The following is a 57,671-nucleotide window of genomic DNA, read 5'->3' as shown; positions in this document are numbered from 1 at the left end:
CCTCACACTGACCGAATTCACCGGACGCGCGCCGGCGGACGCTGTCATCTCACTCTGCCGCGTGGGCTCTGACCCGATCCTCACGGGTACGCCCGTCGAACACGTCCGTGTGTGGCTGGTGGACAAGCCGGGGGCGAACGCCAACCTTCACTTTGTCCTCGACCAGGCGGCGCGCGAGCTGCTGCGCCTCCGGTTGGACGGGAGGCGGGTACTGCTCCACTGCGTTGCCGGACGCAGCCGAACGCCGGCCGTCGCGGCCCTGTACAGCTACCTGTTCACCGGCACCGCTCCCAAGGCGGCGCTCCGCGACGTCCACAACGCTCTCGATGGCAACTGGACGCTGCATGCACATCTGGAGATGCACGACGCGGTGTACGAGCTGACCACGGGCGATGCACCGTCGCCCCCGGAGCGTCCCTCGCGGATCGCCTCGTGGCTGCCCTGGCGGTAGCCGCCAAACGACAGCGAGGTGCGGGCCTGGCCCAGGGAACTCCCTGGGCCAGGCCCGCACCCCGTTGGCTTGAGGTCGCGACTACTCGCGGCCGGCCTGCTCTGTCCGGGGCAGGCCCTGACGCCGCTTCCGCAGGTCGTCCTCAATCGTCTTTCGGAACCACATGTCCTCGAACACCGGCGGCTTCTTCCGGTCGCCACGCTTTCGATCGGGAGGCGGAATCTCCCCCCGGCTCTTGTAGGACTGCAGGGTGCCGCGCTCCACGGGCCTCCCCCTGGTGGCGTTTCCCATGATCTCCGCGTAGCCGCCGATATCGATCAGATCGAGCGGGTGACCCTCCGGCGGGGAGATCACCATCGCCGAGCCCTCACCGCTGAACTGCACCCACGCGTGCCGGCGGTTCTCCTTCACCCAGGCGTCGACCTGCCCCGTATCCCACCGACCGGGTGCCACAGGAGCCGGGAACCCTGAGGCTTTGGTCCACGCAGCCACCGCCCCTGCGGAGAGCCCGTAGCGTCGAGCGAGGTCTACCTGGCGAAGGCCTTGATCCGCTGCCCGGGACTCCACGGTCTCCGTAGCTGGCCGTGCTGCAGCACCGACCCGTCGCTGCACCGCGGCAGGTCCCGCGCCCTCATCCAGGCCGGCCTGCGGTGTTGACGGGCCGCGCGCACCGCCCTTCCCCTGGGACCGCCTTCCCACTCCCTTCTCGGAGGCGCCAACCTCCACCTGCTGGCCACCCGGACTGCCGGGGACCAGCTCCACCTTGGCCGGCCACGACTGAGGCCGGTTCGCCCGGACCCACGAGTCCACCTGAGCCGTGTCCCTCAGGCCTTCCTCGTCCGCGACAGGGAAGTTGAGCAGGCGAGCCCATGCCGCGACGGTCCTGGGGTCCACGTCGTAGGAAGTGCTGATATCTGCCGCAGCAAGTCGGGCCGGCGCCTGGCGCTTGCTCATCGTCGTTCCTCCATGGTCTGCGTGCGGTGCGGGGCTGCAGCCTGCGAGGCCGGCGTCATGACCGCGGCCGGCCGGTCCGAGGCCGCCTGACGAAGGTGTACGCGGTGCTGCGGAACCAGCTCGGTTCCTCAACCGCTGGCTGTTTGCCGTCGCCAGGGAGCCGGTCAGGCTTCGCCATCCTGCCGTCCGCCATATAGACCTTCAGCGTGGAGGCCTTGGGAGCCGGCCGACCGCGGACGGCGCTGTCGATCTCGCGAATCTCCTCGAGCGTCAGCAGGTCGGTGTCCTCGCCCGCAGGGAGGTCGAGGTCGTTGAGCAGATCCTTCGGGGCCGGCGGGCGCTGCGCCTCCTGGGCGGGGGCGGTCTCCGACCGTGTCCGGCGTGTCCTGCGTGGCCGGTTCAGGTAGGCGTACGCCGTGGAGCGGAACCACATCGGCTCGGTGACGTCTGGCTTCTGCCCGTCTGCCGGCTTCCGATCTGGCTGGGGCAGGGTGCCCTTCGAGATATAGGTGCGCAGCGTTCCGATCGGTGTCGCCTCGCGGCCCAGCGCCTTCCCCTCGAGCTCGCCGATCCTCCGCAGGGGGAGGAGATCACGATCGCCACCGGGAGGAAGGCCCAGTGGATTCTTGCCCCGCTGGCCTTTGGCCCACGTTCCGGGGTAGCGCTGCCTGAGCCACTGGTCGACGGCGTCCGCGTCGAAGATCTCGAGTTTGCCAGCCCGGTGGAGGAGAGGAGGGAAGTCCGGCTCCTGGCCCCATTGGAACGCCGTGGTGCGATGCACGCCGTAGCGCTCGGCCATCAGGTCATAGGTGGTCTGCTCGGTGGTGGAACCTGCGGGAATCATCGTCTCTCCAAGGGCCGGCGTGGCCTAATCGGGTGCCGGCCACCACCTCCAATGGCGAGGACTCGGCTGTGCTGTTCGGATGCGGGCGCCAGCCACTGACCGGCCTGGCTGCTGGCGCAAGGTGCAGGTAGCCACCTGTGGTACAAGCTACAGAGCCTTATAGGGTTGCGCAATTCGACTTGTGGCGCGCCCTTGGCGGGGAGCACCGAATGGGCCCCACCAGCGACTGGTGGGGCCCTCGGGCGGACGTGGCCTCCGGATGATCCGGCCGGCACGGGACGGGCAGGGTCAGCCTGTGAGTACGAGCAGCCAGCGCCGTTTGCCGGTGCTGCTCTTGGTTGACTCGGTCATGACGCTCGCTCCGTTGTACCGACGGGATAGGAAGTGGTGTGACGTGGCTGGCGGCCCGGGCAGCCCTCGTGAGGAGCGAGGCAGGCGTGAACGCCGAGCGCGGTGACTCCGCCCTCGGCCCGGGCCAGGACTGCGAGGGCCTTGGCCAGGGCGGTGCGCGACGACCGCTGGTGCTTGCCGCCGAACTGGAGGTCGTCGCCGTGGCTGGCGATCTGCTCCAACGCGTGGGTGCGAACGTGGTCGATCTCCTGGTCGGACGCGGTGCTCAGCTCGGCGATGCACAGCGGCACGAGGAAGATCAGGAAGTCGGCCAGGCGCTCGCGGAACGATGTGTCATCGTCTCGGGTGGAGCGGCGCGGGCGGTTGGCCGTGTCGCTGCTCGGGGTGAGGACGACACAACCGAACGGGCTCGGGCGGTCAGTCGGCATCGCGGTTCACCCCGTCGGTGACGACGTCGATGCTGCTCACGTGCAGCAGTGCGACATCGGTGACGCGGTCCACGGTTTCGTCCGTGCATGCGGCGGACAGCGCGCCGGGGTTGAGGTCCTCGATGTGGCGGCGGACCAGGTTCGGGTCGCTCGCGAGGGCGGCGGACAGCTCGAGGGTCAGGGCGACGTCGTGCACGACCGTGCGGGTCGCTTTCACGTAGGCGGTGACCGTAACGGTGCCGGCTTCCATGGGAAGTCCTCCGTTTATGCAGGGCGCCCCCGGCTCGATGAGCCGGGGGCGCGAGGGAGTGGGGTTCGGACGGGGTGAGAGGTCAGCGGCGAGCGAGCGTGCAGTCGTGCCAGTGCAGCGGAGAGGTACGGAAGTGCGGGGCTTCGACCATGTCGCGGGCGTTGAGCTCCCAGTCGCCGAGGTCCTCAAGGCGGTTGACGGCCACGGTGGGAACCGGTGCCGAGCAGTGCGGGCACGGGGCGAACAGGCTGAAAGTGACGTTCCGGGAGGAGTCGTAGGACGCGAGGAAGGCCCGTGGGCGGCCGAGCGCCACATCGATCCGCACGGCCCGCAGATGGGCACCGTCGTGGAACAGGGGGTGATGCGTGTCCTGGTGCACGTAGAGCGGCACGCTCCGGTCCAGCTGAAACCGGTGGCGCATGAGGTCGGCGACGCTGCTGGGGTCCGAGGGAGCCAGGACGACGGCGGGGTCCCGCCCGAGGACCGGCTCCAGGCCGGTGCGGGCGCGGAGGATCGAGGCCCTCAGGGCCGACTCGGTTATGTCGAGCTGCGGACGGGTGGCGACAGGGTGCATCACTTGCTCCTGGTGATCGACGTGGCTCGGGGCTGTCTCGCCCTCTGGGCAGGCATGGCGGGGCGCTGGCGCGCCGCGACTGAGGTCTGTGTCGTCCGGGCGCGTCTCCAGCGGTTGCGAATCGCGATCGGCCGAATGGTGAGGCCCGGACCGGCCAGGGGATGAGCCGGTCCGGGCCTCGGCGGCTCCGTGCCGCCCAGGGGGAGTGGCGGCACGGAGCGAGTCGCCGAAGCGACTCCTTCGGGATGGTCGCTACCGGAGGACTGTCCCGCCCTCACGGCAATGACTATACAGATTGAAATAGAGTTGTGCAATGCCTAGTGAGATTGGTCAGGGTTCCAAAGAGGCGCACTGGATTGCACTGCGGTCGTCCTTGCCGAGCGGCTGGTGCGCTCGGCAAGGACGACCACGGGTCAGCTGGCGTCCAGGCCGACCTTGTCGAGGAGGTTCTGCGCGCCCGCGAAGGCCTGTCTCTTGTGGCCGTAGCTGGGCCAGCGCAGATGCATGCTCTCGTGAGCGAGCACCTTGTCGGCAGCCTCCCGGGTCGGGACCAGAGCCAGGTTCACCGCCATCAGCGGCACGTCGAGGCGGTTGCCCGCATCGCCTCGGTACACCTGGGCAACGTAGTGCTCGTGGAACGCCAGCCCGCTGGCTTCGGAGTAGCGGGCGAGGTCGAAGGTCAGCGCGAAAGGCCGGCTGGCCGCGCGCATGAACAAGCCCGCCCGATTCCTCAGCCACTTGGTCGTGACAGGTTCGAGCAGCTCCTCCGCAGGGAGCGGGCTGCGCAGGGCCTCGTGACGCGCAACGGTTCGCGGGTCTCCACGATGGACGGTCATGACCGGCCCTCCCTTCCGAAAGCAGCCGGCGATCGAAGCACCGGCCGGCGGCCGTCGGCAGCCTGGAGCTCCGGGCGGAAGCCAGCGCTGGCCGTCGGCCGCGCTGTCGCCACGCGGCCCCGCTCCGCGAGAGTGCGATCAGCTCGCGCGAGCGCCCCCAAGGCCTGTGCAAGCACCGTCCCCTCCCGGGCCCTGCCCGGCAGCGGCTGGCGGCGAGTGCCGGCCGCCGCCTCCCGCGGCGGCGAGCTGGGCGTCCGCAGCCCCTCCGCGCTACCGCCACCTGCCACGCCCGCGATCGGCCGCGCAACGGGTTCCGAAGCTCGGACTCCTCGCTTGAACGGCCTCGCCCCTACACGGGTGACGCCGGCATCGGTGACCGGCGCCAGGCATGTCGGTACCTGCAGACCCAGGCCCTGCTTCGGGCGCCGGCCAGCCGGAGCACTGACGTCCCGTCGGGTACTGCGCATGGCGCCACCTCCTCCAGAGCCGTGGGACCGCCCCGATCGGGGGACGGTTGCCGGCGCGGTGCCGGCCCGGGCGCCATCATGCCAAGACGCCGGCGCGGACGTGCTGCGGACAGTCGTCATGAGAACCGCCCGTGCCACGAGTCCGCCTCCAGACGCCCGAGCTCGGCGTCCTCCTCCGCGCTGAACCGGTCGGTGAAGGCGTCCCAACGCTGCAGTTCCGCCAGCTCCTGATCCTCAGCCGGCTGGACCCTGGCGACCTCACCGGACACCAGGTGGAGCACGACGTCGCCGCTCTCCTCCAACCGTCCGTCAGTCCAGTTCAGCGCGCGCCGCCGGGCCAGGTTGAGGTTGAACACGTAGCCGTCTTCGGCATCGAAACCGCCGAGCAGCGGCCGAATCCATATCAGGTGGGCGTCGTCCGGGTCGGCCCGGTGATGCCGGGCCAGTGCCTGCCGGAACATCTCCGTGCCGTCGGCGGAGGTGACGACGAGCTGCGCGCCGGCGTCGACCTGGTCGCCGGTAGTGGTGTGGTTGCCGGCGAGCAGATCGGCGAAGCGCTGATGCCAGGTGTTCATGTGAACGGTCTCCTTGCTGGTTGTCACTCGTCGGAAGGCGGTCAGTAGGCGTGCTGGACAACATCTTCGACGGCCTTGCCGCCGAGGTGGGTGATGCCTCGCGTCTTGAAGGACTCCAGCAGCGCGGCGCGCTCGTGGGCGTAGTTGCACACGATCCGGCTGGGAGCCTCGGCGCCCAGCAGGTCGATGCCGTCGCGGAACATGACCTCGTTGCTGCTCGCGCTGAAGTTCGCGATCTTCATCGGGTTCCGGGTCAGCCCCGACATGCCACTCTTTGCAGGGTTGATGGCGCCGTAGTGGTCACCGTCGTAGGCGTAGTAGTCGGAGCGGCGCATCAGGACAGACGGGTCGTCCCAGACCAGCATGCCGCCGCCGTGGTGGGCCTGGGTTCCGGAGACTCGCAGGAAGACGCTGTTCGCCCCTCCGGTGTACTTGTCCTGTTGTTCTGACATGCCGAGGCCACCTCCGATGCCCATCACGGCACGCTTCTCCGTGGAGGCGAGAACCCCGGTACCGAACAGCTTGACCATGTCCCCCTTGCCGATGCCGTGGGTCAGCGACTTCCCCTTGTACGCCTCCTTGATCTCGGCGGACTTCCCGGTTACGTCGAATCGGGACCAGGTGAGCCACCCGCCGGACGCGGCCGGGGTGGGGTCGTACCCGGCGCTGGAAGCCAGAGCATTGCCGCTGTCGAAGCCGGTCGCCTTCGCCACGGCTTCGCGCAGTACCGAGACCTTCTTCGGCAGGACCGTCTGGGCGGCCTCGAGCTGGATGCGCTTCACCTGCTGGTGCAGCTCGTCCTCGCCGAGGCCGATCAGGGACTCGGCGCGCTGGTGGATGATCTCCTGCACCTGCAGGTCCTCCAGGCCCTTGGCCTCGGCGAACGCCGCCTTCATGCCGGCGGCGCTACCGAGCCCCTGTGCGGTGATGTTGTTGGAGAGGTAGGTCCACTCGCCCTCTGCCGCCGTCATCGGCTTGTTGACCAGGTGCAGCTGCTCGAGGCGCTCCACCAGCTCCTTGCCGTTGCCGGCGCCCACCGGCGCGTGGACCTCCAGCTGGCCGCGCATCGAGAACTCGGTGCTCGAGGGGTCGTTGCCGGCGTACGGGCGGTACACCGCGCTCCACCCCTCGCCGAGGTCGATCGCGTACTCCTTGCCGTTTGCCTTGCTGCGCGACGTTCCGTTCCATGACGTCTCGCCGGTGTCAGGGTTCATCGAGGCCTTGATGCGGCTGGCGTCCCGCAGCTGGGCGGCCAGGGTGCCGGGCTCCGGGTCCTCTGAAGGGGCGGGTATCTGCTTGGTGACCAGCTTCGTGACGGTCTGTTGGTACGGCTCCATCCACGGCAGCGGTGTGCCGCCGTTCTCGATCTTGTCGCCGACCTGCTGGAGCTGGCCCATGTAGTGCTGGGCCATCGCCTTCTCGTCGTCGGTCAGGTCCGGGGAGTTCAGGACTGCGGTGACCGCTTCGGTCGCCTTCTGGTGCTTCTGGATGGAGGCTTCGGAGATCGGAAGGCTGTTCTTCAGCTTGTGCTGGACCGAGGTGGTCGCCGAGGTCACCAGCTCGGCGAGCTGTGCCTTCTTGTCCAGCTCGAGGCGCTCATGCACCGCCTCCTCGACCTCGATGTCGATCATCTTGGTCCCGGACACGCTCAGAGCGTCGAGCAGTTTGGCTTCGGCCTCCTCGCTGACGTGGGCGAGCAGGACCTCGCGAGGGCCGGCCGGGGAGTTGTAGGAGACGAGGGTTGCCTGGGAGTCGAGGAAGTCCTCACCGCCGACGAGGACCGGTGTGCCGGTTGCGACGCCGGCTGGAGGGGCGTCGGGTATCGGAGTCAGAGGCGGATCGGTCTCCTCGGGTACCTCGGGTTCTTCAGGCTCCTCCACATCCGCGACACCGCCCCCGAGGTCTCCCGCTGCGGCCGAAGCGACGCCGTCGTCCTCGTTGGGCTCAGCGCCCGAGGCCGTCTCTGACAGGACATCATCTGCCGCAGCTCCGCCAGGCGGCCCGTCCTCCTCGCTGCCGGATACGGGCATGGCGGCAGCCTCGGACTCCGGCAGCGGCGCCGACAGGTCCCCGCCCGCACCGCCGCCCTCGGACGCTTCGGCCTGGTGCTCACCTTCCAGGAGCGGGAGCCCGCCCTCCTCCTGCGCGGCTTCCGTCTCCTGCAGGTCCGCCGCCGGCTCCGGCACCGCGGTCTTGAGCAGGTCCAGCTCCCAGTCCGCGAGGATCTCACCAGGGACCGCCGACGGCCCGAGGTCGATCGGGGCCGGCGGAACCTCTGCGGTCACCGTCGGGGAGACGGCGTACGACTCGTGGCTCGACTTCGAGTTGGTTCCCATCAGTTAGCTCCGTGCTTCAGGGACGCCGCCGTGGGCATCTTCAGGTCACTGACGAAGAAGTCCGCGAACGCCTTCCGCAGACCTTGCTTACGTGCGACCGCGTGGTCCAGGAATGCTTCGGCGATCTGCTCGTGGCTCACCTGGGACGCGGGCACCTTGTGCGTCTTGGCCGCCTGCTTGCGCATGGCAGGCACCCAGTGCACGCCAGCCTTGGCGCCCTCGTGCGCGGTGGAGTGCAGCAGCGAGCGCCACTGTGAGTCGGGGATCGCCTCGAAGTTCTTGATGATCGGGTGGACCACACTGGGGTTGATCTTGACTCCCGCACCCAGACCGTCCGACAGCGCAGCCGAGTACAGCTTCTGGTGGACCGGTGTGAAGGAGCCGCCGCCCGACGGCGCGTAGCCGAGACTCAGCTTGTCCTCGCCGTAGTGCTTGAAAGCCTGACCCCGGTCGATGTGGACCAGGCCCCCCGAGGCGGTCCGCAGCACGTTCTGCTGGTGTCCGTCGTGGTCACCGACGAGCCAGGAGCCGACATGGCTGCGCACGATGGCGTCGACCTCGGTCTGGGACCAGGAGTGAGGGTCGGACGAGAAGTGCGTGGCACCCTTCAACATCGGTTGGACGCTGCCAGAGTTGCCGTTGACCTTCTTCACGTACACCGGGACGGCGGGGACGCCGCCGAGCGACAGCGCGTGCGACGCCGCGGCTTCCGCGTGGGCGATCGCGCCGTGGCCGTGGTGGTCCGCCTTGAAGAGCCAGCTGGAACCGTCGGGCGCGCTGTGGAGCGTCTTGCTGTAGGTCCCGCCGAGGTTCGCCGCCGTGCCTGGCCCGAGGTCCCACGAGCCGACCACGTCGGAGTCGATACGGACCGGTACATCCTGTGCAGTCGCCTTGACCTGCTGCAGGTTGGCGACGAGCGCCTGCACCTTGGCGTTGAACGATCCTGGCTTGGCCGGCTTCACGGGCGCCTTCGGCACCGGCTTCGACGCAGCCGGAGCCGCCTGGGCGAGCTTCTGAGCCTGAGCGGGACTGGCGCCCATCTGGATGGCCGCCGCGACCTTGCTCTCGGCTGTCAGCGACGTCCCGGACGACGGCGTCGGAGCAGCGGATGACGCTGCCGACTGCGCCGACGGAGCGGCGTTTGCGAGCTTGCTCTTCAGGGCCTGCACCGCCTCGTCCGAGGCGAGGCCTGTGGCCGGGCTGGTGGCGGGAACGGCAGCGGCCGTCTTCTTGGCCGCGGCGGCGGCCACCTTGGCGTTGATCGCCTCCTTGTCGAGGTCGGGGTTGAAGCTCGCAGCGATGTAGTTCTGCACGTGCGCCCGGCTGGCCTTCCCGGGGTCCGGCATGCCGAGCTGTCCCGCGATGTCCCGCAGGTCGCTCAGCTTCTGCTGCTTCGCCCACGCGTTGACCTCGGTGGTGAGGGCCTTCGGGTCGACCTCGTGAGCGACGAGCAGCCCCGCATTGTCCGTCGAGATGTCGCTCGCCGGCGGGAGGACGCTGTAGATCCAGTCCTTGGCCTCTTGCTGGTACTTGTACACCTCGCCGGTGCTTTTGGCCCACGCCACCACTGCGGACGCCGAGTTGGGGCCGTCCGCGAGGTTGGGAAGGGAGAGCGCAGCGTCGGCGTTCGGCTTGGCGATCACGTGCTCGTCCAGCGCGGCGTCGAGCGCCGTGAGACTGTCCTGGCGCGCCAGTGCCGTCTCTTTGAGAGCCTGCTTCTCGTCCTCCGGGGTGGTGGAGCGCATCAGGGCGACGAGCTCGCGCGGCTTGAGCCTGCCGGCCTCGGTCTCGGTGAGGTCGCCGTTGGCGACGGCCGCCTGGACGACCGGCAGAACGGTGCCGTTGCCGATGTACGCCTTGTTCAGGGCCGCGTCGACCTTCAGCTTGGCCTGCGCCTGCAGCTGCGCGAGTTCGTCTCCCTGATCGGGGCTGTGAGCCGTCGCCAGGGTGTGCTCAGCCTGCAGGACCTCCTGCAGCTGCTCGCTCGTCAGCTGCATCAGCTTGGGGTGCGGCAGCCCTGAGATCGACGCGTCGACGTTTGCGGCCGCGCTGGCGATCTGCGCCGGCGTTGCCGTCCACGTGCCGTCCGCGTTGGTGGAGACCGGCGGGGCACCCTCGATTGTGTGCAGGTCCGCCAGCGTCATCCCGCCGACCGTCTCGCCGGCGACAAGCTGGTCGTACCGCTTCAGCGCAGCGGCCTGGATGGCGTTCTTGGACTTGATGCCGTCGGCGTAATACGGGTCGAGCCAGTGGACCAGTGGATGCTGGCCTTTCCCGGACAGGCCGACCAGTGCCGGGTGTTCGAAGCCCTTCGCCGCAGCGATCTGCTGAAGGTCCGCCGGGTCGAGTGCGTTGAGGTACGCCAGGGACTGTGCCCGCAGGGCGTCGAGCTCGGCCTGGACCTCCTCGTCGGAGGCACCGGCGGCCTTCATCTGCTCGATGGCCTCGCGCGCGTCGTGGATCTGGTTGACGAAGATGTCGTACTGCTCGACCGGGTCCTGGGGCAGGTCGTCGTACCCGCCGAGCGGGTACCCGCCCTGGGCAAGCTCGCCGCCGGCTGCGATGACCTCAAGGTTGTCCATCGCCACCATGAGCTTGGTTTTCGCCATGACCATCTCGTCGCTGAGCTGCTCCTCGGCGGGTGCCGCGGGCGCGGCCTCGGCAACGGCCTCGGGGACGCCGCTCGGCGCAATGGCGTAGGAGGCATGGCTGCTCTTGGAGTTGGTGCCCATCAGACACCGGCCCGCGGCGGTAGCGCCGGTATGACCTCGGCGAGAAGCTCGTCGAGGACGAGCTCTGCGGCATGCCGCAGGTCAACGGCACCTTCGGGGATCTCGGCCTGGGCAATCTGGCAGACCCCGGACTCGGCCTGCCACCGGGTGAGGTTCTCCTCGGTGATGCCGTCGGCCAGGCGCTCACGCCAGGGGTTGCCCTCGTCGTACACGAGCGGGACCCAGACCAGACTCTCCTGAGGGTCGGCGTCGGGTGCGGAGTCCAGGGCCAGCACGGCGACGGGGTCGACCGCGAGCCCGAGAGCGGGGTGCCAGACCGTCAGGATCCACACGCTCCAGCTGGATGCAGCCGGCGCCGGGAGCGCTTCGGGCGCTCCGGGCTCCGGCCGCGGTGAGGTGGGTGTCGACATCAGAGGCTCCTCCCGTGGGGTTCGCCTCATAGAGGTGTCAAAAAGCGCCTCCGTGTGACATGGAAGCGGGGGTCAGTTTCTGGAGGTCGTCATCGGCGCGGGAGAAGGGAGGACATGAACTGCACCGTCGACGCGAACGCGTCCCCCGGGCGGGCATGGACGTCCTCCCGCCCGTTTGCCGTCATGATCGCTCCGTGGAGGGCGTACTGGTGCGGGTTCTGGCTGATCAGCGTCAGGCGGCTGCCGAACAGGGCGACAACCTGGGCGATCCGGTCGATGCGGGAGAGCCCCGTCAGGATGACGGGCAGGTCGGCGGGCAGGTTCTCGGCCAGCCAGTAGAGGCCGGGCAGGGCCCAGCTGTCCCAGTTGTTGTTCTCCCGGACGGTCTGGACGTTCACGGCGATCGCCGGCGGAGGTGCGTCCTCGATCCAGGCTGTGTAGCGCTGGAGATCCTCGAGCCTGTACCAGTACACGTTCGGGACGGCGCACACTCCGGCGTCGGCGAACTCCTGGGCGATCATCAGCGCGCGGCGCATGTTCAGCAGGTGCTCGGTGCGGGGCCAGTTGCCGTAGATGCTGTAGTTCGGCGACAGCACGAGGTCCCATCCCTGGGAGGCGATCTCCTCGACCAGGCCGTCGCGCTTGCGGTACGTCCAAAACGCTTCGACGAGCGGGTCCTCGCCGTAGCCGACGAGCACGGCCTTCTGTTCGTCCCGCAGGGCGAGGGCTTCGCGTGCCTGCTTGCCGGCGAACCGGGGGTAGATGGTGTGGGTGTCGGGCGAGAACACGCGGCGCAGACCCACTCCATAGGCGGCCCACCGCAGGCTCGCATCCAGCTGCGTCACCGCCGACCCGTCAGTCATGGGGACGAAGGACGGCAAGTTAGGGAGCTCGCCATCGATGGTGATGTCGTCGAAGGTGAGCGTGCCGCCGACATCGGCCATCCACTGGGCGATGTCGGCACGGCTTCCGCAGCGGATCGGGCACCCGCCGCACGCCCCCGACGGTGAGCCGGCTTCGGTGGCCGCGCACCCGCAGTACGAGCAGTCGGAGTTCGTTCCCGAGCACAGCGGTTCGACCGTGGCGGGTCCGCCGTGGCCGTCCGGGCCGGCCCAGAATGCGCAGGCGGCGCAGTTGCAGCCGCGGCCGGGCAGCGGGACACCGACACGGGGCAGGGGAAGGGAGACAGTGGTCATGCGGCGTTCTCGCTCTCATCAGTGGCGACGGCGGGTTCGTGGGTGAGGGCCTGGTCGAGCTCTCGGACGGCCAGCAGCACGGAGCCCCGGTCGTAGCGTCCGAGTTGGCGGCCGGCGCGCAGCTCCGCAAGGAGTGATCGCAGCCCGTCCAGTGCGGTGCGGACCGCACGGGCGTCCGCTGGAGGCGCATCCGGGACTTCGACGGGCTGCGCCTGTTCGGCTATGGCTCCAGTGACCTGGTGCCGGTGGTCGTCGAGTACGACAGGGGTGTAGCCCGGCGGAGAGTCGTCCTCGCACGTGATGGCCTCAGCCTCCGGTTCCTCCTGTTCGCTGCCTGGGGCGGGATCCGGAACCCGGCTCAGCTTCGCCCGCCTGCCGGCGTTCGCCTGCTCCTGCCGCTCCTCCGCCGATTCAATGACCTGCTCCGCGTCGAGGCCCGGGTCGCCGAGTCCGATGTCGACCGCGCTGGGGAGCAGGTGCAGGCGGCCGCTGCCCTTCAAGGCCGCCCAGATCTCCGAGGCGGCATCGGCGCGGCCACGGCGCAGCTGGGCGAACCGGATCCGGGTGTTGAGCCGGATCTCCTGCTCGTCCATCTCCTCGGTCAGCTCCCGCGGCAGCTCGCGGAAGGCGCGGACGAGCTCGGTGGCCTTTCGCTCCGAGAGCTGGAGGCCGAGCCGGCTGAGCACCTCTGACCACGGGGCTGCGCAGCTCTGGTCGTTGGCCCGGATCCGCTCGAGGGCCTTGAACCGTTCGATGGAGTCGGCGATCGAGTACACCTCTGCGGGAACCGGCCGGCCGGCGCGCAGCAGCTTTCCCACCAGCACCGCGCACCGCTGGTACATGAGCGCGGCTGCCTGCTCGCCGGGCCGCAGGGGCTCACGGGCGAAGTTCTCGATGAATCTCCACATGTGCCTCTCCTCGTCCGAGAGAGGCCCTGGGCACACCACAGCTGCCAGCGCTCCAAAATGCGGGTTGTCCGGCAGGTTCACCGCGCCCCAGCGCATGGCTCGCAGCCGCCGCTCCCCGGTGACCAGCCGGATGGTCGGGGCGCGGCTGGCGACTGTGATCTCCTCGGCCAGGACGGGTTCCAGCAGGCCGACCACCGACATGGACGAGATCAGGTCGGACAGCTCCTCAGGCGCGGTCAGGTCACCTGGCTTCCGCCCTTGGGGCTCGGTGAACGCGGAGCCGGGCCCGCGCAGCGGCAGCATCTCGAAGCGGCGCTGCCGCAACCTGGTGCTGCGCTGGAGGATCTCGGCAAGGTGGATCATGTTGCCGCCGGTCGGCGGCGCGTCGTCGAGGGTGGCGGTGCTCATGGCCGAGGATTCCTTTTCGTCGCCGCCTGGGCGGTGGGGGTGCGGGGTACGGGGTACGGGGTGGGCCGAGGATGGTCACTGGGTCTTGAGGTACAGGTTGGTCAGCGGCGGCCTCTTCTCCGGGGTTCCGCGCAGCAGGGGTGTGAAGATCGGCGCGAACGGTCCGTGCTGCTGGAGCTGCTGAAGGGTGGTCACCCCGACGGACAGGCTGGCGGCCAGGCGGGCCAGCCGCGGGTCCGCGCGGGTGAGGGCGTAGAGGTCCTCGGTCCGTGAGGCCAGGCGGGACGCGAGCGTCGGCGTCCGCTTCCCGTCCAGGATGACGAGCAGCCGTGGGAAGACCGGGTAGGTGTACTGCCAGTCCGGACGGCTCGACGCTGCCGATCGCCTGGCGCGGTCCGGATGCTGGGGGACGTACTCGTGCAGGCGGCCGTACGCCGCGATCTTGGCCGCCAGCAGGGCTGTCGGCATGGTTGCCCGGTCGACCTCGATGAACGTGGTCGACATGAGGCGCTGGCCCCGGGTGGTGTCGACGTAGTTGAGGACGGCGTCCGTGATGACGTGGTCGTCCTCGAAGCGGCGCTGGCCGTCCCGGATGCGGTGGGCGACTTCCGGCATCCAGTCCAGGGGGCCGCATTCGTGGCCGAGCCGGGCAGCGTGCCGGACGAACGCCAGCCCGGTGTCGTTCACGGCGCGGGTGTGGAGCTGGCGGGATCCGGCGGCCGACTCAGGGGTGACACGGTAGGGCCGCGGCATAGCCTCACCTCCCTGCTCGACGGTCTCGGCACCAGCCTCGGTGAGGAACCAGAGGTATGGAGTGTTGAGCGGTGCCTGCTTCCGCTGCCGGTCGGACATCGCCTGCGCGGGAATGTCCGGGGTCTCGGCGGCCTCGACGTACTGTGCCCACAGGCGGTCGACGAGCCCGGCGTCCAGGAGCCTCTTCAGTTCACGCCTGAGGTAGACGGGGCGCTTCGCGGCCGGGGTCAGCAGTTGGTGCAGCTGGTCCGTGGTCATGGCCCGGTGCTGGTAGAGGACACCCAGCGCCTGGGTTGCCAGCGCGGTGAAGCTCGCGCGCAGGGCGGCCATGGGGGCTTCGGTCACGGTGGTCACGCGAACCTCGATCCTTGGGTCGGCTGTCCGCCGGCAGCCGCGGTGTCGTCGCCGGCGTCGTCGGCCAGCCCGCTCACGACGGTCCCGGGGTCCTTGTGGATGCGCACCGGGCCAGTGCCCGGCGCCTGGCCGCCGGGGCCGCCGCCAGGGCCGGCGCCCGACGGCACGCCTGCGCTCTGGCCGTCATCGTCCTCATCGTCGGGCGGGATCGGCAGCTTCACGAGCTCCACGCGGATCCGGCTGTCCAGCCGGCGCAGGTCGGCGAGGATATCCCGCACCGGACGGCGCTTCAGGTTCTGGTTGACCGACTGTGTGAGCTTCGGCAGGTCATCGGGCCGGTAGTAGTCGGCGTACAGGTCCTCCACGCTCGCGCCGCGCACCTTGAACGGGTCCGTGCGGCCGTCGTTCAGGGTCACCGACATGACGTAGTGGTACGGCTTCAGCTGGGTGATGGTGTCGGGGTCCACCTTCTTTCCCCATCGCCGCGTCACCAGCAGCGCCTCGTCCACGTCACTGGCGGTCGACGAGAGGACCGACAGGTTCTGCAGCAGGCCCTGACGGGTCGTGGGTGTCAAACGCTGCGCCATCTGCGTCATCGCGAGCATCTTGACCTTGAACTTCCTGAGCTGCTCTGCGATTGCGGCGAGGGTGCCCTTGGACGCGCCGTCCACCGCGGTGAGCTCGTCGATATACGTATAGAAGTCCTTACGGTCCGCGACGGGCATGTCCCGGCGGGACAGGCCAGCGCGGAAGAGGTCGTAGATCAGGAGGCAGGACACGATGCGGTCGGTGTCACCGGTTCCGGATGGGCAGACGAAGACGATCTTCCCCTCGTCCATGGCGGTGCGGATGTCGTAGGTCGACAGGGACGAGCCGAGGAATGCCTTGAGAGCGTTGCTGGAGTCGAGTCGCTCGATGATGTTGGTGACGACGGGCGTGGCCTCGTTGCTGTACTTCGGGTAGGTCTTGGTCCAGAAGTCGCGCAGGTTCTTGGACAGGTACGGCACGACGGTGTCGCGCCAGACCTCGTCGGCCAGGATCGTCCGGATCTGGAAGATCGTCGGAGCAATGTCGGCCCGGCCGGCCAGGTTCAGCAGCCGGGAGAGCTCGACCAGCGACTCGACGGACCGCGTCAGGATGGTCTTGGCACGGCCGGCCGAGTCGGACCAGTTCAGCGCGCTGGAGAAGCCGGTGACGATGTACTGCACGATGTCCGGGATGTCGTCGACGCGCCGGTTCTGCATCGAGAGCGGGTTCCACGATGCCGCCATCGCATCGAGGTCCGGAGACGTCAGGTCGATCTCCCACATCCGCGGTGCCAGCTTCCGGTGCGCCAGGTAGGGACGGGCGCGCTGCCATCCATCACCGTGGGGGTCCAAGAACAGGATGCCGTGCCCGTTGTGTGCCAATGCGATTGCCTGGACCAGCGACATCTCGGTCTTGCCATAGCCGGCCTTGCCCAAAAACAGCGCGAACAGCAGGTACTTGAGAGGAATGCCCGCCAGGCGCTCGCCGCCACCGGGCTTGGCGACCCAGCCGAGCGGCAGCAGACCCGGCTGGCCGTTCCAGACAGGAAGGTTCGGCGGTGGCGGGGGGACGACGCCGCCCGAACGGGCGACGTTCGCCGCCGTGTTGTGCTTGGTCGGCGGCTTGAGGAGCCCGGCTATCTCCTGACCCGTAACCCAGCCGTGCTGGCGCGGTGCGAATGCCCCGCTCTCGAAGCGAAGGTCGAAGTGCCGCCGGTACAGCGCCGAGTCCGCCCGCACCCGGGTGATGCCGAGGTTGAGGCCGACCGGCTGGAGATGGTTGTCACCCGACCATCCCTCGAGCGCGGCCAGGACCTGGTCCAGCAGCATGCGAGGCCGTGTCGGGTCGGTGGAGCAGGCACGCAGGAGCATCTGGAGGTCAAGGACCGGGTCGACGCCGGGCACGAACTTGCCCATCGCCACCTTCATGTCCTGGACGCTCCTGCGCTGACCCTGTGCCCCGCGGCCCTGTGCCCCGCGGGCTTGCGGGCCGCGCATCTCCGCAGCGATCTCGGAACCGATCGACGCGAGCCGGTCGAGACTGAAGCCCGAACCGGAGCCCTGCGGCATCCCCGGGATGCTCGGGAAGTCCTGCGGCCGGCGGCGCGCCGCGGAGAGTAGCTGGTTGCGCTTTCGGGAGACCTTGCCAGCCGGAACCGGAACGAGGTCGAGCACCAGATCCACGCGCTCGCTCAAGGTCTTGCGGACGTCGGCGACCGCGGCCGCCAGCGCCTCGAGCGGATCCGGCTTGAGAGGCAGCTCACGCAGGGACAAGTGGTCAGGGAGCGCCAGGGCGAGCTCAGCGCGGGCCACAAACAGCTGCTCGCTCCGGCCGGGCGCCTCAGCACGCTTCACCGGGCGCCGCAGTGACCCATCGGACTTCGTTGATCGGCTCATGGTCAGGACTCCTTGGAACGAAGGGGGTCAGGAAGCGGTTGCAGTGAGGCTGCGCTGTCGCTGTCGTCCAAGCGCGGGCCGAGGCGGATCGTCGGCCGCTCGGACGGCCCTGCGTCCTCGGTGACGGATCGAAGCTCGCACTGGGCGTAGCCCTGGTGGCGGAGCACCGCCACGGCCCGGGCAGGACCCTCCACCCGCAGCGACATCGGACCACCGACGGACAGGAGCCGGATCCGCACCGCCGATCCGCGGGCCGGAAGCATCGTCCAGCGCGAGGTGCTGCGCTGCGCCCGGGCGAGCTGCTTCGCGAACCGAAGGACGTCCTCGATACCGGGGTCGAACCCATTGGTGGGAAGGAGCTCGAAGGCCTGCCGGTCCCGCAGCGTCGATCGACTCATGAGGCGTCGGATGCCGCCCACGAAGGAGGCGGTGCCGACAGCCAGGAGCGCGACCCACCAGACGTTGGCAAGCGCCCAGTCGAGGACCGCCTTGGCGTACTCCGGCACGTTGCCCGCGTTGGAGATCAGTCCGTCGATGACGTCATTGGTGCTCATTGGGGGCCCGCCTGGGCGGGACCGAGCCGGCCTGTATCGTCCGGTGGCCGTGTCGAGGGCATAAGAGAGATCTCCTTGGCGTCGGTGGATGCCTATAGAGGTGTCAATCAAGGCCGCCGTGTGACATCCGAAGGCGATCTTTTTTGCAGAGCCCGGGACCAGCTGCTGGCGGGCTGGTGTCGGACTTGGTCACAGCCAGCGGTGCGGATCGCCAAGAGGACCCGGCCGGCGGCTGGGGCGCGCAGTTGCTGCCCGCGGATTATCCAAATTGCGCATCCCGTCGCACGTGCTCGCAGGGCCAACGGTGGAGTGTCAGGCCGGGCCCGCGCGTGGGAAGGACGTGGCGCCCCCGCCACGAGGTGATGTCCGGGTCAGGGAAGGCCGGGCGCGGTAATGTGTCCGCCGGTAGACCAGCTACCGGCCATCTGCACAGCGTCCCGGACCCGCGTGCACGAGACGATGGCGAAGGGGGCGATCCTCACTGCGATGACCTTCACCGTGCCCACCGGCGCGGCCAGTCCGGGTGGCGGCGCCGAGAAACGGCAGACCCCTCATGGCCAAGAACGATCGCCGCGCGGACACCCGCTCGGCACTGACGGGTGAGACCTACCAGCAGGCCCTCACCTGGATCCGGGCCCACGGCCTGACGGCCGGGCCGGTTCCCGAAGCGGCCACCGCCGAGCAGCAGATCCTCGAAGCCGCCGTCCTGCGAAGCCTGGCCAGGCCGCCGCTGGACATCGACGACAGCCTGTTCGGCATCGCCCGTGTCACCCCGGACACCGACACCCTCACCCTGTGGCCCGCCCCCGGCGCGGCCGGCCGGGTACTGGCCCGCGTACTGCCCGCCATCACCGCCGGAACCCGCACCGGCGTGCCCGCCCTGCGAGCCGCGCCCGAGTCGGCGAAGTACTTCACCCTGCGCACCGACGGGACCGCCAGGCTCCTCGTGCGCGCCACCAGGGCCGACCACAACGCCGCGCGGGACCTCGTCGCCGAGCTCGGCGGCCAGCTCCTCGACGAGGAACCCGGCGCGGACGAACGCGCCCTGTGGCAGCACCAACGGACGGACCTCGCCGCCGAGGCACCGCGGTGGAGCACCGCGCTGCGCCGCGCCGGCCTGTTCCTCCACCAGTGGCCGGACTGGACCCGCCGCGCACCTGCCGGCGCGGAGACCGACGTCCCCGCCGAGCTGACCGCCGCCCGACCGCACGGCCCGACAGCCCCCAGGCGGGTGACGGCGACCATCGCGGTGACCGCCGAACGCGGCGGCGAGGGCCGCTCCACCCTCGCCCTCGCCCTCAGCCTGGAGCTGGCCCGGACCGGCTCCAGCGTGCTGCTGCTGACGGCCGACCGGTTCGCCCACGAGGCACTGCAGCGCGGCGGCCGCGTCACGCCGTGGTCGGCTGCGCCCGCGGGCGCAGCCCTCGCGCCCGGCAGCGTGGGCTCGGCCTACTGGGACGAGAGCAGCGACACCGAACTCGTGGCCCTGGCCCGACGGCAGGCGGACATCGCCGGACCGTTCCACGACCTGCGCGGCGCCCAGTTGGGTGATGCGGTGGAGCGGACGTCCGAGGCGGTCTTCGGCCGCGAACTGGACGACACCGCGGCGATGGACGACTGGTGGTCCCCGGCAGCCTCCGCAGACCTGTACAGCCGGGCGCCCGAGGAAGAACAGGCGCCCCTCGACGCCTGGCGCCAGGACTTCCTGCGGCAGATCGACAAGGAGGGCGCCCGGCGCCATCCCTGCCTGTGGCCCCGGGCCCGAAGCGAGTGGGCGCAGCGCAATCGCCACCGCAACCTCCTCGAACTGGACGCGACCGACGCCGAGGCCGGCGATCTCGAACGGTGGACCGGCCAGTTTCCCGACGCGATCGCGCCGATCGCCGACGAGGTGTGGGGATCACGGTGGCGCACGGTCGGCGAGGCATGGAAGAGCGGGCAAGCCCCGCTGCTGGACAGCCTTCACGACTTCGACGACCAGGTCGATGTCATTCCCGTGCCCCGTACGCCCGAGGAGACAGCCGCGCTGCTTGTGCGCAGGCGCCGTCCCCACGACGGGGTGAGGGTCCTGGTCGTCAACGCCGCTCCGCGCGACCTCGCCCCGGACCGCGTCCGTGAGGTGAGCCGCGTCCTGCACGGAAATGGCATCGAGGCGCTGGCCGCCGTCGCCGACTCCGGTGGTATGCGGTCACTGCTGTTCGACCGGCTGGCCGGTGACCGCTGGCCGCCAGCCGACGCCGAGAGCCTGGCCCGCATGGTTGCTGCGGCCGCCACCGCCGCCGGGAGCCGGGCGGAGTAGCAAGACGGGGCGCGGCGGCCCGACTCTGGGGACCCACCCGGTGTCCGGCGGACCGTCCGGCCCGCCGGACATCCGTCCGGTGCCGTAGCGGAGGGAGGGGCACCGGGCCCGGCCGTCCTCCCACCGCTGCGGCGTTCACGGGAGCGCCGGCCCGGAGCGACGTCGGCCCGTCGGCCGACTGGTCGCTGCCAGCGGCCGGCCGCGGGATCACCACGAACATCGTCACTGTAGGTTCCGATCCCATTTGTCGCCCTGGCCGGTGCTGACCTGGGACTTTGGCAGCGTGTCCGAGCGACTTGGCCTTGGTTCTGTCCGGGCGACTTGTCGTTCACAGGCTGGCTTGCGCGCCCTCCCGGAGGCTGGTAGATCTGCGGCTATGCTCGCCAAAGACACCGATCGCATCGACCACTTCGTTGTCGCACTCGCTCACTTGGCACCCCAGCCTGACGGCACTCACAAGTACCTGGCGCATGCCGGGACAGCATTTCTGCTCCAGGCCGGGGACGGTTGCTTCGCCATGACGGCCGGCCATGTCGCCGACACCCTGGTCATCGGTGAGCATGCCGCACTGTTCGCCGACGCCGCAGGCAAGTGGCGGACCGCAGCCGTCGTCCAAGTCGATAAGCACCCCACTCAGGACGTGGCTGTGCTGCGGCTGCAACCCGGAGACTACGCCTCCCCTTTTACCTTCGGGCGCACCCAAGAACATGCCAGCCTCGGGTACACCCTCTGGGGCTATCCAGAGGCGATCCTTTACGAGACTCACGTGGATGGCGTCGCGGTTCCCCGACCGGACCTCGTCTTCTCGCAAGGACACATCCGGCGTCGCATCAGCCGCCCGGTTGCCGTGCAGGAGATCATCGGGGACCGCTTCTTCGAGCTCAGCACCCCTGCGGGCTCAGCCTGCTCTGGCGCCCCTGTACTCTCCACCCGGCCGGGCCGACAGTGGGAGATCATCGGCGTCTACGTCGGCCAGCACCACTCCATCACTGGTCTTGGCATTGTCGACCTGGCCGTGGGCTACGCCGTGCGTACCGCCGACCTCGACCTCGACGCTCCGGACTGGACCCAATACCTCGGAGTCTCTTGACCAGCTGACAGCGGAGATCACCGCCAGCCATGTGCGTCATCCGGTTGAGTTGTCACGAACGACAAGTTGATGACAACTCAACCAGAAACTGACAGGTCTAACCGGAACCTACAGTCACTGTCAGCCGATGTGCCGCATGGCGAGGATGTCAGGCTGCCACTCGGCGAACGTCCGCAGGCGCACATTGAGGCCGGTCCGCGGTGCTTCGATGACTTGGTTGTTTCCGATGTACATGCCGACGTGTTCCGGCCGGGTAGCAGTCCCGCGGGAGAAGAGCAGGTCTCCGGGGCGCAGGTCGGACACCGACCGGACCGCTGTGCCCGAGTTGACCTGGTCGTAGGTGGTACGGGGAAGACTGACGCCCGCGGCCGCCCAGGCCATCTGGACCAGGCTGGAACAGTCGCACCCGTCGGACCCCTGGTACGGGCTCCGGCAGTTGCCTCCCCACTGGTAGGGCGTGTTCATCGCGGTCTGCGCCGCAGCGATGGCCCGTGACGCACCGTCGGAGCCGGTGGGCAGAGGGACCCCGCCGTCGAGGCCGGCCGCCCACTGGGTCGCGAGTGCGCGGATCTCCTGGACGTACTTGCGGGTCTCGTTGAACGGCGGCACTCCGCCGTGAGACTTCACAGCGCCTGGGCCGGCGTTGTACGCGGCGAGCATGTTGTCTGCCGGATCGCCTGGGACGTCCTTGATGTCGCCGGCGAGAGAGCAGTCGTAGGCAGCGGCGGAGGGTACGGCGTCGGCCGGGTCGAACGGGTCCATTTTGTGGTCACTGTTGCCGTCGATTCCCTGGGTCTTCCAGGTGTCGGGCATGAACTGCGCGATGCCCTGAGCGCCGACCCCAGGCGAGACGGCATTCGCGTCGAAGTGTGACTCCTGGTAGAGCTGGGCAGCCAGCAGGGACGGTGTGAGCTGTGCGCAGCCGTGCTGCTTGATGGCGTCGGCGATGAGGGGGCGCAGCCAGTCCGGTACGGGCGCGGTGGCGTTGATGCCGCCGCCCGGGCCGTTGCCGCCTCCGGGCTTGTTGTTGGTGTGGTCGTTGCCGACCGCGACAGCGACCGCCAGCGTGATGGCGATGGCGAGGACGCAGAACGCGATCACTGGTGCGGTGGCGATGAGGACCCACTTCTTCACTGCACGTCCCCGCTCACGCGTTGGGCAGCGCGGTGACGCGCCACGTTCCGTCGGTTCCGCGGCGCAGTTCCAGCGCCACCTGTTCGTCCGTCGTGGTCGGTTGGCCGTCGGTGGGGGCGATGGTGAGGCGGTAGTGGACCCTGGCCAGGGCCCGTGTCTCGGTGGGGCTCGGGGCGCCGTCGGGGATGGTGACTGCGGTGACCTCTGCAGTGATCCGGGTCTGGTGCGCCCGCCACTGCTCCCAGACCCGGTCGGCTCCCTGTCGGCTGGCGGCGAGCTCTGCCGCGAGGTCGGGCGCGGTGTACGGTGCGGCGCGCCTGGCCGCCTCCTGGTAGGCGGTGTCTGCGCCGGGGCGGGCGTCGTGTGTGGCCCAGGCGAGCGTGAACCGGCGCGCGGTGTCGGCTACGGGTCCCGGCAGCCCAAGGTCCTGGTGATCGGCGCTGGCGCTGGCCTGGGTGGAGGCAGGCGCGGGCCCGGTCGGCTGCGCCGTGGTCGGAGCGGTGCTGGGGGTGGGTGCCGCGGATCGGTCCTGGCTGGTCGTCGGTGCCGGGGTGACGGCGGACGGCGCGGGCTGTGCGGACGCGTGGCGGACCGGCGGCTTCGGGTCGCCGATCAGCAGGGTCATGCCGACGCAGGCAAGGAGCGCTGAGGCTGCGAAGAGGGCTGCTGTCCCAAGACGGGAGGGCCGCTTCGGGGTGGAACTGGACATGCGAAGCCCCCTTCAGGGCGCGAGTGGCTGGGCAGAGGGTGGTGCTGGCCGGGGCCGGCCGGTTCGGCCGGCCCCGGTCTGGAGCTACTCGTCGTCGGCGACGTCCTTGGTGGTGCTCGGTCCCGGCGGGGGACCCGCAGGCCTGGTCGCGCGCCGGATCCGACGCGGAGGCGCGGCTGCGGCCGGCGGCTCCGTGCTCTTGGTGCCTTCGCCTGTCGGCGGGTCTGACTTCGGCGAAGCCTTCGCAGCAGCCGGTGCACCGGTGCTCGGCGGAACTGTCCCGGTCGCTCCGGCTGGTGCTGCAGGGGCGACTGGTGTGTCGGCAGTCGCCTCCGGGACCGGGAGGCCGGCTGCGGTCGCGCTGCCGGGCGACGACGTGCCCGTGGTGGTCGGCGGCTTGATGCCGCCGCTCCTGGCGCCCGGTACCCACGGAGCAGAGGCAGCGGCGCCGGGCTTGGGGGCCGTCCCAGTGGCGGCTGGCTTCATCGGCTGGGCGAGGCCGAGCTGGGCGTACGCCCCCTGCCTGCCGATGAAGCGAGCCCCGGCGACGAGGTTGTCGTGGCCCTCCTTGAAGAAGGCCTTCGTCTCGCCGACCTTGGTGGAGACCCGTGCGCCTGTGCGGTTCTTGGCGGCCAGGAGATCGCCCTTCACCTTCGTCGCCCGCGCGCCGGCCGCAGTGGCGCCCCGCTTGGCCGCCTTGATCCCGCGGGGGACGCTGACGGGCGCGCCGGCGGTCGCGTAGACGGCGAACTTGCCGGCCTTCCAGCCGTACTTCGCGGTCGCTGCGGCTGCCTTGCCGGTGGCCATCGTGGCCCGGCCACCGCGCGTCTGGCTCATCTTGTTCACCGCGGCGGTCGCCAGACGCTTCTTCAGCTGCTGCTTGGCCGCCCCCTGCGCGGCGACCTTTGCCGCGGCGGCAGTGCCGCCGGTGCCGGCGACGACGGCCGCGTTGGTGGCGATGCGCGCCGCGGTCCGCAGCTTGCCGCCCTTGCCTCCTCGCTTGGGCGGCCCGACCCACATGTCCCGGGCGGTGCGGCCGGCCTTGCCGATCGGGGAGGTGACCTTGCGGGACTCGCCCTTCGCGTCGTTCCAGACCTGCTTGAGGCTCGGTGCGGTCTCGGCGTAGCGGCCGGGGCTGGCGAACACGGAGTTCCTGGACCCGCCGACCTTGGCGTTGGCCAGGCGCCGGTTGACCTGCACGGCGACCTGCCGGGCCGTCTCCTTGATCTTCTTGTGCCCAGCCAGCCCGGCGATCGCGGTGAGGTCGATCGCGATGAACTTCACCGCGAGCACCTTGCCGGTGCCCGCGTCGATCAGCGCCAAGATGATCAAGATGAAGATCGCGAGGAACAGGATCGCCAGGACAACGCCGAGAACCGCTCGGAATATCGCGGCGACCCAGCGCCAGAGCGTGGCGCGGCCCCCACCGGGGAGGATCCCCACGCACAGCGCCCAGTGTCCGCGGATGGCTTCGAACGCCACCCAGCCCTGTGCGATGAGGAAGCCGCCGGTCACCAGGACGAGGAGCACGGCGATGATCACGGCCGCGATGGCGATGAACAGCGCGGAGAAGGTGAGGTCAGCCGAAGCCTTCTTCGCACTGATGTTGACGCCGCCAGCCTTGCAGGTGTTCTCGAACTCCTTGCCCGCATGGGTGAGCTGGTCGAGATAGGTCGGACCGCCGGTTGGGTTGGCCCGGCCGGCCTCCCAGGCGTTCAGACCCATCTGGTTGTAGTTGTACTGGACGACCTTGTACTTCCCGAACGCCTCCGCGCAGGCACCCTCGAAGGTCCGGCCGTACAGCATGAGCTGAGTCGGCTTCACGATGAGCGCGTCGACCAGGGCGTCCTTGATCGGCTTGCTTACCGTGTCCGGATTCGCCTGGACCTTACTCGGGTCCTTGGTGAGCACGAGCGACGACACCTGCAGGCTGAGGTCCTTCGCGCTGCCCAGGACCCCGCCGTCCGACATCAGCATCGTCGAGCCCTGCTGCGGCACGTCCTTCGACGTGCCGAGGAGGACCTCGGCCGGGGACAGCAGCAGCGTCGTGGCGACGGCCGCAACCACCAGCGACAGCCCGGCCTCGGCGAAGCCGCGGCTGCGGTTGCGGAACATGATCTGGTAGCCGGCGAACAGAGCGGCGATGGTCAGGAAGAGACCGGGCAGGCCGAGCCGGTTGATCAGCTGGTCGCGGATGGTGTTCGCGATCCCGTCGACCGGCTTGACCAGGATCCCCGCGAGGCCGAACTCGAGCGCCCACTTGATGATCCAGCATGCGAAGCCGACAACCCACTTGGCGATGTTGAAGAAGAGGGTCGCCAGGATGTTCCAGATCTTCAGATCGATGTCGTCCCAGTCGCCGGTGTCCGCCTCGACGGTGTACGCGGAGATCGGGACACCGAAGCGGTCGGCGACGTTGAAGGGCTGCAGCAGACCGTCGCTGGAGTCCTTCGGCGGCTGCCCCAGGTCGACCACGGGCTTGCCGCCCGGGTCCGGGGGCGCCGGCGACAGACCCGGCTCCGGCGTCCAGGTCGGGCCGGTCGGCGGCGTCGTCGGCGGTGCAGGGCTGGGACTCGGCTGCCCCGGCCCGGGCTGCGGCGTCGCACTGGAGCCCGGCGGCTTGGGAGACGGACCGGGGGACGGGGTCGGGACGCCCGGGTCGGCCCACGCCATCGCCGCGATGAAGGCGAGGAAGACCGCCAGCGGGACCGCGAACATCCACACCCGGCGCTTCCCGGGCCGCACGGACCGCGACCTGGCCGCGGTGGCTCGGCTCATGCCGACACCTCGGCGAACTGCTCAAGTCCCAGGTCACCCTGACCGGGGGTGGTGTGGATGGCCTCCGCCGCCGCCTCGTCAGCGGGGATCAGGACCTTCATCGCGCCAACGCGCTTGCGCAGGTCCCGGTACAGGCACTCGCCCGAGCGAAGGAGCCGGTCGGTGTCGCTGAGGTTGATCGGCGACAGGTTCTCGGTGATCAGCTTGACCATCTCGGCGTCGTTGGGGTCGAGGTCGAGGAACTCCAGGCACCGCTTGGCGAGGGCCTTCCCGCGGTGACGGAAGACGTAGATGTGGGACAGCAGTGCCCGGATCTTGTCGCCGATCTCGTTCTTCGGCCCGATGTCGTACGGGTCGTGGGAGCCCGCGAATGCCCCGGCGTTGTGCTTGCGGCCGTCGGCGATGATCTCCAGCAGCAGGTTGGAGCCCTCGGCGGACGAGGTCAGCCACCAGCACTCATCCAAGATCACGGCAGTGAAGTCGTTGGGGTCGGCGAAGGCGACCTCCCGGCACAGGGCGGTCATCAAGTACATGAGCCTCCACCCGAACCTCTTCTCCACCTCCAATGTCGGCAGCCGGTGCTCCGACAGGTCCTCCTTGGTCGGCAGACCGAGCCGGTCCACGGCGAACACGATGCTGTCGGCGTTGGTGATCTGAACGACCGGCAGCGACGGATCGAAGATCACCTTGCCGAGGTCCTTCTTGGCCAGAGCCCGCAGCTTGCGCACGACCTCGGACGCGGCGGCCCGCACCGCCGAGTCATTCGGCTCCTCCGGGTCCTGGGTCCGGGCCCGCTGCGCCAGCGTCTCGATCAGGGCGCTCATGCTCGGCTGCGGTCCCACGCGGGTCGCCTCGATCGCCTCCGCCAGCGTGATGCCCTCCACCGACATCGACGCGATGTCCAGAAGCGGCGTCAGGAACGACTCCGTGTACCGGGCCGCCCGCGGGCCGCGGAACACCCGCAGGGGGTCGAGCGACAGGCCGGCCCTCTCGTCGACGTTGATGATCTGCGTCGTCCCGGGGCAGGCGAGCGCGAAGCGCGACCACTCCTGCTGGGGCGTGCGGTCGATCACGAGGGCGCGGCCGCGGCTGCCCTTGTTCCCACTGCGCCGCCCGGTGGTGAGGATCGAGAACATCGCGGACTTCATGGCGACCGACTTGCCGGAGCCGAGCTCGCCGACGAACGCGGCGGACGCAGAGGCGTTCACCCGCGGGCCGTGCGAGAAGTCGGTCAGCACCGGGCGCACGCCGCCGCCGGAGAGCTGCAGGCCGAAGAGCGACCCGGCGTCGTCTCCCAGGCTGGAGCCGCAGTAGGGCATGCTCATCGCGAAGTCGCGAGCCAGCATGAACTGGGTGTAGTCCAGCAGCGGCCGGGGCGTCCGGGTGCCGGGCAACATGGCGTGGAACAGCGCGACCTGATCCCCAATCGGCCTCACCAGCGTGTACTCGTTCCCGCCGAAGTGGTTCGCCAGCAGCTGTGCCTTCTCGTTGGCCTCGTCGGGGTTCTCGCCCCAGACGCAGGTCGCTATCGAGGCTCGGATCTCCACCTCGGTGGCGGAGGAGGTCAGTCGCTCGCGGTACTCGTCGAGCGAGATCGAGGCCTTGTCCAGCGAGGCCGGCGCGCCGGCTGTCTCGCCCTCGTACTCCCCGCGCTGGTTGGCGAGTTCCCGCTGCTGCCGACGAGAGCGCGGCTCGGCCTTGGCACCGGACTCCACGTGCATCCGTACGGCCCAGTCGACGGGGAAGGAGAAGTCATCGAGGACGGCGAGGTACTCGGACCCCGGGAAGACGAAGCTCTCCGGCATCTCGGACAGAACGGAGAACGCCTGGTAGCTCGCCCCGTGCTCGGTCTCGGCCTTCAGGTAGCGCCGACGCCACGGGCTGGTCGGGCCCTTCCCCTCCCGGTCGCTGCGCCCGCCCTCGTCCAGGATCACCTGGGTGTGCGCGGTCACGGTGCGGCCGCGGCCGCGCAGGGCGCGGGGGGCGCCCTCTTCCGGGAGGAGGGGCTCGTCGATGCCGCGCCGGGCGCTGTGTCCGTAGATCCAGAGGATCTCGGCCTCGGTCGCCGGCCGCAGCTTGATGCCGGCCGGCCAGGTCGCCGCGATGCGGCGGGCCTGCTGGAGCCGGCTGGTCTCCTCGGCAGCTGAGACGGGGGCGACGGGTAGGCCGAGCGACGACATGACCTCGACCTGAACGGAGGAGAGCACGGCCTTCGCCGTCTGCTTGACGTCGAGGTGCGGCAGCGGCAGGGCGAGGAAGTCGACCCGTCCGGTGAGTTCGAGGTTCTCCAGCTGGTCCAGCACGCGAAGGCTCAGGTCCACGTACTCGGGCGACTGGTCGAGGTCGACGCCGGCGGTCATGCGCGTGACGACGGAGGCAGCATCGACCTGCGGGCACAGAGAGAGAAGGAGCGCCTCGCCGCGCAGAGACTTGAAGAGGGCTTCGAGGGCATCGAGTCGGGCGCGCTTGGTGGCGTGCGAGGCGTGGCTGTAGTTCTCGGTGTCGACCTTCCACACGCCCCACACGGCGGCGTTGGTGGTCCAGAGCAGGTGGCCGCTGATGTGCCGGACGGGAAGTCGCATGACGGGTTCCTTGGAAGGAGTGGAGTGGGGGCGGGCGGGTTGCCCGCCCCCGGCGGGGTGCTTGTTCAGCGCTCGTCAAGCGAGGCGAGGAGGTCCTGCAGAGCGGTGCGGGCCGCAGGGCGGTGCTGCGCGGCGACCGGTTCCGCCCGGGTGGCGGCCGGCTCGCGCGCCGGCCGACGGGGGGCCTGACGCGGGCGGTCCGCCGGCGCCGCCGGGCTCTTCTGCTTCGGCCCGGGCGGCGTCGGGGCGGTCCCCGTCTGCCTGGTGGCGGGTCGGGGCTTCTCGGCTGACTCGCTGCCGGCCTGCGGCCTCGGGCGGACGGTGCAGCGGCCGAGCGCGATCCGCGTGCGCAGGGCCCCCTGCGGCTGGCCGGCGAGACGGCCAGCCGTCGGAGTGGAGATGTAGACCAGCAGGCTCCGAAGCGCGCGGGCCGGGTCGCGCCCGTCGAGGCGGGCGTACCTCAGTACCCAAGCCAGCCCCCACGGCACCGCAACCATGATCACGATGTCCATGAGGCCGAAGTGCGCCCAGATGGCCCGGGTTGTCGCGAGGACACCGAACGCGACGACCATGGTCACCACCTGGGTGACCGTGTAGGGGCCGCCCGGGATGCGGCCGGCCCCGGGGAGCTTGCCGACGACCAGGGGATGCTTCCGGGCACGGGTGTAGGAGTGCCCGATCAGGTCCTCGTCCAGGGCGGCGCTCATATCCGGCCCAGGGAGTCGAGGTCCAGGCCGGGGATGTTCGGCACCGTGCGCACGTGCGGGGCACCGGTGGCGGGCTTGTCGTCAACCTCAGAGCCGACCTTGGTCTTGAGGCTGTCCATGTTGTTGATGCCCCAGAGCACGAGGGCACCGAGCGAGAAGGCGACCAGGGTCGCCACCCAACTCTTGGTCCTCCAGTAGGCGGCGATGACCGCCAGGACGACCATGAGGCCGGCCACAAGGAGCACCAGAGTCTTGATCGCGTTGGTCTTGGCAGTGGCCCAGGTGAGGATGTCGCCGGCGAGCATCACGGTGTTCGGGTCGACGGTGGTGTGCATGTTCTGCTTCCTTCTTCTGTCGGGGTCAGGGGGCTGACGGCGACGGCGTACTGGTACGCGCCGGGTCAGGGCTCGGGATGGGCGCCGGGGCCGTGGACGGCTTGGCGCCGCTCTTAATCGCAGGTGCGGCGGCGACGGCCCAGACCTCCCAGCGCCCGCCGCGGGAGCGCAGGTCGAGGGCGTAGGTCAGCGGGTAGCTCTGGCCGGTGGAGTCCGTGGCGGTGACCATGACCAGCAGTCGCCGTGCGGCCCCGTCGCTGGGGACGGCCAGGCTTCCGCCAGAGGGGCCGTTGTCGTAGGCATCGGTGATCTTCACGGAGGTGTAGGGCGTGGGAGCGATCGGCTCGACGTGGGTGCCGGGGGAGATGTAGCGGTCCAGCTCGCCGCTGCCGACCAAGTAGGCGTTCAGGAACGACGAGGCCGTGTCGACGACAGGGTCCGCGGTCCCGTTCCCCTTCGGCGTGCCGTAGCCCAGGCCGCTGGTCCGAAGAGCGGCGGGCGCCGCAACCTGCGCCGGCAGGGACGTGGCCGCGTAGCCCACCGGCCCCCCGGGGCTCTTCGCAGTGCCGCCGGCTGAGGAGGGGCCGACCACCTGCACGCCGACCCGGAAGTACTGCAGGCCCTGGTCGGCCGTCTCACCCTTCTTGTTCTTCGCGATGACCCGTGCCGCGACGGTGACGGACCAGTAGCCCGGCTCGACCTCGCTGCTGGACACGGCCACGATCCGCGACGCCGAACGGGACGCCGGAGGATTCGTCAGGACGACCGGATCCGCGAAGTAGGGGCTGAGAGAGGACTCTGTGCCCTGGCCCGCCTCCAGATACGCGCCGACGAACAGCTGGGCGAAGCCGGTCGGTGCGATGGGCGAAGCGGTCTGAACCGCCGCAGCCGGCTTCTTCGACTCGGCGGGCGATGCCGAGGAGGTGAACGCGGCGATGCCGAGCACGGGGCCCGAGGCCAGGAACACCCACGTACCGATCCGGGCCAGCCGGGCGAGGCCGGACAGGCTGGCGGTGCTCGCCTGCCAGCCGGTCAGCTCCTCACCGGCATCGTCCAAACTCTCGAGGTCCTCTACCTCGGCGGCGTCGTCCCACAGTTCGTCGGCCTCCTCCCGACGGCGCCGTCGAAGCCTCATGACGCCCTCCGCTCACCAGCGGCCGGCACCGCGCACTGCTCGACCTGCGCGGTGAGCACCGCGCGGATCCGCGCCCTCAGCTCGTCGGGGCTCCTGGTGAGCAGGACCTCCCAGGAGCGCAGGGCCGACTCGGACTCGGCCTCGAAGAACGCGCGCACCTCCTGGTGCACCTCGCGATCGAGGGGGTTGCGGACGAGGGCGGCCCCCAGCTGGGTGAGCCGACGACGCGCCTGCGCGACGCGCCGCTCGTCCTCGTCGAACAGCGGGCTCGCGGGGCCTTGCTGGCTTTCGGGGGGCGTGGACACAGCGGTACTCCCGGTCTCGGAATCGGTGGTGGTAGGCGGATCCGCTGGTGATCGCGAATCAGCAATAGAGGTGTCGTTTTGGCCGCCCGTGTGACATCCACGGGCGAGAAATTTCAGGCGGCTTCGAGATACGCGCCCAGCGCCGCCTCGCGCAGCGGGCGAACGGCACGGCTGGCGCGCTGCCTCAGACGGGCACCCTCCGGCCCCATGGACCGAGTCGTGCGGTGCACCCGGCCGGCGTCCGGCTCTTCGGGAAGGCGCAGGTAGTACTCACTGATGCGCCGGGCGTCGGAGGCGGAGAGCGCCTGGATGTCAACCGCCCAGGTCACGAGAGCCAGAAGCTCGGTACGCGCTGCGCCCTGCATCAGCTCGGGCTCGTCCGCCTGGACCAGCTCGAGCTCGGCTGCGCGCACAAGGAGCTCGGCCAGCGACGCCTGCACATGCGGATCCGGCGCCTGCGAAGCGAGGAGGACCGCGGGCCGCGCGTCAGCGATGGGCTCCACGGAGTCGGCGATGCGGCGGAGCTCGGCGCGGTTGTCGAAGTCGTCCGCGAGGGTGGCCTGCGCCAGTGCCAGCGTGTCCATCGAGAGGTTCGCGAAGACTCCGCGCGGGCGCCGCTCGAGCGGGTACGTCCCGACCACCTCGAACAGCGCGCTGATGACGGTCGAGAAGATGTCGTCCCATTCGATCCCCACGCGCAGCTGGGTCTTGGCCATCAAGATCGCCTTCGGCAGCAGGATGCGGACCGCGACCCGCCAGGCGAGCTGCCCGTCGTAGCCGTCTGTCCTCGCGAGACTCAGCAGCACGCCCATGGCCTGGTCGTGCAGTTCCCACTCGCCCGAGCGGAGGAGCTGCGCGAGCCGGTCGACGACGTCCTGCGGTGTGCGGGCCGCCTCGAACACGTGGTGCTGCTGCGCCCAGACAGCAACGTGGTCCTCTGCACGGAGGTCGCGGGACAGGTCCTCCCAGTCCCGGTTCATGCGGTGCAGCGTGCTGTTCCCAGACTCGTAGGAGCCGGCGGTAGAGAAGTTGCGGATCTTGGTGGCCATGTCCGTGCCGTCCTTTCGCGTCACCCGGTGGATGTCGCTCACGCTCTCCTCACCCCCCTTGTCCGCGGTCTGATCACCGTCGGGGGCGGAAAGTGTCCAGGGGGTTTGCTGACGTGAGGCCAGGCGCTGTGCAGCGGACAAGGGGTGGAGCGCACTGGGTGGATCTGCCGGACAAGGGGCGGCTGACAGCGGCACGAGTCGGCCGTGCGGGGCCGGCCAGGCCGCGGTGAGCGGAGCGCACCTGCGGACCCTGCGCTGGGGCGCCGCCCCGCACCACCGGTGCGCGCACCGCACCACCCCGGTGCGGGGCGGGCCGCACCACCCCACCGAGATCGCCCGGGAGCAACCGCACCGAACCGGTGCGGACGTCCCAGTGCTCAGACCGCACCGCCGCACCACGGCACGGGCTCGGCCCGCGGGCAACCGCACCGGGCGGGTGCGGTGCGGTCCGCTCTCGGGTCCTTCGAGCACCGCACCGGCCCGGACCGCCAGGGCTCTCAAGGCGAGCTGAACCGGTGCGGAGCCCCTGGTGCGCGGGTCGGTGCGGACTGCGGTGGTCCCGTCCTCGCGGCAGGCAGCGTTGCCCGCACGCTCCACAGAGCGTCACGGCGTAGAAGTGAGGGGGCGGGGAGATCTCTCTGTGCCCGCGAGCCGGCCGACGGGCCGCGGCACCGACGGCGCACCCGATTGTCCGGCGCACCCGGCTGCTTCGTCAGACCTGGTCCAGGGGAAATGTCAGGCCGTCGGCCCTGGACAAGGGGTGGACCAGACCCCGGACAAGGGGGGCGGATCCCAGAGGAGCACCCCGGACAAGGGGGTGCTCGTCTGCCGCCGGACCCGGACAAGGGGTGTCGGCGGAGCCGGACAAAGGGAGGTGCGGCTTCGGCGGCCGCACCGGACAAGGGGGCCTCGTCATCACGGAGAGCAATCAGTCGGCGAGGGTGCAGCGGGCTGGTTCACGATGGTGCGGGACTCGGCGGAGGACCACACCAAGCGCACGCACCGGACGGGGACGATGGTCGAGCAAGCGCCCTGATGAGCGAAGGCAACCGCACCGCGTCGGTGCGTCGCTGGCGCAGGTGCGGTGCGCCCGACTCTTCCCAGGACACCGCACCGCCACCGATCGCGCCCCGCCGCGGGGCTCGGTACCGCACCGCACCGGTGCGCTCAACACGTCGAGACCCCGGGTCGGTGCGGTCGCGGCCGCCGCGGGTCCGGCCTCACCACCGCACCGCTACCGTCGCCTGCCGAGGGTGCGGTGCGCTTCCGATCCGGCATTTGGTGCAGCGGACCCCTGCGGGGTCAGCGCCGGGTACGCCGGGGCTTCGCGGCGCGGAGCTCGTCGTCCCTCGCGGCCTGCCCTTCGCGAAACAGCTCCTCTGGCTCGCGCAGGCAGTCGACGACGAGAGGGACGCAGCCATCGGGCGACCCCGCCTGCCGCCTGGCGGAGCGGGCGATCGCAAGTGCCTCGCGGAATCCCGCTGGAGGGGTACGCGGCGCTTGCCCCGTCCGTCGGACTGGAGCCTCCGGGACGGGCTGCACCTCAGTCCGTCCGCCGTCGGCACGCACCTGCGAGGAGCCCGGGCTCAGGACGCGGATGACGCGGACCACCTCCCGGCCGCTGAAGGCGTTGACCTTGTCGATCAGCTGAGCCGTGATCAGTCGGATCTGGAGCGCGTATGCCGACGACGGGCGAATCTCCAGCTGCCCTGTTCGGGCGTCGAAGCCAACAGCGGCAGCGTGCGGTGCGAGCTCGGGTGCGATGGTGGGCCACTGGTCCAGGATGCTGCCGCCGGCAGCTGGCACGTCCCACGCGCGGTCGGCCACCAGGCCGGCGAGTGCCGCACCGAGACCGACCGGGTCCCGGCCGTCACGACGCAGGGGCCGCCGGCTGGGAAGCGCGCGGCGACTTGCCGGCTCCGGTGCTCTCCTGCGGGCGGATTCCATCGCCGCTTTGAGGGCCACGCGCGCCAGGTCGACGCCGCTCGGCTCGTTGGCGTTCACCGGCCGATCACCGCGCGTCGGCGGCCGAAGTGGGTCACGAGCCGCAGCGTCCGCCGGACCAACTCCGTTCCGTACAGGCGCTCTGCCTCGGGTTGCCCCATGGTGTCGACGGCGGTGCCGATCAGCGTGCTCTCTCCCGCGAGGTACTCGCGCCAGGCAGCGGTGCGCAGCTGCGTGATCTCCTCGTCGGCGAGGTCGTCGATGCCGTCGAGATCCGGCAGGGCGTCGCCGGCAGGGGCAGGCCGGTGCAGAGACCGCAGGGCGTTGCTGACCAGGTGGACGACTGCGCTGCGGCGCGGCGCGGCCCAGACGGTGCTCCACTCGTCGTGCCGGGCATGCTCGGCCTGGCGGGAGTCCCGCCACCAGTCGACGATGGCGGTCCGCTTCCGGGGTGAGTCGTAGAGCAGGTGGGCGCCCTTGAGCCGGTGAGCGAGGAAGCCGGTCGGCCGGTGAACGAAGCGGGATACGGCGTCCTGCTCAACCACGGCGATGATCTCGCTCGCGGTCCAGCCCGCGTCCGAGACGTGCCGCAGCAGCCAGGCGACGCGCGGTACTGGTGCCCGCCCGAGCCAGGGCAACTGCTGGACGACCTCGCGAGCCAGCCGGTAGCGGCGGCCGACTGTGTTCAGCGCCCGATGCCTGGGCTTCACCTGTTCCGAGGGGGTTGTGGATGCGTCTGTCCCGGTCCCGAGCTTGCTCTCAGAGGGAAACCCAGTAAGTCCCGCAGCAGAAGACATAGAGGTACCACCCCCCATTGGGGTGCAACGCAGGCCCGCGGAAGAGGTGCGCTTCGGCGCCTTCGCGCGGCGTCGGCGGGCCTTCCTGGCCGCCTTCTTCGCGAGCTTCGCGATCCAGCTGCGCCCGGACTCGGCGATCCCGGTGGCGCGGCGGTCTGGCCCCGAACCGATCGTCCTGATGCCGAGGTCGGCGTCGAATTCAGGCGGGATGCTGTGGCTGAACTCGGAGGCGAGCCGGGCGCCGCGAACCCGCGTCCCCTTGGATCGGTAGACGAGGAGTCCGGACTCGCGCAGCATCTCCAAGTGGTACTGGACGGTCCGCTCGGACAGTCCGGTGAGGCGCATCAGGAAGTCGACCCCCGGCCGGCAGGGTGAGAGCTCGGCGAGGTGCTCGGCGATGCGAAGGGTCGTCTCGCAGAACTGGGGTCCGTGGGTGCGGCGCGGCGTGTAGGCGCTCGTGTCGAGCACCCAGTGGACCGCCTGCAGCCAGGAGAGCGGGTCGCGGGCAAGGCGGCAGGGGGTGGTGGAGATCCACTGTTCGGCCTCTCCGATCCACAGGCTCTGCTCGTCGGAGGTCCGGGCTGCGGCCTTGTGCGGCTGCGCAGAAGCGCCGCGCGGAGAGGGGATCCTCGGGCGCGAAGCCTCCACGGGTGCTGCCCGGTGGTGGGCCGCACCCGGGCAGGGGCCAGCTGGGGGCGAAACGGTGACGACTGCGGTGGGCACACTTCTCCTGGCGAAGCGACCCAAGGGTGGGTCCCGGTCGCTGCGCTGGTTCGCTGCCCCACCGGTGGCCGGCGGGACAGTGGTGTTGTCGGTGGGCGCGCGTCCTTCGGCGCGTCAGGAAGGCGTGTCAGCCCATAGAGGTGTGCGCGAGAGGGTCCGTGTGACAGAAAGCCGGGGACTTTTTCTCAGCGCTTGTCCAGTGGGCTGGCGCGGTCTGGTCCTGATGCGGGCTGAAGTCGCCGTGTGGGCCGTGACCAGGAGGACAAGGGGCCTGGCGTCGCGATGACGGCCCCCCTTGTCCGCAGGGGCGAACGGTCAGGCTCTGCGGCCGCTGAAGGACCGGCGACTGCCGGTTCGCAGTCGGGATTCGGACGGGACAGCCGGAGTACGCGGATGGGGCGCGCGGGGGGATCCGCAGCCCCTGCGGGGTCGGAGAGGTGATGCCTCGACGGCTGGCTGTGGGTACGTCCGGGCGCTGCGGGTCGCCACCTCGGGTGACTCTGCGGTCACTTCTGCGCGTTCAATGGCCGAGATGAGACGTACATGACGGCCCTCAAGCTGACAAAGGGCATGGCTGTGCTGCAAGATGGTCCCCGTTCTCCCGGATGATTCCGGGAAACGCGAAGCCCCACTCGGGGCGGTTGCTGCTGGTCGGCAGTGATCACCAGACCGTTCGGTCTGGGCTTCGCTCGATGGAGCTGCTAACTCCGGTCGGGCGGTGACGGCTGGTCGAGGAGCTGCTAACTCCAAGACCGGCGGAGGAGGGCGAGGAGCGGCCTTGCTAAAGGCGCCCGCCCTGGAGATCTACGGCATCCAATCCCCTCTCCGAGGGGGGACGTGCCCGCGATGCGGGAGGCAGCACGACAGAACCCGCTGGAGCGGCTCCGTAGGGATCACTCGGACAGCGGGCTGACTGTGTGGTTGTGCGTGGGTACGGGTACGCTCCCCCACGAGACACCGCCTAACTCGGTTCTCGATTCGAAACGCCCCCGGTGACTTGCCTAAGGTCCCCGGGGGCTTCGTGCTTCTTGGGGGCTGGAAGTGAAGCCAGCCGGAAGGCACCCTATCCCCAACGGCCCCGTCTGTGCACAGCCTGTTGACGGCCCGTACACGTGTCGCGGAAATGCCAACTGGCTACCCATGGGGAGAAGTTGCTTCAAATGGGACATCTCCGCCGGACTGGGACAGATAGACCCTGTCGGCTCGGATCAGTATCAGTTCGCAGCGGACGGGGGTGGCGCCGTGGTAGCCGACCCGCTCGATGGTGTGCACGGGCGCGGCGCCCGATTTGAGGAGGGCTGCCTCTTCCTTGCTGGCCGGGCGGGCCGACCACCTGGTGCGGTAGCCGGTCTCGCCCAGGCCGGCCTCGGCCAGGATGCGTGTCTCGTCCGCAGGATCAGGGAGGGCGAGGCGTCGGGCCAGGTCGGCGACCGCCTGGGGAAAGTGGACTTCGCGCAGTGCCCAGGGGGAGCCGGCGCGGGAGTGCAGTTCGCTGCGCAGCACCACGCTCATCTGCGGCGTGCCCTGCAGGAGTGAGGCGATGCGGTCGGAAGCCCTGCGGACCTCGACTCGAAGTCCGTCGCCCGCGCCGAGCATTGGCTCGCCAGCCGGCGCAATCCGCCCGTCGGGAGTCCACTGAATCTCGATGGCCGTCGGTGCGGCCAGGACCTGGTAGCCCTTCTTTGGGATCGCGGCAACCAGGCCTTCGGCGACCAGGATGGCGACGCCGGCGGCCACGGTGTCTCTCGCAACCTTGAACCGGTCTGCGAGTGCCCGGCTGGACGGCAGGTATTGGCCCGGCTGATGCACCCCCGCCGTGATCTCTCGGCGAAGTTCGTCGGCGACGTGCCGGGACGGGGGGATCGACATGGACCACATCTTGCCGCACCGGCCTGGGCGCTTGCCCCTTCGGCGTCTTCTCATCCGCTGGTCCCCTTGACGTGATCGATCTTCTCGGTGCACCATCATGGCACAGCTGGCCTACTTGGAGTAGGCCAGCTGGGCCAGATGTTGGCTTGGAGAAGCCCGAGCCCGCCCGCCAAGCAACCCAGCCAGACGGCGCCGACCAGAGAGAAAGAAGGGATACCTATGCCGCACCACACCGTGAGGGCATACGTCACCCGGCGAAACCGCACCCTCCGCGCACCGGTGTCCGACCGAACCAGAGTGCTGCCGCTCCGTCGCCGACCTCGCGCACAGCCGGCAGCTGCCCGCTATCGGGGCACGCTGGGGAACGGCGATGCCACGGGTCCGCAGCTCGCCGTGTGCCAGCAGGAGATCACTCCGGGCGTGCCGTACGACGAGGGCTGCTCCTCGCACTGAACAAGCCCGCCTGCCACTACGGGCGCAGCCCGGAACTCGAATGCCGCGACGCCGGCTGACCAGCTCCCGCTGCACGTCTGGCCCGACACCACGCGACCGACACACGACGGCCTCCGGGGATTGCCGCCCCGGAGGCCGTACGGAACGCGCCGCTCACACCACTTCACCGGAGAAGACGACGCATGCACATCATGACAGCACGAGCCCACAGCACTGCCACCACCGGCCGTGCGCACCGACCCCTCGACGAGACGACCGCGACGCAGATCGCCGACTACGTCGCGAAGGATCCCGTCGACGACCTCATCGCCGCCGGCTACCTCGCCGGCCACGACGGCAACCTGGTCGCACGCCAGCTGCGACGGCCCCAACTCCTCCAGGCCCTCGAGCACTCTGTGTGCAATGCCGTAGAGCCCGACCTCAACGACTTCTACCGCGAGGACCTGGAGCCGGCCGTCGACTGGCACGGCCGACGCACCCAGACCGTCCGCGACCACTGCGCCGTCTGCCCGGTGCGCGCGGCCTGCACCGAGCTTGCCCTCCGTGACCGGGACCGGCATGGCATCCGTGGCGGACTGCCGGAGGAGAAGCTCGCGATCCGGCTCAAGACCGACGCCGACCGACTGGAAGCTGCTCGCGACGCCGACACCCGAGCAGCACGCACCCAGGCCGAGCGTGTTAAGGCAGCCGTCGACGTTCAGCGCATCGCCATCATGCACCTCGGATCCGCGCCTGCCGCCACGAGGGCGGCGAACAACGCCGCTGTCCGGGCCGCAGTCCAGCGCCGGCACGAACTCCTCACCCAGCACCGGCTCGAGACCGGATGGGCGGCTGCAGCATGAGCCGCCCCGCAAGCCACCCGACCCCCGGCGTCAACCGCCTGCTCGCCTCCGCCTCCTGGCTCACCCTCGTCGTCCTCGCCGCCGGCACCGTCTGGCTGCTCGGCGTCCAGCCCCACGGAAACCGGACGCGTCATCGTCGCGGCGCTCGCCAGCGGTGCCGCCCTGCTGGACCTCGCCGGCCTGACACCGCTGCGAGCCATCCGCGGCGCCGCCCTCCACAGCCGAGGAGAAGACCACTGATGCGCATCCCGCGCCTCGTCCGTGCCCTCGCTGGCACGCGTCGGCAAGTCCGTACCCGCCGCCGTCCCGTGGCCGAACGCACCACCGAGTTGGCCCAGACAGTACAGGCCGTGGCCCAGCGGCACGCCCGCAACCGCGACCTGGTCGGCCACCCGGCCCGCCGCGACGACGTTCACTTCCTTGCTGTCCCCGACCTCGTCGGCGCCGAACTCTGCTGCAACGCCGGATCCACGCCACCGCCGCCCACCTTGGCGATATGCCACCCGGCCCTGTCGGCACAGGCCGCCGCCGAGCGGGAGGCGATCCGAGCCCCGGTCACTGCCGACCCGTCTCCTCCGCTGACCACCAACCTGCGGATACCCACCACCAGGCCGGACACGACCCGGGAGGACTCGCCATGACCCTGGACCTCGCGCCCCGCCCGGGCCCGATCCTCGAGCTGCTGACGTCCTGGCAGTTCGTCCTCGGTGCCGTCGTCATGACCCTCGGGCCCACCCTTGTCCTGCGCCGCCACCGGGCACTCCTCGCAGCACGACATCCCCAGCATCGCGCCGCAGAAGCCGATCAGCGGGGCCGGCGCATCGAGGACCGCCTCACCCTGGTGATCGCCGCGGCCGCAGCCGCGCTGTCCGCCAACGGACTGCGCCGGGTCGGACGCCACCAGATGGGGCTGAACGACCCGTTCGACCTCCTGCCCTTCATCGCGCTCGACGTTGCCGCGATGGTGTGCGGCCGCCGCGCCCGACGTCGCGCCCGTGAGGGTGCCGGGCCCGGACTCTCCGGAATCCTCTTCTGGGTCCTGGCCGGCATCAGCGCCGTCTTCTCCGCCGCCGAAGCCGACTCACTACTCGGTGCCGCAGTCCGCGCGGTATGGCCAGTCCTCGCCGCGGTGCTCTGGGAGATCGGCTCCCTGGAAGAGCGCCGTGCAGCCCGGGCCAACCGCGGCCGCACCGACCGCCGCCTGGCGCTCGTCCGCCTGTTCCACCCGGTCGAGGCACTGCGCGTGGCCATGCTGCTCGCTGCTCGGCAGGACCTGCCCGAGGACGAGGCAACCACGGAGGTACGCATCTCCCGTGCCGCCTACCGCTGGTACCGGCTGCGCCGGGCGCAGGAGATGGTCAAGAAAGCCGGCCGCCTGACCCGCTGGGCATACCGAATGCGCGAAGCCTATGCCGACAGCCGTGCCCAAGCAGCCAGCGAGCGTGCCGGATGCGCCGACCCGGACGTGCTGGAACGGGTGGTCGGGCGCCTCCAGCTGCGAGTGCGTCAGTCGGAATGGGCCGGTATGAATCTGCGTAACGCCGCCTCCTTCGAGGCGGTGCTGGCCACCCTGATCGGCACGGGCAACGCAGTGCCGGGCCATACCGACCCGGGCCATACCGATACCGCCAGCACCCATACCTCCCAGGTCACAACCGGTATGGGCACGGCTGGGCACGACGGCCAAGAGGCTCCCGGCACGGACGACGCCACCGGCCACGGCCCCAAGCAGGTGTTGAGCGACGAGGAAGTCATGAAGCGGTTCCTAGCCCGGGTCCCTCGCAAACCCGACGGCACGTTCGCATGGGGCTACAACAAGGCAGCCGCCAAGCTCGGCATCGGAACGGGTCGGTCCCGCAAGTTCCTCGACTCCCAGGCGGAATGGCTCCCACAGGCGCTGCAGCTCTACGACGGGCCCATGCCGAACGAGGCCGACCAGATCGACACAGAGGCCGACAACCTCGACGAGCACTTCGCCCAGGCGCTGGCTGTGGCGAACACGTCGGCCCGGCCGACGCCGCCCACCGTCGAGCGCCGGCTGCTCCCCGTGACACCGGCCGAACTGCTCGAACTCGCGGTGCCGAAGTCGTTCTCCCTGCACCAGGACACCGGCCTGCTCGTGCCGACAGTCAACGGCGCCGGCCGCTCCTGACACCGGCCCGGCGCAGCCAACCCGAGCTCGCAGCTCTCACAGCACCAGCCCCACCTTCAACTGCACGCCAAGATCCACGCCGTCCTGCCCGTGTGAGCGGGCCCAGCCCAGGGCGATTCGCTCGGCCACCTCTCCTCGCGACCGGTGCAACTGTCCGCAGCTCTCCTTGCGCCGCTTCGCCTGCCTCGTTCGAAGGGCCGTGACATGCCATACGACCAGCTGTTTTTCGCCTTCTTCGTCACCGGCACGGCTCCGAGCTTCTGGCTGCTGCTGGCGATAGGCGCGGAGACCTACCTCATCCCGCCCTACCTCGACCGATTGGAGGCCGCCGATGTCTGACACCAACACCCCGGCCCACGGACAGGGGGTGACCCGGTGACCGCTACCCCCGAGGTCCCGCCCCGCCCCGCGTACGACCCCACCGCCCAGGAGCAGCCGGAGGCGCTGGAGGACTTCTGGGCCAAGCCCCGCCGCGTGCATGACCGCGACGGGCTAGGGCATGGGCATCCTGTTCGCCGGCGACGGCTACAAGCGCCTGCGGTCCCTATGGATCGACGGCACGGACATGCTCCAGCTGATCGGCAACGTCACCGCCGCCCGGTACCGCGCCGGCCGACTGCGCGGCCAGTGGGACGACCCGATCGAAGCCGAGCTGGGCGGCAGGGGCAGCGGAACACCCGACCCCACCCTCTTCGCCGACGGCGAGCCCGACTCCCCGGCCGCGGTCCCGTTCGTCGACCTGGACGACGGCGACGACCAGGAGCCGGCGGAGTACGGGCCGGACAAGGTGCCAGTTCTACTCGCCCGCGCTCACGCTGCCGTCGCCGCGGCCGGCGGCCGGATGCACACCGGTCCGCTCTCTGAGGCCCTCGGTCACCCGGACGTCCGGCGGCTCGGGAAGGACCTCAACGGATACCTGCGCGACGTGGGCGTCGAGCGCCCGGGAGGCGGCCAGTTGCGTGTCCGCGGCGTCGAAAGGCCGGGGCTCGGCTACTACGCCGAGACCCTCCAGGACGCCATCGACAAGTACCGACAGTGACCGCACGAACCCATACAACCCAGACAGCCGTGCCCGTAGGGGTCCAGCCTCTGTACGGGTCGCCCGCTTGCGGGTATGGGATGTCTGGGTTTTCCCCAGGCCACCCCTGATAGGCCCGGAAACCGGTCCGACCCGGGACCCGAGCCCGATATCCAGACACCCTCAACACCCCATACAGAAATAGCGCACCGTCACCGAGTCAGACAGGAGCCTGCCGCCATGACTCCGGCCCGCACCAAGGTTCGGCGCAGCCGAAAGCCGTCGTGAGGCCCGCTTGCCGAGGCCCTCGGCCACCCCGCCGGCCAGCCGCGCCACCGTCGCAGCTGGCCGCGAGGCTGCCGCCGCGGAGCAGCATGCCCACAGAAGGTGAGTTGCTTAAGGCTTTATTGGAATGTATGGTGATGGCTGAGCTGATGGGCGGGAATCCGACAAAGTCGCCCGCCCGATGTCACACGCCGGCTCAACAAGACACCTCTAGTGGCGAAGCGCCCCACCGAGGCATCCCGCAGCCGACGCAGCACCCGCCGACCCCAGGGGAAAAGCAACGATGACCAGCTATCACCTCAGCGCCCACCTCCACGGCAACAGCCACACCGCCGCGGACTGGATAGCCACCGCGGACAGCCACTACCAGACCGCCGCCCAGCTCAGCCGCCGGGCAGACAGCACCACCGCGCCGGTCGCTCAACAGATCGCCAACGAGATCGCCCTCGCGCAGTACGCCCGCAGCCGAGCTCAAGACCTCGCCACCAACGCCACAAGCGAACAGTCGCGGCCCCACGAGTCCGAGGCCAGCGACCCCCGAACCGCCGCCGGCGGTGACCCGACGGCTGAGCGACCGGCCGGCCGGCTCCGATCCACCTTTCCGGCACTCGCTATCGACGCAGGTACCAAGAGCGGTGCGGCAAGCCGGGTGAAGGGCACCGGCCTGAAGCGGCCGTCTGCTCCCCGGCACCGCTAAGCACGATTAGGTCGGTCCCGGCGCAGGCATCTTGCCCGCCGGGGCCGCCCGTAGCGGTTAGACCGCTGAATCCGCTGCCCGGCCCTGGACGCGCACCATCCTTTCCCCTTCAACTACCGCACCAGGACAGGAAGAGTCGTCATGTCGAATGCAACATCGGTCCGCCGGACCGCAGCCGCCGCTCTGGGCACGCTCACCGTGCTAGCCCTCTCCGCGTGCGGAGGCCTGGCACCTGCTGAGCACGGCACGGTCAAGGAGAAGCGCGCCCACCACGCCTACACCTCGAACGAGACCCACCAGCGATACAAGCAGAACTGCCGTGACACCACCGTCAAAGACGGCAAGAGCACGAAGACCAAGCGCACCTGCTCCAAGGCCCCGGACGGCTACTCCACCACGACAGTGGCCCACCCTGCCCGCTACGAGCTCGAGCTTTCGAGGGGCGGCCGCACCGAGTGGACCACCGTCTCGCAGGACACGTACGACCGGGTCCAGGTCGGCGACACGATCTGACCAACTCGACCGCGCCTGGCGCCGCAGCGCCCGCCCTGCACAACTCCCGTGCCACTACCGAGAGGCCGCAACATGATCCGTCCGCCCATCACTCCGCTGCCCGAACACGCCATATCTGCCTACCGGCAGGAACAACCATCGATCGCTCGTCTGATCCTGGAGGCTCAGTGGGCCTACCACCAGCGCAGCGCGGCACTCGAACTTGCGCCGGACTCACCGAAGACCCTCGGCCACATCCGCGCCATGTACCTTCACACCGGTGCGCTCCTCGACGTCCTCGCCCTGCGCGATCCCGACGACGACGAAGCCCGCAGCGCCACACACGACCGCGCCATGCAGCTCTGCTTTCTCGACCAGGCGGACCTCAGTGACCCCGATCGAACCCCTACGGACTACCTCCGCACCCAATACAGCCGTCTTCACCGCCACCCCATGACCACCCTGGGGGGAGAACCCGGCTACGAGGGCACCCACGACGGCACCGGCCACGCCGCTCTACTCTCACTCTCCGTGCCGTACCTGGTTCGTGAGACCCTCGACAGCTACCACTGGTCCCAGACCATCGGGCCGGCCTGGCCCGGAAACGACGCTGCGACACGCAGGGCCGAAACCCGCCGGTATCTCCTCCATCGCGGCCTGCTCCTGGATCTGGCCGCCGCGCGCGCCCCGGAGGACGGCGCCACGGCGGTGGCCGCAGCAGCGGCCGGGAACGCCCTGCGGCTACACGACGGCCGCACCGAGGTCAGTGCAGCCGCGGCCCTCGACTACCTGGAGAACGAGTACTTCTACCTCAGTGAGGACGAGACGGATGCCCAGCACCCGGCCGACTGCCTTGGCGGTTGCGGGGGCAGCGCCATCGTGATGACGATCATGACTTGGGACGATCAGGGCGACGGGATCTTCGTGCCCGTCCACCAGGAGCCGGCGGAGTGCCTCGCCGGCGTCCCGCATCAACATCCCGAAGGCTGCGCGGACTGCGGCGGGCACGGATTCACGTACTCCCGAGGTGAGCGCCACCGGTGCTTCGGCCTCGACATCCCGTCGCTGGACTACGACGACGAGGCGCCATTCTGACGTCCCGCGCCGAATCACCACACCCGGCAACAACAGTGTGATCTCGCCCCGCCAGGCAATCCGGCGGGGCGATTTCTCTGTTCGGCGGGGCCAGGAGGTGATTTCTCCCCTCCGTGAGCGGCTGACAGCATCCGAACTGGCAGCGGCCAAGGGGGAGAGATCACTCCTCGGGACAACGGAGAGATCACCCCCCTGTAAGCGCTGAGGCGGTGGGGGAGAGCTCTCCCCCACCTGGCCCATCCCACCGGCACCTGTGGCTTCGGGGGAGAGATCTCACTCCACCACCAGGCTCAGAGACCGCCCCGCCAATCCGAAATGATCAAGGTTGCCTCTCCTGTTTCCCCTCTTAGCGCCCCTCCTGGTGCCCTTCCTGTTGCCTCTCCTGTTGCCTCTCCTGTCGCCCCCGCGACGCCTGGTGAAGAGTCAAAGCTGGAGGTCAGGGGCCCAGACAAGGGGACAGCAGCACGCCGACTACTTCCCTACAGGGCCTTAGCAAGGCTTGAAGCACGTGTGAAGGCGAGAGCTGGACAGACGGTTAGAGGAGATGAGGTGGATGGCTGAGGATCGGGAGAGAAGGGTTGGGGACGGAAGAGTGGAGCAGGAGGGGAGTCGGAGAGGCGGGCTGGAGAGGGTGAGAGAGCAGCTGCTGACAGTACGGCAGGTGAGCAAGCATCAGGGAGTCGGAGCGGAGGGATCGGAGTAGAAGAGTTGGACGGTGGTGATGAGCAGAGACTTGAGGCGGAGACGGAGGCCGGCGTTTCGTCGGTGGGATGGAGGCGTCGTGGTGGGTAGATCGGATGGCGAGAGATAAGGCAGGCCGGGAGATGGAGATGTGGTGGACGGAACAGGTCGTGCGTGGCGGGTTGAGACGGAGTGAGGTGCGTGGCGCGGCTGGTGGCCGATGAGTGGAACACTTGGGCCGGATCTGCGGCAGAGGGGGTGCGGGGCGGTGCGGATTGGCAGGCGCGGCGGGGGATAGGGGATGGGCTGACAGGCGGTCAGACGGGCCGTGGCGGGCGCGGCGGAGACAGAGGACAGGCAAGTGGGAGTGGGCGGGGTGCCGGGACGGCATGGAGGCAGCACAGCTGCGCCCGCTCACGGTGTGAGCGGGCGGGAGGGGGCGGGCGCTCCATGGAGGGCGGGCCGCCGTCGGCGGTGCCCGCCGTGGGCTACCGGTACCGGCGTCCAGCCATCTGCTCCAGTGCATCTACGAGAGCAGCGTGGACGAGAGGGGTCGCCGCGACGACGAAAAAGAGTTACGCAATCCGCTCCGGGTGTGCATCCGCCTCGCTCATGAGGGCACGGCCGACGGCACTGGCCGCCGCCGCCGGAGAAAGCCCGGAACCCAGTGCCAGCAGGTAGCGCGCGGTCGTGACGTCCAGGGCATCCGGAGAGCTCAGGGCCCGCAGGACCTTCCCCAACCGAACACCCCACCGCTGGGCCAGCAGCGTTGCTACGGTCTCGATGATGAACGACACCGCATCGGTGATGTCGCTCGAAGGTGCCGGCTGAGACTCGCTCATTGGGTACTACTCCTCTCTTCATCCATTCATCTACGGCGAACATCCGGGCCCCGCTCCAAGCGGAGCAGGGCCCGGCGACACAACTACGGGGCCAGCTACTTGGTCAGCGCGGCCAGCTCCTCGGCCAGATCCTCGACCTGAAGCCGGAGAGCCGTGATCTGCCCATTCATCTGGACGATCGGGTCCATGGCCGGGGTGACATCCGGGTTCCCGGAAGCGCTGGGCGTCAGTGAGTCCCGCTGCTGCTCCAGCGTCCCGATGAGCTCCACGGCGGTCGCGATCTCAGCGGTCAACTTCTCGACCCGCGCCTGCTTGGCCGCCTCCAGGGCAGCATCACGCTTGGCCTGCTCCGCCGCACGCTGCGGAGCGAGGAATTCCTCGTAGGCAGCCACCAGCTGCTCCCGGTCCGACCGCTCCAGCCAGTCAGCCACAAGGGCGGTCACCAGGTCGGCGAGAGCCTTGGCCGTCGCACCGCTCGCGGGCAGGGAGGCAGTGCCCGTAGCAGTTGCTGCGCCCGCGACGTCGCGAAGGCGGTAGACCGGGGTCTCGTCCGTGATCTCCTCCAGGTTCACGAGCTTGTGGCCCACGACGTAGGGCAGGTTGGCGGTGCCCAGCGCGGGCACGTTCATCCGCTCGTTGCGGTTGACGGCCGAACCCATCCCGAACTGGACGTTCACCAGACCAGGAACCTTGGGGAAGAGGTTGTAGTCGGGGTGGATCACGAACGAACCCACCGGGATGAGGCTGTCCTGGCCAGCGCGGTCGACCTCGTAGATGGCCTCGCCGTGCTCGCCGATTACGACGTTCGCGGTGTAGGTGCGGCCAGCGGGGGTGGTGATGTTGGACATGGTGTCCTCCAAGGACGCTCTGAGTTGGGGGGCCGGGCGATCGCCCGGCCCGATAGGGAATACTCTACATGCAAATAAAGACTTAAGCAATCACTGGGGCTGGGAGAGAGTCCAATCGCGGCTGAGGTCCTGGAGTTTGGCAGCGAGGGCCCGGTGGACGGGGCCGCCGTCAATGGGGTCTTCGGCAGTCTCGGCGTAGCCGAGGCGCTGCTCTCCGGCGCCGGTGATCTCCAGCAGGAGGTCGACCTCCTGAGAGGTGAGCGGGGGGAGCTGGAAGGTGGGGGTGGGGTAGGTCCAGTTGTTGGGGATGGTGAAGGGGGTGGTGAAGCCGTCGATGACCAGTCGGACGCGGTGCGGGTCCTCGGAGTGGGGGCTAGCCTCATGGACCTTGCGGCGCTGGCCATCCAGGTAGATGGTGTCGCCGGTCTTCAGCTCGTCAGCTCGCGTGTCCTGGAACTCCATGGCGGTGCCTTCCGATTGGTCCGGCGGGGGCTGCTGCCGCCCCGACTCACAAGAGTTACAGTACACCTAGAAAAAGAGTTAGGCAATGGCTCCCGGTTGAAGGAGAGGAAGCCGTCCCCGGCCGTCCCCTGCCGGGCCGCTGTCCGGCCCCTGCCGCCCGGCCCGCCGCCTCCGGTTCCCGCCCGGGGTCGGGGTGGTGGTTGTCCGGGCCGGTCGCCGGGACAACCCCGCTCCTGCTGCGGGATCGGTGGTGGGACAACGTCGCTTCCGCGGCTGGCCGCTCCGCCGGCCTGGCCGACTGCTCCGTTGCCGTTCCGGCCGCCGCCGTCCTCCGGTTGGCGCCCCCGCCCGCCGCTGCCCGCCGTTGCTCCGCCTGGCCGCCCGGCCGCCGCCTGCCCCGGCCCCTGCCCCGGCCCCTGCCCCGGCCCCTGCCCCGGCCCCTGCCCCGGCCCCTGCCCCGGCCCCTGCCCCGGCCCCTGCCCCGGCCCCTGCCCCGGCCCCTGCCCCGGCCCCTGCCCCGGCCCCTGCCCCGGCCCCTGCCCCGGCCCCTGCCCCGGCCCCTGCCCCGGCCCCTGCCCCGGCCCCGGGCGCCGGTGCCCGTCCCGTCCGGGGCGCCAGCCGGTCGTCGGCCGTGCTGCCGCTGTCTCGCCGCCGGGCCCGCCGTCCGGCGCGGCTGTCGGCGGCGGCGGGGGAGTCCCGCTGCCGCCCCGGCCGTCTGGCCCCGGGTCTGCCGCTGCGCCGCCCCGTGTCTGCCGGCTGCTGCTGTGTCGTTCCCTGGGTACCCGACGGGGCTGGGGAGAGGTCTCTCCCCGCCCCGTCGCCGGCCCCTGCCCGGCGCCCGGGGTCCGAGGTCCGCCCCGCCCCGCCCGCCGTCGGCCTGCCGCCGCCGCCCGGGTCGCCGAGGCCGTCGCCGGTCGGCCGCTGCTGTGTCGTCGCCTGGGGGTGTTCGGTCCGGGTGGGGGAGAGACCTCTCCCCTCGTCCCGTTGCTGCTCCGTCGCCGTGGCCGGCCGCTGTCGTCGGTCCGCCCGTCTGCCCGTCTGCCCGGGCCGCTGGCTTCCCTGCCTGCGGGGCGGGCGCCGGTCCGGGCTGCTGCTCCGCGGGCTGGCACCAGAGCGCGGTCTCAGTGTTCGCCTTTGGGTTCACTCGTTCTCGTTACAACAATCCGTCCCGGGGTGTGTACCGGTGTGGCTAGACTGCCCTCGGGCGTTACATCTTCGGTGGGTGTGGGGTGGGGCATTGTCCTGGCCGGCGCCCGCCCGGCGGGCTGCTCCTGGTGGTCCGTGGTGCCCGGCTGGTGCCCGGCTGGTGCCCGGCTGGTGCCCGGCTGGTCCCCGGCCGGCCGGGGACCGGTCGCTTGTGGCCCATCGGAAGTCTCCGCCCCGGCCCCGTCGCGGTCCCGGTGGGTGGCTGCCGTGCGCGTCCCTCCTCCTCTTCTGCCCTTCTGGAGTCCCTGGTGTCCTCCTCTCGTTCGCGTTCCTCCCGTGCAGCCGCGGACAACACCGGCGATTTTGGTGCGGGCGGCCCGGGCGAGGTCCCGGCCGCCGGCGCCGCCCCGGCGGCTGCGGCCGTCGAGGGGCTGGTGGTTGCGGAGTCCGCGTCCGCGGCGAGCGGTGCGTCCGCCGCCGGCGCGGCCCCGGTGCCGGCGGAGCGGGGCTCCGTGCCGGCTACGGTGCCGGGGGCGTCGCCCGTGCCGGCCGCTGCGGGCCCGCTCTCCGTGCTCACCCCGGCCGCCGTGGTGCCTGCCGCGGTGCCGGCTACGGGCGGAGTCCGGGGCGTCTCGGCGGCCGCGGTGCCCGGCCGGGTGGGGGCCGGGCGGTCCCCGCGTCGCCCGGCTGCCCCGGCCCGGGTTGCTGATCCGTCCGCCTCCGCCCCGGAGCCGGTTGCGGCCGGGGGCCGGGTCCTTCCCAGCCCGGAAGACCCGTTGTGGGCGTCGGTCCCGCTGGCGCTGCGTCAGAACCTGGCCATGTCCGCGTACCAGCTGGTGAACCCGGCGCGCGGTCACCTGGCCACCCCGGCGGGCCGCAAGCTGAGGGGCGCGCTGGGGGCGGCGGCCCGGGGCAGGATCACCGGCTCGCACTGGCACGTGCTGCTCACCGCTCCCCGTACCGCGTTCGGCGGCCCGGGCAGTGCCCGCGCAGAACAGGCGTACGCGTGCCTGCAGCGAGTGGTGACCGGCTACCCGCAGCTGCGGCCCGCGCCGGCCACCGTCGCCGCGGCGGAGCTCACCGACGGGGCGGCCGCCGCCGTGCCCGCCCACGGCCCGGCCGCCTCGACCGGGCCGCAGCCGGATGCCTCCTCGCCCGCTGTGCCCGCCGCTGCTCCCGTGCCCGGTCTCCCTGACGCCGTGCCCGCCTCCGCCGCCTCGCCCGTCGTTCCCGGCCGGGCCGTGCCCGCCTCCGCCGGCCCGGCCGGGGCTGCCGCCGCCTCGCCCGCCGGCCCGGCAGCTGTGCCCGCCTCCGCCGGCCCGGCCGGGGCCGTGCCGCTCGCTGTTCCCGGCCGGGCCGTGCCCGGCACCGCCGACCTCCCGGTGCAGCCAGCCGCCAGCCCGGCGGCGCCCGCCCTCCCCGGCCGGGGTGCGGCCGCCACCGCCGCACTGCAACCCGCCGCCAGCCCGGCGGGGGTGAGCGTACCGACCGCCCCGGCTCCGGCCGCCGCGCCCGTGTCCGTCCCTTCGGCCGCTGCTGTCCCGGCTGCTGCCGTGGCTGCCGGCACCGCCCCGGCTGCTCCCGCTACGGCTGTTCCGGTCTCTCTCGTGGAAGACCTGCGTACGACCGTTGAGCTCGGAGCGGTCCTGTGCGTCACCGCCCCCGCGGCGTCCGCCGGCCTGGGGGTGTCCTCCGCTGCGGCGGTCGTCGCCGCAGCACTCGAGCAGATGCCCGTCCTCCTGTCCGCGCTCTGGGTCCGGCCGCACCCCGAAACCGACGAACGGTCCCTGCGCCGCGCCCTGTACACCGGGCTCGGTCTCGACCAGGAGCAGCCGCAACCCCGCGCGGTGAACCGCACCCTGGAGCTGATCGCCGCCGAACTCGACGGCTCCGGCCGGCTTCTGGTGGTGCCCGACGCCCACCGCCTGTCCCCTGCCGCGCTTCAGACGCTCTACGGACTGTGGGCACCCGGCGGCCCGGAGCGCTTCGCCCTGGTCCTGGTCGGCGAGCCCGCTCTCCACACCGTCCTTGACCGCCCCGAGCTGGCGAGCCTCAAGTCCTGCGTGTTCATCCGGCACCGCCTGGCGCCCGCCCCGGCCGCTGCCGGCGTCCCGGCGCCGGCAGCGGAGGAGACTGCGGCCGCCGCTCCGGCTGCTGCTGCCGTCCCCACTTCCCGCCCGGCCGCTTCGGTGCCGGGTTCTGTACCGGCCGCCGCCGCTGGAGAAGGGGCTCCGCCCGCAGCCGAGGGCACACTCCCGGCCGCCGCCGTCCCGGCTGCCTCGGCCGGCCCGCAGCGGCACGCCGTCCTGCCCCCTGTGTCCGGCCGGGTCACGGCCGCCGACCCGGCCGCCGTGGCCGCACCCAGGGCCTGCGCCGACCCGGCGGAGCCAGCCGCTGACGTGCCCGCCGCAGGGGGCACCCCGCCCGCCCAGGCGGGCGGCCCCGCCGCGGTACCGGCCCCGACCCCGCTCCAGCCCGCTGCGGGTCCCGGCGACGACGTCGTTCCGCACCTGCCCGCACCTGCCCAGGCTCCCGTGCCCGCGGTCACACCGCCTGCCCGGCCCGCCGCCGCGCTGGAGCCCGCAGACCCGCCGCCGTTCCCGGCCGGGACGGGAGCGGCGGCTGGCGCCGACCCGGTACCTGCCCACGCTGCGCCCGGCGCGCGGACGGGCGCGGACACCGCGCTGCCGACTGCCACCCCAGCCCCGATGCCCGGCTCGCTGTCCCCGCTGTTCCCGGTGCCGGCCGGGGCGCCGTCCGCCCCGGCAGGGATGGAAATCAGCCTGCTGGGTGTGCTGGCCGGCCCGGGGGGCCTGTCCGGAGAGGCCGCGGGTGTGCTGGCCGAGACGCTGTCCGTCGCCCCCACGCTCGCCAGCCCGGCACCCGAGGCCTCCGCCGGGCCGCAGCCGGACCCCGGCACGCCCGCCCCGCTCCCGCCCGCCCCGCTCCCGCCCGCCCCCGCCGCCGCCGGCCCGGAGGACGACTCCGCAGCGGCGCGTCCGGCCCAGGACCCGCACCGGGCCCCGGCCCCTGCCGCCGCTCCGACCCCGGCCCCGGGTGAAAGCACGGGTGGGGGTCTGACGGCAGTAGCCCAGGCGTTGAGCGACACCGCCCGCCAGCGCGGCATCATGACACTGACCGGCCCCGCATCCACCACACTCCTGGACGCCCTGGCAGCCGTGGCGAGCGGCCCGGACACAGCCGCCCTGGAACTGCCGGGCCTGGACACGGTAGGCCCGCTCACCGTGTGGATCCACCCCGAGGCACCCACCGACCGCGCCGCACTCCTACGCACCCTCTACACCCGCCTGGACCTGGACAGGCACGGCCCTCAGCCCCGCGCCGTGGCCGACACCACCGCCCTGATCACAGCCGAACTCCAACGCACCCACCGCCCGGTGATCGTCACACGCGCCCACCTGCTGCGCACCGACGCGCTGGAACACCTGTACAGCGTGTGGAAGCACACCCGCTTCACCCTGGTCCTGGCGGGCGACCAGCACCTGGACCCGCTGCTCGGACGTCCCCGGCTGGAGGGCCTGAACTCCCACGTCTTCCTCCGGCACCGCCTGCCGGCCGCCGCCACAGGGCACGCTGCTGCTGTCCCGGGCCCCGCCGCCGGCATCGCGGCCGCCGCCGACCCCGCAGCCCTGGCCTCACCGCCACCGCCCGCCGCTGCTCCGCCCGCCGCCGCCGTGCCGGACGCCTTCGCCCCGCCGTCCGAGCCCGCCCCGAACCCCCAGGACGCCCCCGTGCCCACCACCCCGGCCGGCTCGCCCCTGCAGCCGACCGGCACCGCCGTCCCGGCCCCAGCAGCCGGGACCGGGGCCGTCGTGCTCCTGCCGGCCGCTGCGCCCGGCTCCGAGGCCGCCCCGATGCCCACCGCGCCCGTCCGGGCCGTCGCCCCGGATCCGGCCGACCCGGGGCCGGGAACCCGCCGCGTCCCGACGAGGGACATCGGCACCACCGCCCTCCCGGCGCCCGCCCCGCCCGCCGCCGACGGCTCCGCTGACAGGGCGCTCCTCCCGACCGCCGCACCCGCCCCGGCAGCCTTCGACTCCCCGACCGGCGACCCCGTACCGGCACCCGCCACCCCGAACCCCCAGGACATCACCGTGCCCACGCCCCCCCGCACCGCCGACACGGCCCCCGCCCCGACCCTGAGCCCGGGCCCAGCCACGCTCCACGAGGCCCGCAGCGCCCTCCCACAGCTGATCCGCGCCACCAGCGAAGGCATCTCCACCCTGCTGACCCGCGGCACCCACCACGCCCTGCTCACCACCCCCACCACCGCCAACGCACTCGGCTGGGACCTGACCACCGCCGACCTCCACGGCACCGCCGACGCCCGCAAGAAGCTCGGCGACCTCATCCAGCACGCCGCCACCGGCCACCCCCAGGTCCTGCGCCGCCACACCACCCCCGTCGCCGTGCTGCTCCCCGCCACCCCCGACGGCACCCCACTCCCGCCCGCCGAAGCACCAAAATCCCCGTCCGGCAGCGGAGAAGACGCGCCACCCGCCGCCCTGGCCACGGCCGGCCCGGCCGCCGCCCCCGCAGTCCCGGTCGCGCAGCCAGCCCCCGGCCGGGCCGACCCGGGCGCCGTACTGCCGCCCGCCGGCCCGACTTCGCCCGGGCCGACCCCCGCCGCGCAGCCAGCCCCCGGCCAGGCCGACCCGGCCGTCGTACTGCCGCCGGCCGGCCCAACCCCGACCACCACCACCTCGAGCGCGCCCGTGCCCGGCACTGCCCCGGACAGCCGGCCCACCCCCGCCAGCCCCTCCACGACGACACCAACAACCCTGCCCAGAAACGTAGTTGACGCGCCAAGCGACACCCTGTCCGCCGCCCCGGCCGCACCCACCGGACAGCCGGCCCCCACCTCCGCCGCCCCGGCCGGCCAGCCCGCCGTCGCCCCCGGCACAACCGTCCCGAGCACCGCCCCGGACACCATCGCGCCTGCCGCCGTCCCAGCCGGTACACCCGTGCCCGAACCGGCCGCCGACACCGCCACCCCGGCCGCTCCGGTGACCACCGCTGCGCCGTCTGTCCCGACCGCCCCGACGGTGCCCGGTGTGCCCGGTGTTGTACCGCCCGGCACTTCCGCCGCCGCGCCCGCCACCGACACCGCCGTCCCGGCCGCCGAGGTTGTACCGCCCACCCCGCCCGTCCCGGCGGCTGCTGTGTCGCGGACCCCGCGCCGTCTCGCCCCGCTCGCCCAGGCCCTGGACGCCGTCCTGACCCCCACCGCCCTGGCCTCCAGCACCACCGCCGAGGACGACCCCACCACCCCCACCGGCCCGCGCGGCCTGCCCACCGGCATCCCCACCCTCGACGACATCCTCGGCGGCCTCCAACCCGGCCGCTTCTACCTCGCCGCCGCCGCCCCCGGAACCGGCGCCAGCCTCCTCGCCACCACCGCCGCCCGCACCACCGCCCTCGACCACCACCAGCCCGTCCTCTACGCCGCCTCCGGCCTCACCCGCGCCGACATCGCCGCCCGCATCGTCGCCGCCCACCTGCCCGTCGACTACCGCCGCCTGCGCACCGGCCGCCTCAACCCCACCGAACAGGCCGACGCCACCACCCTCCAGACCGAACTCGCCGCCGCCCCCCTCTACATCGACGACGGCACCGACCTCACCCCCACCGCCATCGCCGAAACCATCACCGACCTACCCGGCCTCGCCCTGGTCGTCGTCGACCGCCTCCAAGCAGCCGACGACCCCCGCCTCCCCCTGTCCGGCCCCCGCCTCACCGACGCCGCCCAGGCCCTCGCCCACCTCGCCCGCACCCACCACGTCCCGGTCCTGGCCATCCTCGACACCGACCACCCCGACCTCATCACCACCCTCGGCCTCGACACCACCCTCACCCTCCACCCCCACCACCCCACCCACCGCCACCACACCGACCCCACCACCCAAGTCCTCCTCACCATCACCGAACGCGACCTCGGCCCCCAAGCCACCCTCACCCTCACCGCCGACCTCACCCACGCCCGCCTCACCGACTACACCCCCTTCGACCCCCACGCCGACATCCCCCACCTCACCCCCGACGAACTCGACGCCATCACCCCCTTCCCCACCACCCCAGCACCGGAGGCCACCACCACCCCAGCACCGGAGGTGCCCACCCACCCCACGCCGCAGGCGCCCCACCCCACCACCACAGCGCCGGAGGCGCCCACCCACACCACCGACCCCGCCCCGGCCACCCCCTGGCCACCCGTCACCACCCCCGGACACCCCACCCCGACCCCCACCGCACCCCCGACTCCCACCGCTGCGCCCCAGCCCGGCTCCGAGCCCACCCCCGCCAACCAGGCAGCCCCGAACACCCCGGCCACCCTGACGCCCGACCAGCCCCCCACCCACCCGCTGCGCCCGACCCAGGCACCCGCAGCCCGTACAGCCGCCTCCAAGCCCGCCCGCAGCGGGAGCGGGGACTACGCGGGCCGGGACTACGGCTACTACCTCGACATGATCAGCTCGGTCGTCGAACAGACCCTCCAGGAGCACGGCGGCGACACCGACGCCGCGATCACAGACCTGGAGAAGAAAGCAATTCCAAACGGAATGGCCCTCTTCGAGGCAACCCGAGTAGGCGGAAACTACGAGCACACCGTCTACCCGGAACGCCTCGAATTCCTCAGCAAGAAATCCCGCGACGGGGCCGACGACATCTGGGAGGGCCGCCACAAGTGGGAGAACGGCCCGCTCATGGACCAGCTCAAGGCCGGCACCCACCCGGACGTCGACGTCGAGGTCCTGGACACCAACGCCGCCTTCTGCAGCGCCCTGAAGACCTGGCTGCCCATCGGCGCCCTGCAGCACCAGCCTGACGGCGGCTTCGACCCCAGGCGCGCCGGCATCTACCTCCTGCCCAAGCGCCCCACCTGGGAACACCCGCACCTGCCCGACCCGATCGGCAACCGCCGCGAGCCGGGCCCTGTCCTCCTGGACGACGCCACCATCCGCCTCCTGATCCGCTGCCACAAGCTCGGCCTCGCCGAGGCCCCCCACATCACCCAGGCGTGGACCTCCGGCGCAACCGAGAACCTCGTGGAGAAGTTCCGCCGCGTCCTCACCATCGGCCGCGAAAACGCCATCCTCGAAGGCGACGACGTCACCGAGAAATACATCAAGGCCATCTACGCCAAATTCGTCTCCACCATCGGAGAATCCACCTTCAACCGCGACCTCCGCCGACCCGACTGGATGCACATCATCCGCAGCCAGGCATTCGCCAACCTCTGGTACAAGGCCCACCGCGCCCACGAGCACGGCCTCACCATCGTCCGACTCCGCGGCACCGACGAACTCCACATCACCGGCGACACCGCATGGCGCACGGTATTCAACGAAGGCCGCCTCACCACCCAACTGAAGCTCAAGACCCAGTACACCCTCAACGCGAAGGCCGCCTAAAAGTGTCGACCGACGGATGGAAGAACTTCGGCAAATACGGCGCACACCTCGACCCCGGAAACATTCACGGGAAAATCGCCCTCGGCCGCGCCCTCGAAGACGCCCTGGAACGGATGATCATCGAAGGCGGCATCAAATCACCACCCACCACCCGCCGCGGCCTCACCGCCCGCATGCGCTACCTCACCACCACCCAAGGCGGCGCCCAAGCCCTCGCCGACGCCGGCATCACCGCCGCCCCCAAGACCATCCGCGCCTGGACCAAGGGCAAGCAGCACCCCCTCCCCACCAACCTCGAAGCCATCGACACCGCCTACTGGAACCTCCGCGCCGCCAACATCCTCAACAACCCCGGCGCCTTCAAACAGCACCTCAACAACAACGGCAAAGGCACCAAGGTCGAGATCCACCCCATCAACCAGGCCGTCGTCGACGAACCCCGCCGCCGCGACAACCTACGCATCCGCACCCTGCAGGTCCGCTACGTCTGGGACGACGCCGTCGACGCCATGGTCGCCGGCGACGCCAGCAAGCTCGAAGACGTCTGGGACGACGTCATCGCCGACCTCGACTCCGACTGGGGCGCCTACACCTACATCTCCCACCTCGGCCTCGGCGCCTAACCACACACCCCCTCAACCGAGCCACACCCACCACACCCCAGCTACGCCCTGACCCCCGCCCAGACCAGCACCACCAGGCACAACAACGCCCACACCCCCACCGCTGCGCCTCCGCGGTGTCCCGGGGCCGGTGATGCTGCCGGCCAGGGCGAAGAAGACGCCGTGGCGGCGCGCGGTGCGGCGCCAGGCGCGCGCTGTTCAGGCTGCCCTCGTAGAACAGGGGCGTTGACCCGGCCGGTCACCGTGAGACGTCGCCGGCCACGTCCAGGACGGCCGACCAGCGGCCGCCAGCCCCGAGCCCGACCAAGTGCGGGCCCGGGCCGCGGCCGCCGGCCGACGCGAACCTCGCGAGCCGGCCCGGGGCCGTGAAGACGACCTGCGCACGCTGCCCGTCGACGGCCCAGGTGCATGCCCAGCGGCCGCAGAGGCCAGCTGATGACGTCGCCGGCGTACATCGTGCCGCCGTCCACGAGGACCGCCCCGTCGCCGGCCGGCACCCAGCTGTGTACCGCCGGCCCCGGGCCGCCGTCCGGCCGACCAGGAGCCGGCCGACCAGGAGCCGGCCGACCAGGAGCCGGCCGGACGGCGGGCCAGCGGCACCGAGGCCCCGAAGCGCGCCCCCGAAGCGCGCCCCCGGAAAGCAACGCCCGGTTCCTACTTCGGAAGAATTCCCGGTACAATTCACGGAGGGCACCGAAGAACGAATCCCCAGTGCAACCCGAATAAGGGCACAGGCCTTCCGGCGGGATTCCCTGGCAGATCAATTCTGATACAGGACCCGACCCGGCAGAGCGGTACACAACTTCGCCCTGCGGAGAGAAGCGCATAGGGATAGCAACGCGCTCTTCGCTCGACAGAGTTGACCACCATTCAAGCGCGTTACAAAAATGCCCCAGGAACCCTGTACATACCCTAGTCAGGTCGCTAGAATTGCCCCAGTGGTACAGACCAGTTGGGGAAGTTTGTAACTGACTGAGAGTTACGAATCTTGAGCTGATGACTTGTAACGCAGCGGGGATCGTGACACACTGGACACCGGTACAGAACAAGGGCAGCGCCCGGAGGGCGCCCCGAAGAAGCCGAGGCCGGCCCGAGAAACAGCATCGACAACAGGGCAGCAAGACCCCTGAACGAGGAACAAAACCCCAGTTCAGAGCCATAATTGAAGCTACGAGGACCCGGAAGGAGGAGGGGATGCCCCCAAGTCCGGACGTTACACAGGCCGGCCCTGATACACAGTCGACCGACCGGAGTTGTACCGGACCACCCTCCCAGTCAGCCAAGAGCCACGGGTGGCGTTACATCATTCCGTCACGATAGTGACGGCGCGTCATGTGTCCGG

General features: G+C 70.8%; 43 protein-coding genes (1 of these 43 running past the window's edge). 13 read left to right on the top strand and 30 right to left on the bottom strand.

Annotated features, from left to right (window positions below; genetic code table 11):
* Window positions 1-451, top strand: partial view of an ADP-ribosylglycohydrolase family protein gene (locus OG689_RS44580; protein ID WP_266329370.1) — the 3' end only. It extends 1,187 nt beyond the left edge of the window; 451 of the gene's 1,638 nt are visible here — the last part of the coding sequence; the start codon falls outside the window, past its left edge; its stop codon occupies window positions 449-451.
* 81 nt (window positions 452-532) lie between these two features.
* Here OG689_RS44580 and OG689_RS44575 read toward each other — a convergent pair whose 3' ends face one another.
* The 15 genes from OG689_RS44575 to OG689_RS44505 form a co-directional block, all read right to left on the bottom strand.
* Window positions 533-862, bottom strand: coding sequence for a hypothetical protein (locus OG689_RS44575; protein WP_266329369.1), 330 nt, complete (start codon window positions 860-862; stop codon window positions 533-535).
* A gap of 598 nt (window positions 863-1,460) precedes the next feature.
* The gene (locus OG689_RS44570) at window positions 1,461-2,249 is read right to left on the bottom strand and encodes a hypothetical protein (RefSeq protein ID WP_266329368.1); all 789 of its coding nucleotides are present in this window, start codon (window positions 2,247-2,249) and stop codon (window positions 1,461-1,463) included.
* A gap of 347 nt (window positions 2,250-2,596) precedes the next feature.
* Complete coding sequence (locus OG689_RS44565) at window positions 2,597-3,028, bottom strand: hypothetical protein (RefSeq protein WP_266329367.1); 432 nt, start codon at window positions 3,026-3,028, stop codon at window positions 2,597-2,599.
* The gene (locus OG689_RS44560) at window positions 3,018-3,278 is read right to left on the bottom strand and encodes a hypothetical protein (RefSeq protein ID WP_266329366.1); all 261 of its coding nucleotides are present in this window, start codon (window positions 3,276-3,278) and stop codon (window positions 3,018-3,020) included. The genes OG689_RS44565 and OG689_RS44560 overlap by 11 nt, the downstream gene beginning before the upstream one ends.
* An 82-nt stretch (window positions 3,279-3,360) precedes the next feature.
* On the bottom strand, window positions 3,361-3,852 hold the full coding sequence (locus OG689_RS44555; RefSeq protein WP_266329365.1) for a hypothetical protein: 492 nt from the start codon (window positions 3,850-3,852) through the stop codon (window positions 3,361-3,363).
* Window positions 3,853-4,265: 413 nt separating this feature from the next.
* Window positions 4,266-4,688 carry a hypothetical protein gene (locus OG689_RS44550; RefSeq protein ID WP_266329364.1) on the bottom strand — a complete coding sequence of 141 codons (423 nt, stop codon included), beginning with the start codon at window positions 4,686-4,688 and terminating at the stop codon, window positions 4,266-4,268.
* A 583-nt stretch (window positions 4,689-5,271) separates the two neighbouring features.
* Window positions 5,272-5,730: a hypothetical protein gene (locus OG689_RS44545; protein ID WP_266329363.1), complete on the bottom strand. Its 459-nt coding sequence runs from the start codon at window positions 5,728-5,730 to the stop codon at window positions 5,272-5,274.
* Between the two features lie 41 nt (window positions 5,731-5,771).
* Window positions 5,772-8,066 (bottom strand): hypothetical protein, encoded by a 2,295-nt coding sequence (locus tag OG689_RS44540; RefSeq protein ID WP_266329362.1) that lies wholly within the window; start codon window positions 8,064-8,066, stop codon window positions 5,772-5,774.
* On the bottom strand, window positions 8,066-10,798 hold the full coding sequence (locus OG689_RS44535) for a hypothetical protein (RefSeq protein ID WP_266329361.1): 2,733 nt from the start codon (window positions 10,796-10,798) through the stop codon (window positions 8,066-8,068). The genes OG689_RS44540 and OG689_RS44535 overlap by 1 nt, the downstream gene beginning before the upstream one ends.
* Window positions 10,798-11,208, bottom strand: a complete 411-nt coding sequence (locus OG689_RS44530; RefSeq protein WP_266329360.1) for a hypothetical protein — start codon at window positions 11,206-11,208, stop codon at window positions 10,798-10,800. The genes OG689_RS44535 and OG689_RS44530 overlap by 1 nt, the downstream gene beginning before the upstream one ends.
* A gap of 89 nt (window positions 11,209-11,297) precedes the next feature.
* Entirely contained in the window at window positions 11,298-12,404 is a 1,107-nt protein-coding gene (locus tag OG689_RS44525; RefSeq protein ID WP_266329359.1) for a DUF4417 domain-containing protein, read from the bottom strand.
* Entirely contained in the window at window positions 12,401-13,720 is a 1,320-nt protein-coding gene (locus tag OG689_RS44520) for a ParB N-terminal domain-containing protein (protein WP_266329358.1), read from the bottom strand. The genes OG689_RS44525 and OG689_RS44520 overlap by 4 nt, the downstream gene beginning before the upstream one ends.
* A gap of 75 nt (window positions 13,721-13,795) precedes the next feature.
* Window positions 13,796-14,827 (bottom strand): replication-relaxation family protein, encoded by a 1,032-nt coding sequence (locus OG689_RS44515; protein WP_266329357.1) that lies wholly within the window; start codon window positions 14,825-14,827, stop codon window positions 13,796-13,798.
* On the bottom strand, window positions 14,824-17,250 hold the full coding sequence (locus tag OG689_RS44510; protein ID WP_266329356.1) for an ATP/GTP-binding protein: 2,427 nt from the start codon (window positions 17,248-17,250) through the stop codon (window positions 14,824-14,826). The genes OG689_RS44515 and OG689_RS44510 overlap by 4 nt, the downstream gene beginning before the upstream one ends.
* Window positions 17,251-17,252: 2 nt before the next feature.
* Window positions 17,253-17,804 carry a hypothetical protein gene (locus OG689_RS44505; RefSeq protein ID WP_266329355.1) on the bottom strand — a complete coding sequence of 184 codons (552 nt, stop codon included), beginning with the start codon at window positions 17,802-17,804 and terminating at the stop codon, window positions 17,253-17,255.
* Window positions 17,805-18,357: 553 nt separating this feature from the next.
* Here OG689_RS44505 and OG689_RS44500 point away from each other — a divergent pair.
* Window positions 18,358-20,103: a hypothetical protein gene (locus tag OG689_RS44500; protein ID WP_266329354.1), complete on the top strand. Its 1,746-nt coding sequence runs from the start codon at window positions 18,358-18,360 to the stop codon at window positions 20,101-20,103.
* Window positions 20,104-20,479: 376 nt separating this feature from the next.
* Window positions 20,480-21,193: a serine protease gene (locus OG689_RS44495; protein WP_266329353.1), complete on the top strand. Its 714-nt coding sequence runs from the start codon at window positions 20,480-20,482 to the stop codon at window positions 21,191-21,193.
* Between the two features lie 120 nt (window positions 21,194-21,313).
* On the opposite strand, the gene OG689_RS44490 is transcribed toward OG689_RS44495, so the two are convergent.
* The 12 genes from OG689_RS44490 to OG689_RS44435 all read right to left on the bottom strand — a co-directional run bounded on the left by OG689_RS44490 (window position 21,314) and on the right by OG689_RS44435 (window position 37,260).
* Window positions 21,314-22,327 (bottom strand): bifunctional lytic transglycosylase/C40 family peptidase, encoded by a 1,014-nt coding sequence (locus tag OG689_RS44490; protein WP_266329352.1) that lies wholly within the window; start codon window positions 22,325-22,327, stop codon window positions 21,314-21,316.
* A gap of 13 nt (window positions 22,328-22,340) precedes the next feature.
* Window positions 22,341-22,952 carry a hypothetical protein gene (locus OG689_RS44485; RefSeq protein ID WP_266329351.1) on the bottom strand — a complete coding sequence of 204 codons (612 nt, stop codon included), beginning with the start codon at window positions 22,950-22,952 and terminating at the stop codon, window positions 22,341-22,343.
* Between the two features lie 168 nt (window positions 22,953-23,120).
* On the bottom strand, window positions 23,121-25,814 hold the full coding sequence (locus tag OG689_RS44480) for a hypothetical protein (protein ID WP_266329350.1): 2,694 nt from the start codon (window positions 25,812-25,814) through the stop codon (window positions 23,121-23,123).
* Entirely contained in the window at window positions 25,811-28,396 is a 2,586-nt protein-coding gene (locus tag OG689_RS44475; RefSeq protein WP_266329349.1) for an ATP-binding protein, read from the bottom strand. Before OG689_RS44475 ends, OG689_RS44480 begins: the two co-directional genes overlap by 4 nt.
* 65 nt (window positions 28,397-28,461) lie before the next feature.
* Window positions 28,462-29,103, bottom strand: a complete 642-nt coding sequence (locus OG689_RS44470) for a hypothetical protein (protein WP_266329348.1) — start codon at window positions 29,101-29,103, stop codon at window positions 28,462-28,464.
* The gene (locus tag OG689_RS44465; protein ID WP_266329347.1) at window positions 29,100-29,438 is read right to left on the bottom strand and encodes a hypothetical protein; all 339 of its coding nucleotides are present in this window, start codon (window positions 29,436-29,438) and stop codon (window positions 29,100-29,102) included. Before OG689_RS44465 ends, OG689_RS44470 begins: the two co-directional genes overlap by 4 nt.
* Before the next feature lie 25 nt (window positions 29,439-29,463).
* Entirely contained in the window at window positions 29,464-30,573 is a 1,110-nt protein-coding gene (locus OG689_RS44460) for a conjugal transfer protein (protein WP_266329346.1), read from the bottom strand.
* Window positions 30,570-30,878 (bottom strand): hypothetical protein, encoded by a 309-nt coding sequence (locus OG689_RS44455; protein ID WP_266329345.1) that lies wholly within the window; start codon window positions 30,876-30,878, stop codon window positions 30,570-30,572. Before OG689_RS44455 ends, OG689_RS44460 begins: the two co-directional genes overlap by 4 nt.
* A gap of 113 nt (window positions 30,879-30,991) precedes the next feature.
* On the bottom strand, window positions 30,992-31,969 hold the full coding sequence (locus OG689_RS44450; RefSeq protein WP_266329344.1) for a hypothetical protein: 978 nt from the start codon (window positions 31,967-31,969) through the stop codon (window positions 30,992-30,994).
* A gap of 1,260 nt (window positions 31,970-33,229) precedes the next feature.
* Window positions 33,230-33,931: a DciA family protein gene (locus OG689_RS44445; RefSeq protein WP_266329343.1), complete on the bottom strand. Its 702-nt coding sequence runs from the start codon at window positions 33,929-33,931 to the stop codon at window positions 33,230-33,232.
* On the bottom strand, window positions 33,928-35,316 hold the full coding sequence (locus tag OG689_RS44440) for a helix-turn-helix domain-containing protein (protein WP_266329342.1): 1,389 nt from the start codon (window positions 35,314-35,316) through the stop codon (window positions 33,928-33,930). The genes OG689_RS44445 and OG689_RS44440 overlap by 4 nt, the downstream gene beginning before the upstream one ends.
* Before the next feature lie 1,209 nt (window positions 35,317-36,525).
* Complete coding sequence (locus OG689_RS44435; protein ID WP_266329341.1) at window positions 36,526-37,260, bottom strand: GntR family transcriptional regulator; 735 nt, start codon at window positions 37,258-37,260, stop codon at window positions 36,526-36,528.
* A 644-nt stretch (window positions 37,261-37,904) separates the two neighbouring features.
* On the opposite strand from OG689_RS44435, the gene OG689_RS44430 reads away from it, so the two are divergent.
* The 8 genes from OG689_RS44430 to OG689_RS44395 all read left to right on the top strand — a co-directional run bounded on the left by OG689_RS44430 (window position 37,905) and on the right by OG689_RS44395 (window position 44,294).
* Window positions 37,905-38,555, top strand: a complete 651-nt coding sequence (locus OG689_RS44430; RefSeq protein ID WP_266329340.1) for a WhiB family transcriptional regulator — start codon at window positions 37,905-37,907, stop codon at window positions 38,553-38,555.
* Window positions 38,556-38,905: 350 nt separating this feature from the next.
* A complete protein-coding gene (locus OG689_RS44425; protein WP_266329339.1) occupies window positions 38,906-39,196 on the top strand; it encodes a hypothetical protein in 291 nt (96 codons plus the stop codon).
* The gene (locus OG689_RS44420; protein ID WP_266329338.1) at window positions 39,193-40,707 is read left to right on the top strand and encodes a DUF2637 domain-containing protein; all 1,515 of its coding nucleotides are present in this window, start codon (window positions 39,193-39,195) and stop codon (window positions 40,705-40,707) included. Before OG689_RS44425 ends, OG689_RS44420 begins: the two co-directional genes overlap by 4 nt.
* Window positions 40,708-40,911: 204 nt before the next feature.
* Window positions 40,912-41,046 (top strand): hypothetical protein, encoded by a 135-nt coding sequence (locus OG689_RS44415; protein WP_266329336.1) that lies wholly within the window; start codon window positions 40,912-40,914, stop codon window positions 41,044-41,046.
* A gap of 160 nt (window positions 41,047-41,206) precedes the next feature.
* A complete protein-coding gene (locus tag OG689_RS44410; RefSeq protein ID WP_266329334.1) occupies window positions 41,207-41,746 on the top strand; it encodes a hypothetical protein in 540 nt (179 codons plus the stop codon).
* A gap of 547 nt (window positions 41,747-42,293) precedes the next feature.
* Window positions 42,294-42,707 (top strand): hypothetical protein, encoded by a 414-nt coding sequence (locus OG689_RS44405; protein ID WP_266329332.1) that lies wholly within the window; start codon window positions 42,294-42,296, stop codon window positions 42,705-42,707.
* A gap of 141 nt (window positions 42,708-42,848) precedes the next feature.
* A complete protein-coding gene (locus OG689_RS44400; RefSeq protein WP_266329330.1) occupies window positions 42,849-43,220 on the top strand; it encodes a hypothetical protein in 372 nt (123 codons plus the stop codon).
* Between the two features lie 72 nt (window positions 43,221-43,292).
* Complete coding sequence (locus tag OG689_RS44395; RefSeq protein ID WP_266329328.1) at window positions 43,293-44,294, top strand: hypothetical protein; 1,002 nt, start codon at window positions 43,293-43,295, stop codon at window positions 44,292-44,294.
* Window positions 44,295-45,550: 1,256 nt separating this feature from the next.
* On the opposite strand, the gene OG689_RS44390 is transcribed toward OG689_RS44395, so the two are convergent.
* The 3 genes from OG689_RS44390 to OG689_RS44380 form a co-directional block, all read right to left on the bottom strand.
* On the bottom strand, window positions 45,551-45,817 hold the full coding sequence (locus tag OG689_RS44390) for a hypothetical protein (protein WP_266329326.1): 267 nt from the start codon (window positions 45,815-45,817) through the stop codon (window positions 45,551-45,553).
* A 95-nt stretch (window positions 45,818-45,912) separates the two neighbouring features.
* On the bottom strand, window positions 45,913-46,665 hold the full coding sequence (locus tag OG689_RS44385; RefSeq protein WP_266329324.1) for a hypothetical protein: 753 nt from the start codon (window positions 46,663-46,665) through the stop codon (window positions 45,913-45,915).
* 90 nt (window positions 46,666-46,755) lie between these two features.
* On the bottom strand, window positions 46,756-47,127 hold the full coding sequence (locus tag OG689_RS44380; protein WP_266329322.1) for a hypothetical protein: 372 nt from the start codon (window positions 47,125-47,127) through the stop codon (window positions 46,756-46,758).
* A 1,964-nt stretch (window positions 47,128-49,091) separates the two neighbouring features.
* Here OG689_RS44380 and OG689_RS44375 point away from each other — a divergent pair.
* Together OG689_RS44375 and OG689_RS44370 are read left to right on the top strand one after the other, a co-directional pair.
* Window positions 49,092-55,706, top strand: coding sequence for a DnaB-like helicase C-terminal domain-containing protein (locus OG689_RS44375; protein WP_266329320.1), 6,615 nt, complete (start codon window positions 49,092-49,094; stop codon window positions 55,704-55,706).
* Between the two features lie 2 nt (window positions 55,707-55,708).
* Window positions 55,709-56,329, top strand: a complete 621-nt coding sequence (locus OG689_RS44370) for a hypothetical protein (protein ID WP_266329319.1) — start codon at window positions 55,709-55,711, stop codon at window positions 56,327-56,329.
* Window positions 56,330-57,671 lie beyond the last annotated feature (1,342 nt).

The sequence above is a fragment of the Kitasatospora sp. NBC_00240 genome, assembly GCF_026342405.1.
Classification (GTDB): domain Bacteria; phylum Actinomycetota; class Actinomycetes; order Streptomycetales; family Streptomycetaceae; genus Kitasatospora.
This window is presented reverse-complemented; position numbering and strand designations above follow the sequence as displayed.

Coding starts and splice junctions, on each gene's coding strand:
- OG689_RS44570 (WP_266329368.1), bottom strand. CDS start 2,249: ATGATTCCCGCAGGTTCCACCACCGAGCAGACCACCTATGACCTGATG.
- OG689_RS44565 (WP_266329367.1), bottom strand. CDS start 3,028: ATGCCGACTGACCGCCCGAGCCCGTTCGGTTGTGTCGTCCTCACCCCG.
- OG689_RS44560 (WP_266329366.1), bottom strand. CDS start 3,278: ATGGAAGCCGGCACCGTTACGGTCACCGCCTACGTGAAAGCGACCCGC.
- OG689_RS44555 (WP_266329365.1), bottom strand. CDS start 3,852: ATGCACCCTGTCGCCACCCGTCCGCAGCTCGACATAACCGAGTCGGCC.
- OG689_RS44550 (WP_266329364.1), bottom strand. CDS start 4,688: ATGACCGTCCATCGTGGAGACCCGCGAACCGTTGCGCGTCACGAGGCC.
- OG689_RS44545 (WP_266329363.1), bottom strand. CDS start 5,730: ATGAACACCTGGCATCAGCGCTTCGCCGATCTGCTCGCCGGCAACCAC.
- OG689_RS44540 (WP_266329362.1), bottom strand. CDS start 8,066: ATGGGAACCAACTCGAAGTCGAGCCACGAGTCGTACGCCGTCTCCCCG.
- OG689_RS44535 (WP_266329361.1), bottom strand. CDS start 10,798: ATGGGCACCAACTCCAAGAGCAGCCATGCCTCCTACGCCATTGCGCCG.
- OG689_RS44530 (WP_266329360.1), bottom strand. CDS start 11,208: ATGTCGACACCCACCTCACCGCGGCCGGAGCCCGGAGCGCCCGAAGCG.
- OG689_RS44525 (WP_266329359.1), bottom strand. CDS start 12,404: ATGACCACTGTCTCCCTTCCCCTGCCCCGTGTCGGTGTCCCGCTGCCC.
- OG689_RS44520 (WP_266329358.1), bottom strand. CDS start 13,720: ATGAGCACCGCCACCCTCGACGACGCGCCGCCGACCGGCGGCAACATG.
- OG689_RS44510 (WP_266329356.1), bottom strand. CDS start 17,250: ATGAGCCGATCAACGAAGTCCGATGGGTCACTGCGGCGCCCGGTGAAG.
- OG689_RS44505 (WP_266329355.1), bottom strand. CDS start 17,804: ATGAGCACCAATGACGTCATCGACGGACTGATCTCCAACGCGGGCAAC.
- OG689_RS44500 (WP_266329354.1), top strand. CDS start 18,358: ATGGCCAAGAACGATCGCCGCGCGGACACCCGCTCGGCACTGACGGGT.
- OG689_RS44495 (WP_266329353.1), top strand. CDS start 20,480: ATGCTCGCCAAAGACACCGATCGCATCGACCACTTCGTTGTCGCACTC.
- OG689_RS44485 (WP_266329351.1), bottom strand. CDS start 22,952: ATGACCCTGCTGATCGGCGACCCGAAGCCGCCGGTCCGCCACGCGTCC.
- OG689_RS44480 (WP_266329350.1), bottom strand. CDS start 25,814: ATGAGCCGAGCCACCGCGGCCAGGTCGCGGTCCGTGCGGCCCGGGAAG.
- OG689_RS44475 (WP_266329349.1), bottom strand. CDS start 28,396: ATGCGACTTCCCGTCCGGCACATCAGCGGCCACCTGCTCTGGACCACC.
- OG689_RS44470 (WP_266329348.1), bottom strand. CDS start 29,103: ATGAGCGCCGCCCTGGACGAGGACCTGATCGGGCACTCCTACACCCGT.
- OG689_RS44465 (WP_266329347.1), bottom strand. CDS start 29,438: ATGCACACCACCGTCGACCCGAACACCGTGATGCTCGCCGGCGACATC.
- OG689_RS44460 (WP_266329346.1), bottom strand. CDS start 30,573: ATGAGGCTTCGACGGCGCCGTCGGGAGGAGGCCGACGAACTGTGGGAC.
- OG689_RS44435 (WP_266329341.1), bottom strand. CDS start 37,260: ATGTCGATCCCCCCGTCCCGGCACGTCGCCGACGAACTTCGCCGAGAG.
- OG689_RS44430 (WP_266329340.1), top strand. CDS start 37,905: ATGACAGCACGAGCCCACAGCACTGCCACCACCGGCCGTGCGCACCGA.
- OG689_RS44420 (WP_266329338.1), top strand. CDS start 39,193: ATGACCCTGGACCTCGCGCCCCGCCCGGGCCCGATCCTCGAGCTGCTG.
- OG689_RS44415 (WP_266329336.1), top strand. CDS start 40,912: ATGCCATACGACCAGCTGTTTTTCGCCTTCTTCGTCACCGGCACGGCT.
- OG689_RS44410 (WP_266329334.1), top strand. CDS start 41,207: ATGGGCATCCTGTTCGCCGGCGACGGCTACAAGCGCCTGCGGTCCCTA.
- OG689_RS44405 (WP_266329332.1), top strand. CDS start 42,294: ATGACCAGCTATCACCTCAGCGCCCACCTCCACGGCAACAGCCACACC.
- OG689_RS44400 (WP_266329330.1), top strand. CDS start 42,849: ATGTCGAATGCAACATCGGTCCGCCGGACCGCAGCCGCCGCTCTGGGC.
- OG689_RS44395 (WP_266329328.1), top strand. CDS start 43,293: ATGATCCGTCCGCCCATCACTCCGCTGCCCGAACACGCCATATCTGCC.
- OG689_RS44390 (WP_266329326.1), bottom strand. CDS start 45,817: ATGAGCGAGTCTCAGCCGGCACCTTCGAGCGACATCACCGATGCGGTG.
- OG689_RS44385 (WP_266329324.1), bottom strand. CDS start 46,665: ATGTCCAACATCACCACCCCCGCTGGCCGCACCTACACCGCGAACGTC.
- OG689_RS44380 (WP_266329322.1), bottom strand. CDS start 47,127: ATGGAGTTCCAGGACACGCGAGCTGACGAGCTGAAGACCGGCGACACC.
- OG689_RS44375 (WP_266329320.1), top strand. CDS start 49,092: ATGTCCGCGTACCAGCTGGTGAACCCGGCGCGCGGTCACCTGGCCACC.